Origin of the sequence: Paraburkholderia acidipaludis NBRC 101816, assembly GCF_000684975.1 — a bacterium.
GTDB classification, from domain to species: Bacteria; Pseudomonadota; Gammaproteobacteria; order Burkholderiales; family Burkholderiaceae; genus Paraburkholderia; species Paraburkholderia acidipaludis.
In genome coordinates this window covers 57,416-115,086 of record NZ_BAXZ01000016.1, presented here as the reverse complement: position 1 = coordinate 115,086, position 57,671 = coordinate 57,416, and the positions used below count along the sequence as shown (strand labels likewise).

The following is a 57,671-nucleotide window of genomic DNA, read 5'->3' as shown; positions in this document are numbered from 1 at the left end:
CTCGCCACCCCCTGGCCACCCGCCGTCGCGCTCATTCCACGGGCGTCTCGCCGTGGGCGGTGCCGCTGTCGTCGGCGGGTTGTACCGTCCGTGTCGGGTCGAAGTCCGACCATTGGCCATGCTGCCAGAGCCCGGACGCTTCTTCGATGTCCTGACCGTTGGCTTCGCGCAGGATGCTCACCACGCGCGGTTGCTCGGCGGGATTGACATGAACGGCAACCAGCACGCCGGACTCCCGCTCGTGCGGGCCTGCCGTGACGGCAGGCTCGTTTTCCTTGCCGCCGCCGCGCGTCATCAGCATGGCGCCCGCCAGCGAGCCGACATAAGCGCCCACGGCCGTCGCCACGATCAGGATCAGCAGCGAATGAAAGAACAGGAGCGTCAGGATTCCCGCCACGAGTATCCCCACCACGGCGCCGATAGCGCCGCCGCCCGTTGCCCCGATACCCGCGGGCCGCGCTTGCCTGTCGGCGTATTCGTCGCCGCCTATCGGAAAGCGCGCATGCTGGCCGCTGGGATTGACGTAGAACTCGGCGACGTCTTCATCGACGAAACCCTGGGTCAACAGCCGCCGCTTTGCCGAGTCGGCCGCGGCAAATGTCGTGAACCGTGCTGCGATGATCTGGGACATGGTTTCCTCCGGTGGGTTTTCTCCGTCCGCAATCGGCGATTGGGGACCGACGCCAACGCTGCGCCGTTCTGCCTGCCGTCGCGCAAGTGCCGTTCCGGCCGCTTCCCGGCGCCGATCATCGGCGAGGCAACCGCACCGTGGCTTCAGTCCGCCGCCAGCAGCATGCGCACCACGCCGCTGTGCAGGATGACGGGCTGCCCGCCGTTGCGTTCGAGCGCCTGCGCGCAGACCGCTTCGATGCGGCCGCGCGCTTGTGCGAAGGCTTCGAGCAGCGGGCCTTCGAGCGCGGACGATGCGCCGAAGTGGTCTTCCAGCGCCTCGGCCGTAATGGCGCACTCCACCTCGGCATGGTCGACCCACACAAGGAAACGAACCTCGTAGTCCTCACCGTCGTAGACGGGGTCGCGATCAGAAAACGCCACGTGCATGGTGAGTCCCGTTCGTGAGGCGCGCAATCAACGCGCGGTTGAATGCAGGAATGTCGTCCGGCTTGCGGCTCGTGATGAAGTTGCCGTCTTCCACCACCTGCTCGTCCACCCAGGTGCCGCCCGCGTTGCGAATGTCGTCCTGCAGGGTTGGCCAGCTCGTCATCGTATGGCCCGCCACGATGCCGGCCGAGATCGGCAGCCAGCCTCCGTGGCAAATGACGGCAACCGGCTTGCCTGCCTCGTCGATGGCGCGCACGAAATGCTGCGCCTCGGGAATCTGGCGGATCGCGTCGCTGTTCACCACGCCGCCCGGCAGCACCACGGCGTCATAGTCGTCTGGGGTCGCGTCGTCGAACGTCGTGTCCACATTGACCTTACTGCCCTTGTCGACGCGCTTGAACCCCTGGATCTTCCCGGGCTTCACCGAGATCACGTGCACCTCGGCACCGGCTTCCGCCAATGCCTGTTTCGGCTCGACCAGTTCGGCCTGCTCGAAACCGTCCATGGCCAAAACGGCCACCTTGCATCCTGCAAGTTCCTTGCTCATCTGTCTGACTCCATTGGCTCGTAAGGGAAGGGCGTCGCCCGCGCCGCGCGCTCGATATCTGCTGGATACCTGCTTGATACCTGCTCGATGCTCGCCGTGCGTCAACGGGCTTCGCGTCGTACTGGTGCGCGCAAGCGCGATGCCCGCATGCGAGTGGGCCTTCAGCTTGCCGGCGGGTCTTCCTCGACCGCGCTCAACGGTGCCGCCACATGCTCCAGCGACTTGCGCTCCGCATCCACGCCCCAGATCGCGGCGACCAGTCCCGCTCCCACCATGAGCGCCGATCCCACGAGGTAGCCTGAAAACACCGCCGAACGAAGATGGGTATCGATTAGTCGTCCGAATAAGTCAGGTCCGATAATCCCGCCCAGCGCCGTGCCGAACGCGTAGAAGACCGCGATGGCGAGCGCGCGGATCTCGAGTGGAAAGGACTCGCTCACGGTCAGATAGGCGGAACTGGCTGCGGCGGAAGCGAAGAAAAAGATGACCATCCACGCGATCGTCTGGGTCGTGACCGTAAGCCGGCCCTGCTCGAACAGATAGCCGCTGGCGCTCAGGAGCACGCCCGAGAGCACGTAGGTCGTGGCGATCATCCAGCGCCGGCCGACGACGTCGAACAGCCGGCCCAGCACGATCGGGCCGAGGAAGTTGCCGGCCGCGAACGGCAGCAGGTAAAGCCCCACCGTATCGCCAGGCACGCGATAGAACTCGGTGAGCACCAGGGCGTACGTGAAGAAGATCGCGTTGTAGAAGAAGGCCTGCGCCGTCATCAGCGCAAGGCCCACGAGCGCACGGCGCCGGTGCCGCACGGCGAGCGTGTGCAGCACGATGCGCAGCGCCGTGCGGCTCTGCGCGCGCAGGCGCAGCCGCTTCGCGACGGGATCGGCGAGCACGTGCCCGGCGTCGCGAAAGCGGGCCTCGATGCGTTCGACAATCGCGCGGGCTTCCTCGAAGCCGCCGTGCGTCAGCAGCCAGCGCGGGCTTTCCGGTATCCATGCGCGCATCGGCAGAATGAGCAGGGCCAGCGCGGCCCCGATGAAGAAACATGCGCGCCAGCCCCAGTCGGGCGGCAAGAGGCGCGGATCGAGCAGCACGAGCGAACCGGCGGCGCCAATGCCCGCGCCCACCCAGAACGTGCCGTTGATGCTGAGGTCGGTCCAGCCGCGCACGCGGGCCGGAGTGAACTCCTGGATGGTCGAATTGATCGCCGCGTACTCGCCGCCGATGCCGGCGCCGGTGAGGAAGCGAAACGCCAGAAAAGCCGCGAGATTCCACGAAAGCGCAGTGGCGGCCGTGGCAAGCAGGTAGACGGTGAGCGTCACGAAAAACAGCTTGCGGCGGCCCAGCCGGTCGGTCAGCCAGCCGAAGCCGAGCGCGCCGGGCACGGCGCCGGCAATATAGGCGCTGCCGGCGAGACCAATCTGCGCATTGCTGAAATGCAGCAGCGGACTCGCTCTCAATGCGCTCGCGACTGCGCCGGCCAGCGTGACTTCAAGGCCGTCGAGCAGCCAGGTCACGCCGAGCGCCGCCACGATCAGCACATGGAAGCGGCCCCAGGGCAGGCGATCCAGGCGGGCCGGCAGATCGGTTTCGACGACGGCTGGCGTTTCGGCGGTCCGCGTCGTGTCGCGCATGGTTTGCCTCGCTTCATGTCACTCGCGAGGCGCTCCGCAGGATGCGTGCCTGGGCCGCCAGGCCGTATCAGGCCGACGTGCGCCCGGTGTAGAACTGCCCGAAATGGCGCGCGGCGTAGAGGGAAATCAGCAGGCCGCCCAGGCCGGCGGTCGCCACATGCGAAGTGTCGTGAAGATCGAAAGCCCCGATCCGGCAGATCAGCACGTAGCCTGCGGCGAGATTGAAGGCCCCCCAGAGAACATTGACCGTCGGCGAGGAGAGCCCCTCACCCGGGGGATTGGCGAACGGACTCTGAAACGGCCGCCCCAACGTTCCGCTCACGAGATGAGGTATGGCATTGGCGAGAAAGACCCCGCCGAAAAAATACGAGATGTAGTGTGCCCATTCCATTACCAGGATTCCTTGTTGAGTGTTCCGGGTCATCGACCGCGGTTTTACGCCTTCGATGCGCGCAAAGGAAACTTGACAGTAACACTTGGAAGTTTATCTGGCAAGTTTGGCTGCTAATATGGGCGTCTATGGCGGGCACGCGAAAGCCGGCCGCACGCAAGCTGTCGCTTCGTGTAGCCGTCCGGGCGGGAGGGTGGTTTTTTGCGCTTTCCCGGCGGAAAGCCTTCAGACACGCGTGGGCGCGATGGCAGTGCGGGGCCGCAAGGCCGTCATGATCAGGTACGTGCCGCCGCCTATCGCGACGCCGAAGAACCACCCGTAGGTGTTCCACCAGACCGGCAGCAGGCTGGTCAGATTGGGCAGAAACGTCGAAAAGAGACTGCCGATCGCCACGGCGACGAGAGCATTGACGTTCCAGCCGCCTTCGTAGCGGTACTCGCCGTACTCTTCGTAGAGCGCCGCGACGTTGACGTTCCCCCGGGCCACCAGATAGTAGTCCGCAAGGATGATGCCGAGCAGCGGCCCCATCGTGGCGCCAATGGCGTTGACGAAGTGCGCGGCATTGCCTTCCCACGGAGCGAACGGGTAGAGCACGAGCGCGATGAGCGCTGCCACGTAGCCGCCTTTGCGGAAGCTGATCCGCTTCGGGAACGTATTGGAGATGTCGAACGCCGCCGAGACGAAATTGGCCACCACGTTGATGCCGAGCGTGGCGACGGCGAAGGTCAGCGCCGCGACGAGCGCCAGGACCCAGCTGTCGAATCTGGCGGAGATCTGTTCGGGGTGCAGCAGCACTTCGCCGTACACCCGGTAAGCGGCGATGGTGGTCACGCCGGCCACGAGCGAAAACGCAATCAGGTTGACCGGCAGGCCCCACAGATTGCCTTTCTTCACGGCGTCACGATTCTTTGCGTAGCGCGAGAAGTCGCAGAAGTTGAGGTACAGCGCCGCGAAATAGGTGATCCACGTCGCGCCTACCGCCATCAGCGCCCAGAACGAGCCCGGCTTGCCGTTCACGCCGACGTCCCGGGTCTTGTCGAGCAGCATGTCGGTTGGAATGCCGCTCGCGAACGAGAAGCCGCCTGCCTTCACGCACAGGCCGACCGCGAGGATCAGCATGGCGACCCACACGGCCGGGCCCGCCCAGTCCTGGAACCGGCGCACCGTCTCCATGCCTTTTTGTATGATGAACAGTTGCAGCACCCAGATCACCACGTAGCAGATCACCTCCAGCGCCGAGTGGCCGAGCAGCTGCGTGCCCTTGTGGAAGGCGAGGAGGCTGTCGTTACGGATCAGCAGCGCGACCACCGCGCCCGAAGCCGCCGCCGTCTGCGCACCGTACCAGAAGCAGGCCACCACGGCCCGCACCAGCGCGGCCAGGTTGGCGCCCCAGATCCCGAAGGAAGCCCGCGCCAGCACCGGATAAGGCACGCCGGTCTTTTCGCCGGCATAGCCGATCAGGTTCATCAGCGCGAAGATCACGAGCGAGCCAATGCCGATCGCGAGGATGAAGTTGACGAAGCTCCCACATAGCAGGAACAGGCTGGCGGCGAGGTAGTAGCCCCAGAGGCTGTGCACGTCCGAAGTCCAGACGTTGAAGATGCTGAAGGCTCCCCAGTTGCGCGTCTGCGCCGGCGCGAGGTCTTCGTTGTAGAGGCCGGGAAAGGGATCGCGGAGGTCCATCTGTTGCTCCTTTGCACGTGCGGGAAGGGAGGAACACGACCGGACATGCCCAGATGGAGAAGCTCCGCCACTGAGGCCTGCTGGTTTGCAGGCATTCTATGCTTTCAAAAACGCGTGCGCATGCCGATGGTGGCGGCCACCTGGGTCTGCGTGGACGACGGCCCGCCCGCACCGTCGATGAACGCGACATAGTGGTGCCCCGAAACTTTCTGGAACATGCTTTCGAAATAGACGTCCGTGTGCTTCGACAGGGTGTACACGGTCTGGAAGTCCGCGGATTGCCAGTGCGGATCGGTGCCGTAGGTCGTCGTATCGGAGACGCTGCCATCCGTATACGTGTAGGTCAGGCCAACGGAGACCCGCTGGGTCACGAAGAACAGGGCGTTCGCTTCGTAGTTGTTGAAACGCACCGTGCCGCCTGCGCTGCCGAACGAATCGCTGCCTTCGAACGCGCTTTGCGTGTAAGCGAGGCCCAAGCGGGCAGCGCCCAGGTCGTAGTTGGCGGCGCCGCCGAAAGTGCGCTGCGTCTGCGCACCCAGCTGGAAGCCGGCCTTGGCTTCGTACGACGACTCCGCGGTATCGACGGCACCCGCGGTGTTGGCGGAATTGGATCCGCTGATCTGCAGATACCCGGCGGCAACGGCCAGCGGACCGTTCACGTATCGCGCGCCCGCGCTGTAGGCCCGGTTCGCGGCGAACTCCGTCGTGTTCGAGAGCGCGTAGGCGCCGCCGAAGCTCAAGCCGGACAGATCCGGGCTGGCGTACTTGACGGCGTTGTTGAACGCGAACGAGTGGACGAGGTTGTCGTTGTCGAACGGATGAGCGAAGCCGGTACTGCCGAAGGTATCGGCCTGCGCGGTCAGCGGTCTCAGATAGTCGACGATGGAGTCGTACTGGCGGCCGAGCGAGATCGACCCCGTGCTGATATCGCCGATGCCGACGAAGGCCGAGCGCCCGAACAGCCGGTTGTCCTGCCCGAGCTTGCCGTTCGTGACGTTGAAGCCGTTCTCGAGATCGAAAAACGAATTGACGCCGCCGCCCAGGTCTTCCTGGCCGCGCACGCCGAAGCGCGAGCCGTTGATCTCGCCGCTCGTCGCTTGCCAGAGCGGCCCGTGGGCGCTTCCGCTCGCGACGTTGTTCGTGTACATGATCCCCGCGTCGATCAGCCCGTAGAGCGTGACGGAGCTTTGTGCGTGCGCGGCGCTGGCCCAGGCAAAAAGCAGGGAGGCGGGCACGGATAGTCGTTTTTTCATTGAGGTTCCCAAAATCTCGGCTGCAAGATGAGCAGGCAGCCGAGTGTAGGGAAACGCCCCAAATTGCCGAACGAAGCAGTTTGAAAAAGCATTTCTGCGCCAATGCAAAGCAGGCGGGGCGGGCCTGGCGGGGAAGGTGGCCTCGCTTCTGAAAGTCAAAATTTCAATTTTCGGAAGAATTCGCGGTGAGTGTTCAGGAGAACTGCGCAGGAGAACTGCGCAAGACGACTGTGCAGGGCGGCTACGGCGCCGCTGGTCGTCGGGCGCCCCGGTTCTGTCTCCAGCCCGTAAGATCATGCGAATCCGTGAGGTCGACTCTTTCGAGGGAGTTCGCTATGCCGTGCCCAAATTGCCGCCATCTGTTCGGATACACGCAGGGAGCACTTGGCGTTTGCGCAAACTGCGGGCTTTCCCACCCGTTGACCGGTTGGGGCGCGCCGCCTCGCCAGCGGGTGGTCGTACACCGGCCCGGAACACATGGGTTCAAGAAGCAGGAGCAGCGCGCGCTCGGCACCTCGGGCTCGACCCATGAATCCGAGCACACGATTGGCTATGAAGCCCTGGGGGGCGGGCTCAAGCGCGGCCGCTCGGAGTTGGCGCGTTACATCGAAAACCGCGCTCCCGCCTACCAGGAGTACAAACCCGACCATCGGGACCATATCGGCACGGGTACCCACGGCAACTATCACGGGACGGGCGAAGGTTCGGGAGGCTACCGCAAGATGCTGCGTACCGCCGTGGAAGAAGGCCGGCCCGGCAATGCCGTGCAGCTCAATCAGCTTTATTACGGGCACCAGGCGGGTTTTCGGGGCAGCGAGCCCGGCCGGCTGCAGGCGGATCGAAGCTTCCAGAGGATGGCCGACGAGTTGGACGAGTTTCTCTATTGGGACGACAATCAGGCGCGTGCAAAACGGGCTCGCTTCGATGAGGTGCAGCGGGCGGAAGTGAATCTGGCGCGACGGGGGGCACGCACGGGGCGCTACCCCACCCGGGCGGAGGAACTGGCGGAAATGCGGCGGCACGGCATGATTCCGGGCGTTGAAGATGCGCTGCCCGCGTCGAAGCCCGCTACGAGTTTTGCCAGCGATATTCATGGCATTCCGCAAGACGGAGACTGTCTGTTCCATGCGATTCGAAACCGTCTGCAGTTCCATTCGGCCGGCGCCATGCCCGATACGCCCGTGCACGAGCTCCGCGCGCAGGCGGTGGGCTTCCTGCGTTACGACGCGGATTTCCATGCGACCGGACTGGCCACCTACGCGTATCTCAGCGCGATGGCACGGCCCGGCACGTGGGGCGGCGGGCCGGAGATCATGGCGCTCGCGCAGCTTTACGGCGTATGCATCTGCGTTCTCGCGCCGGGGTACAGCGTTTCGTTCAACGAACGAGCCAGGGCGAGAACGATCACGATCTATTACGATGGCGTCGGCCATTACTCGGTTGGTCCTCTCTGATGAGCGGGGTCGTTCGTCTCAGGCCGCCGGCGCCTCGGCGGGCGCGCCCACACGGAACCGCGCGCCGGCATGGCGCTCGGGCAGCGTGTCTTGTGCGCCGAACAGCTTGTGCCGCAGCGTGCCGGGCGCATACGCCGTCTTGTAGAGCCCGCGATTTTGCAGCTCGGGCACGATCAGTTCGACGAAGTCTTCATAGCTTTCCGGCACCACCGTGCGGCTCAGATTGAATCCGTCGACGCCGGCCTCGTCGACCCAGGCCTGCAATTCGTCGGCGACTTCGCGTTCGAGCGTGCGCGCGAGATTCGTCCAGTAGGGCAGCAGCCGGTAGTCGGTCGAGCGGTCGCGCGGATGGGTCCAGAGGCCGTGATTGATGTGCCCCACGCAGTTCATGTTGAACGCGTTGAGGAGGATGGGCTTGCGCGGTTCCGCCATCAGATCGCTCCGTGCCGCGGCGGCAGAACATCGTTCAGGAAGTAGTTGCCGATGGCGTGATATTTCCAGCGCACGGGATCGGGAAGACGAGGCAAACGCGCCCCGTCGGAGGCAATGACGGAGATGGACATGGCTATCCGATTCGAAAAGGCCGTTGGACTCGGGCCAGCGCGCGTCGTCGTGCGCCTTGGCCGGCGGCCGACGCGTCGTGCGGGTCCGTCGCTCATTGGAACAGCGGGCGCCGCGATTTCCTACCACTAAATCGTCGATTGCATATGCGCTTTCTTGCTATGCCGCCGCCGCTATGCGGGTACGGACGCCTTGGCGTGGGTCGCTGCGCGCGCCGCGGCTTCTTCCCGCTTGATGCGCTCGATATCGCGAAAGCGCGCGGCCGGATGGCTCGCGGGCAGTCTCAACCTGGGCGTGGCTACCATCATCGTCAATCACGGCTTGCCGGAATCGCTGAAAGACGTCGTGCAGCAGGCGCTCGACAAAGGTATCAAGGTGGCGGCGTTCGACGTCGACCTAGCCAACCCGAAGGTGCCGCAAATCGAGCAGAGCGATGAGCGATGCGGCAACGGCGGCGTGGATCCGGACGGAACCGTAAGCACGCCCGTCGGCCAGGCCTTGCGCGGCATTTTTGCCGAGGCCGGCGCGATCGCGCTATACAAGAAGCTGGTTGCGACGGATCGGCAGACGGCCGCGATCATTGGCAATCCAACGGGGTTTCAGTGCCGCGCGGCTAATAGCTGGCTTAAGCGGCAAAGCCGCTCCTCAATATTGTTTAAGAACGATGGTTCTATTGCGCAATGCCAATTCGCCGACTTGTCTCCAACAAAATGAAAAAATATCCGGCATTGTTTTCTGAATCGCGCAATTCGACGATGTCGGCAAATGTCAGTAGGGCGAAAAGAACGCCATTGCAGGCATTGCCGATCCTTGCCCAAGGTAATATTTGACACTGCAGGGGGTTGATAATCCCGATGGTCGAGGTGTCCTAAATAGCAATTTGTAAGGTAATTGAAAAAGGCAATTCGTTTTAATTGACTCATTGATTAAGTTGGCTTAGGCTTCGTGCGTATCGTTCCTGGGGCAATCCCTTACGGCGGGTTCGCGAATGCACGTGTTTTCCGGTTTCTGCACCAGAAAGTCGTTTTCAGCCCACGCCCGCTTGCGGGCTCTGACGCAATACGGGTGCATGATCGGCGCGGCATGGCTTCTGGCGGCGTGCGCGGTCGGGCCTGACTACCAGAAGCCGGACGTGGTGATTCCCACCAGCTTCAAGGAAGGGGTGGACTGGCAGCGGGCGCAGGTCAATCCGCAGGCGTCGCTCTCGAGCACCTGGTGGCTCGACTACAACGACCCCAAGCTCACGGAGCTGATCGAACAATCGTTCAAGGCCAACCAGTCGATTGCCCAGGCGGAAGCGGCATACCGGCTCGCCCAGGCAACCGTGGAGGCCAGCAGGGCGAGCTTCTTCCCGACCATTGGCGCGGAAGCCGCGGGCACGCGCACCGGGCTGGGCTCGGGCGCGGCACAGGCCCAATACGGGACGCCTGCGTTCTCGGGCGTGTACAACTCGGTCAACGTCAATGCCACGGCGAGCTGGGAGCTCGACCTGTGGGGGCAGTTCCGGCGTGAGCTCGAATCGAGCAAGGCAAGCGCGCAGGCGAGCGATGCCCAGCTTGCCGGCGAGCGCCTCTCCATTGCCGCGAGCATTGCCACCGACTACTTCGCGCTGCGCCAGGCCGATATCGACGTCGACCTTCTCAAGCAGCAGGAGCAGATCGATAGCCGTATCCTCGACATGACGCGCGCGAGCTATACGCGCGGTATCTCGTCGGCCGATGACGTGCTGAACGCGCAGGACACGCTCGAACTCGTGGTCGCCCTGCTGCAGTCGACGCAGACCTCGCGCGAGCAGGACGAACATGCGATCGCGGTGCTGATTGGCGTGCCGCCCGGCAATTTCTCGATCGCACCCAACACGGATTATGCGTTCGCCACGCCGGCCGTTCCGCTTGCCTTGCCCTCGCAGCTGCTCGAACGGCGCTATGACGTGGTGAGCGCCGAACGCACGGCTGCCGCGGCCAACGCAAAGATCGGCGTAGCCGAAGCAGCGTTCTTCCCGACACTCACGCTCTCGGCCGAGGGCGGTTTCGAGCACAACATGCTCGCCAACCTGTTCATGGTGCCGAACCGCTTCTGGACACTCGGGCCGACGCTCGCGGGGACGATTTTCGACGGCGGCGCCCGCACGGCGGCCGTCCGCGAAGCGCGCGCGACCTACGACGAAGATGTCGCGGCGTACCGGCAAGCCGTGCTAGGCGCGTTCCAGAATGTCGAGGACAGCCTCTCGTCATGGAATCACCTGCAGCAGCAGCAAGACGCCTACGCGAAAATCTATCAGCGCAACCAGCAGCTCTTCAACAGCGAGCACGCGCAGTTCACCATCGGCACGGCCAGCGAGCAGGATCTGCTGAACCAGCAACTCACGTTGCTGACCGCCCGGGAGAACCTGGTGGATACGCAGGCGCTGCTGACCGAGGCGAGCGTCGTGCTGATCAAGAACCTCGGCGGCGGCTGGCAGTGGGATGATGCCAGCGGGCACGCGGCCAATGCGGTCGCGTCGGTTGGGCAGGCGCCGGTCGCGGCGTCCGGTTCGGCGATTGCGCCGCAGTGAGGCCGGTATTCAAGGGACTCTCCGCATGGCGCCCGGCTCGGGGCGATGCGTTGTTCCTGCGCGGCGAAACGCGCCGCGCGTCGTTCATCCCCAGCGGCAAGCGAGCCCCGGGTGGGCCTGGAAGGCCAGCCCGGAAAGCGGGCTTCACGGTTGCCGGCTGTCTTGTACTCATTCGCAGTCCTTTCTCTTTCAACGATCATGCAAGCGTGGTGTCCCATGACGTTACTGCCTGTGCGCGCGTCCCTGCTGTCCATTGGCCTACTCGCCCTCGCGGGCTGCGACAAAAGCAGCCCGCCGCCCCCGCCGCCGCCCCAGGTGAGCGTCCTCAAGGCCGAGCCCCAGAATGTTCCGCTCAGGCGTGACCTTGTCGGGCGGCTCTCGGCCTGGTACAGCGCCAACGTCACGGCCCGCGTTTCCGGCGTGCTGCTCAAGCGCGTCTATACGGAAGGCGCCACCGTGAAGGAAGGGCAGGTGCTGTTCGTGATCGATCCGGCCTACTACCAGTCGGTGCTCGACAACGATCTCGCGACGCTCGCCGAGGATCAGGCCACCTACGTCAACGACCACATCACCGCGGTGCGCTATCGCCAGTTGCTGCCGGTCGGTTCGGTCTCGCAGCAGACGGTGGACAACGCGGACGCCGCGGAGCGTAGCGCGGCGGCCAAGGTCAAGGCGGATCAGGCCGCCATCAACGGCGCGCGCCTGAATCTCGGCTATACGAAGGTGACGTCGCCGATCAGCGGCATCGCGGGCCAGCAGCAGGTCACGGAGGGCGCGGTGGTGGGCTCCAGCACGACCGATGCTGGTTCGGGCGGCACGTTGCTCACGACCGTGCAGCAGATCGATCCGCTCTATCTGAACTTCACCATCAGCGCCGCCGATCTGGTCACGCTGAGGCAGGCGCAAAGCCAGGGCAATGTGGCGCTGGCCGCGCAGAACGCCACGACGGTGAAGGTCATGCTGCCCAACGGCAGCCCCTACGACCAGACCGGCACGCTCGACTTCTCCGACGTCACCGTGAACTCCACCACGGGCGCGGTCAACCTGCGCGCGCGGATTCCCAATCCGCAGCATCAGCTGCTGCCCGGCATGTACGTGTCGCTCACGGTCGATCTCGGCCAGCACAACGGCGTGTACCTGATTCCGCAGCAGGCTGTCCAGCGCGATACCGTGGGCGCCTTTGCTTTGGTGGTCGACCCGAACGGCAAGGTTGCGCGCAAGGACGTCGAGACGCGGGACAGCGATGGCAACAACAACTGGATCATCACGAACGGCCTCGCCGCGGGCGACGAGGTGATCGTCACGGGGCTGCAGAGCGTGCACGAGGGCGTGACCGTCAAGGCAAGCGCATGGCAGCCGGGCTCGACGCAGGCGGGCGCCGCACCGGCATCGGGGGCTCAGCCCGCCGGCGCGAAGTCGTAAGGAGTCCGCCTCATGCCACGCTTTTTTATCGATCGCCCGGTCTTTGCCTGGGTGATCCCTATTTTGATCTGTCTGATCGGCGCCATTTCGCTTTCGCGCATGGGGATCGATTCGTATCCCGACATTGCGCCGCCGCAGGTGACGGTGACCGCGACCTATCCGGGCGCGAACGCCGCCACGATGGAATCGACGGTCACTCAGGTGATCGAGCAGCAGCTCACCGGCATCGACAACCTGCTGTATTTCAGCTCGACCTCGAATAGCAACGGCACGGCGACGATCACGCTGAGCTTCGCCACCGGCACCGATCCCGACATTGCCGAAGTGCAGGTGCAGAACAAGGTCGCGCTCGCGCAGCCGCTGCTGCCGGCGGAGGTGACGCAGCAGGGCGTCGTGGTGGCCAAGGCGAGCCCCGACATCCTGATGTTCATCAGCTTGCAGTCGAGCAACCCTGCTATCGACGCGGACCGTCTCTCCGACCTCGTCGCTTCGCAGATCCAGCCGGTGATCGCACGGATCAACGGCGTGGGCAATACCTTCATGCTCGGCTCGGAATACGCGATCCGTATCTGGCTCGATCCGGACAAGCTGCAGGGCTATGGCCTCTCGACCACCCAGGTGCTGAACGCGGTCACCGCCCAGAACGCGCAGTTCGCCACCGGCTCGCTGGGGGCGGACCCGGCGGTGAAGGGGCAGGTCTTCACGGCGACCGTTTCCGGCGACACGCTGTTCTCGTCGATCGAGCAGTTCAAGAACATCATTCTGGTGACCACCAACGACGGTACGGTGGTGCACCTGAGCGACGTCGCGCACATCACCTTCGGCGCGCAGTCGTATGGCTCTTCGGCGGCTTACAACGGCCGGGCCGCGGGCGGCATGGGCGTGTACCTGCTGCCCGGCGCCAACGCGCTGGCCGTGGCGAAAGCGGTCAAGGCCGAAATGGCGATTCTCGCCAAGGATCTGCCGGCGGGCGTGACGTGGGAGGTGCCTTACGACACCACGCCGTTCATCACGGCGTCGATTACCGACGTGGTGCGCACGCTGATCGAGGCGGTGATCCTCGTATTCTTCGTGATGCTGATCTTCCTGCAGAACATCCGGGCGACCATCATTCCCACGCTGGTGATTCCGGTGGCCCTGCTGGGCACTTTCATCGGTCTGAAGGCGCTGGGCTTCTCCCTGAACCAGCTCACGCTGTTCGGCATGGTGCTCGCGATCGGGATCGTGGTGGACGACGCGATCGTGGTGATCGAGAACGTCGAGCGCATCATGACCGAGGAGAAGCTCAGTCCGAAGAAGGCGACGCGCAAGGCGATGGGGCAGATCACCGGCGCCATCATCGCCATCACGGTGGTGCTGGCCGCGGTGTTCGTGCCTTCGGCCCTGCAGCCGGGCGCAACCGGCATCATCTATGCGCAGTTCGCCATGACCATCGCCATTTCGATGGGCTTTTCGGCGTTCCTCGCGATGTCGTTCACGCCGTCGCTGTGCGCGACGATCCTCCGGCCCGAGCACAACGCGGATTCGCACTTCGTCTTCCGGTGGTTCAACCGGGGCTTCAACCGGCTCAGCAACACCTATTTCGGCCAGGTGGGGCGCGCGGTGCGCCATGCGCCGCGCTGGATGATGCTGTTCGTGCTCGTGGCGGCGCTGGCCGGGTTCCTGTACGTGCGCATGCCGACCTCGTTCGTTCCCGACGAGGACCAGGGCTTCATGCTGGCAATCGTCAACCTGCCTTCCGGCTCGACACTGCAGCGCAACGACCAGGTCATGGCGGAGATCGGCGACAAACTGAAGCACAGTGACATGGCCCGTGACATTGCAGGTGTGTTCGACGTGAAGGGCTTCAGCTTCGTGGGGCAGAGCGAAAACGTCGGCATGGTCTTCATCAAGCTGACCGACTGGGGCAAGCGTTCGCGCTCCGCCATGCAGCTGATTCCGGAGGCCAACAAGGTTCTGCACAGCATCAACGATGCGCAGATTTTCGTGGTGAACCTGCCGACCATACGCGGGCTTAGCCAGTTCGGGGGCGTCGACATGTTCCTCCAGGCGCGAGCTGGTCAATCGCGCGACCAGCTCGGGAAAGCCGAGCAGAAACTGCTTGTCGAAGCGGGCAAGAGCGCCGAGCTTTATGGCATCCGCCCGAACTCGCTGCCCGAGGCGCCGCAATTGCAGGTGGCCGTGGACCGCGTGCAGGCCTCGGCCATGGGCCTTTCGCTGACCGACGTCTACAACGCGCTGCAGATGCAGCTGGCGCCGTTCTACATCGACCAGTTTACTTACGCGGGCCGCGTGAAGCGCGTCTATCTGCAGGCCGATGCGCCTTTCCGGATGAACCTCGACGCGCTGCAGCACATTTACACGCCAAGCGGCGTGACCAACGGCTCCTCCGGCAGCACCGGTTCGAGCGCCACGACCACGGCCGTCAACGCGAATGGTTACGTGACGCCGGCCAATCCGTCGGTCAGCAACAGCGCGATCAGCCCGTACAACATGGTGCCGCTCTCCAGTGTCGTGAAGGCGAACTGGGGGGTGGGGCCGCAGGCGCTGCCGCGCTATAACGGCTATTCGGCAATCGAGATCGTCGGCAACTCGGCGCCCGGTTACTCCACCGGCCAGGCCATGCAGGTGATCACGAACATCATCGACAAGTCGCTGCCGCCAGGCTTCGCCGCGGACTGGACCGGACAGTCGTATCAGGAAATCCTGGCGGGGAACGCGGCCACCTGGCTGATGATTCTTTCGGTGTTCGTCGTGTTCCTCTGTCTCGCGGCGCTCTACGAGAGCTGGTCCATCCCGGTTGCGGTGCTGCTGGTGGTGCCGCTGGGTCTGCTCGGCATGCTGACGTTCTGCGATCTGCGCGGCATTCCTAACGATATCTACTTCAAGATCGGCATGGTCACGGTGATCGGGCTGGCGGCGAAAAACGCAATCCTGATCGTGGAGTTCGCCGTGGACGGCCAGGCGCAGGGCATGACGCTGTTCGACGCCACGCTGAACGCCGCGAAGCTGCGGCTGCGGCCTATCCTGATGACCTCGATGGCGTTCATTCTCGGCGTGCTGCCGCTCGTCTTGTCGACCGGCGCGGGTGCTTCGTCGCGGCACGAGATCGGTACGGGCGTGATTGGCGGCATGATGTTCGCCACGTTCTTCGGCCTGCTGCTGATTCCGGTGTTCTACATCTCGGTGCGCCGTGCGCTGGGCGACAAGCTCGACGAGGTCTCGAAGAAGATTCACCACACCGATGACGACGATGACTGACGTATGAAGTGCAAATGCCCGGCTCCGGCCGGGCATTTGCACGTCATGCATTCTCGTATTGCAGGGTTATCGCTTCCTCCATTTCGATCCCGCCGCCGGCTGGCAGTCGCCGATCATTATTTCGGTGTCCAGACCACAGCGTGCCACGGGGAATAAGGCGTCGCGGAAAGACCCACGATCTGGCCGCGATTGTTGATCGTGCTGGCGCCGCTGGTGTTGCCGCCGGGGAGTTCGCCCAGATCGGTCATCACGCCGTTTTCATACAGAAAGGCGTGAAAATTCCCGGTTGCATTGGTCGACGAACCGACGATCTGGCCGCGCTCGTTGATCCCGGAAGCCGCGCTGATGCTGCCGCCGGGGAGTGTGCCCAGGTCGGTCATTACGCCGTGTTCGAACAGAAAGGCGTGCTCGTATCCGCTGGGTGTGGACGCCTGGCCCACCACCTGGCCGCGATTGTTGATCGCGAAAGCTGCGCTGCTGTTGCCACCGGGCAGCGTGCCCAGGTCGGTCATCACGCCGTTTTCATACAGGAAGGCGTGATCGTTGCCGCTGCTTGCGCTCGTGGACCAACCGACGATCTGGCCGCGCTCGTTGATTCCGTAGGCCGCGCTGAAGTAGCCGCCGGGGAGCGTGCCGAAATCTTTCACCACGCCTTTTTCAAACAGAACGGCCTGGGTATCCGTGAGTGAGTTGAGCGACCAGCCCACCGCCTGACCGCGATTGTTGATTGAGTTGGCGACACTGGTGTTGCCGTTGGGCAGGGTGCCCAAATCGGTCATCAAGCCGTGTTCGAACAAAAATGCATGCTCGTTCAACAGGGCGTGCTCGTTTCCGCCCAGGGACGACGAGCCGACTATCTGGCCGCGCTCGTTGATTCCGGAAGCGGCGGAGTTGGTGCCGCCGGGGAGCGTGCCCAGGTCGGTCACCTTGCCGTTTTCAAACAAGGTGGCGTGCTGGTCGCCGTTCGAGAGATTCGAGAATCCGACTGCCTGATCGCGCTCGTTGGCCCCGCTTGCCTGACTCGTGTTGCCAGGGAGCGTGCCGAGATCCTTGATCGCAAAACTTTGGGCTTCGGCGCGCTGGAATGCGGCAGGTGCAAGCAGCGTGGCAATAATCAGAATGCGCTGAATGGAGGGTGCATGGCGAATCAACCTGCGTGCGAATTGCATGGCAATCCCCTTTCCAGTCGTTGGAAATTCGATCAGCGGAGGCAGGCGGAGAGAAGTCATCGACCAGTCTAGTCTACGGAAAGCCTTTTTCAACTGATCTTTGCGCGCGTTGAAAGACACCGGCTATGGTGTCGATTGGGTCTGCGACGGCGAGGCGGCCCGCGAGGCCATGGCCGCGGCCTTGCCGCGTTGCGCCGCGTCGGCGTAAGGAAAACGTTTGCAAGAAGACCCAGGTAATGCCGCACCTCGAAGTTACCTGGTTTCCGGTATTTCCAATCTTCCCCGCGACGTGTATTTTCGCTTGCGATTGGAGAAAGACAACGCCCGGTGCATCAGCAAGCACTGCAAGAGAAATAAAATCAACGGGGCAGCGGGAATGAATCACGTCTACCGTGTTGTGTGGAATGCCAGCTTGGGCCTGCTTCAGGTGGTATCGGAGCGCGCGCGTGCAAGGGGAAAGCAGGGCGCGACGCGGCGCAGGCTGGTCCGCCATCCGGCGCGCCGCGCGCTGACGCTGGCTGTGACGACCGCTTTGGGCCTGATGGCGCAGGGGGCGGCGGCACAGGTGAGTTTCACGATCGGCGGTACGACCGCGATCGACAGCGCGACCAGCCAGAGCGGCACGGGGTGGTCGTGGGCAAGTCCGTCGCTCACCGTCACCGGATCGATCGCGGGCGCGGAATATGGCATTGTCAATAACGGCACGATTGGCGCGCTAACCGAAGATAGCAGCGGCACGATCCGCGGCGGTCGTACCGGCGTCTGGAGCGGCGGTGTCGTCGGTACGTTGACAAACAGCGGCCTGATGATAGGCGCGAGCTACGCGGGCATCACCAACACGGGTTCGATCACCACGCTGGATAACACCACGACGGGCACGATCGAGGGCGTTCAATCCGGCCTATACAGTTCCGGGACGATTGGCGCACTGGACAATGCCGGCTCGATTATCGAGGGGATCTACAACGCTACGAATGGCACGATCGAAACATTGAGCAATACCGGTTCGCTGCAGGGGGGGACCTGGCAGGGCGTCTACAACACCGGCACGATCATGACGCTGACGAACAGCAGCAGCGGCAAGATTAGCGGTGGCGTAGGGAGCGGCTACCAGACCGGTATCGACAACGTCGTCAGCATAGGCGTGCTGAGTAACAGCGGCACGATCACGGGAGCGCTCTACGGCGTCGATAATAGCGGTCCTGGCAGCGGCACTATTGCCACCATCGGGAAACTGAGCAACAGCGGATTGATCAGCTCGGTCAACAACGGGACGAACGGCCTGATCGGCGGGGCAACCGTCGCGGTCGGCTTTGCCAATAGCGGTTCAATCGGCGCGGTCTCGAACAGCGGCACGATCGCGGGCTCGATTGCCGGTTTCAGCAACACAGGCGGCAGCGGCAATATCGGCACGCTGAGCAACAGCGGCACGATCAGCGGCAACCACACCGGCATCGACAACGCAGACACGATCGGTACGCTGACCAACACCGGATCGATTGGCGGAGGCCTCGACTTCGGCATCGACAACAGCGGCAAGATCGACACGCTGAGCAACAGCGGCGGCACGATCAGCGGGGGCTCCGCCGTCATCGACAACACGGGTACGATCGGAAAGCTGAGCAACGGTGGCCTGATTCAAGCCGGCGGCAACAGCCTCGGCGTCTATAACGCCGGCACGATCGGCACGTTGAGCAATAGCGGTACGATCAACGTCACCGGCGCCGTCGACGCCGGCAAAGGCATCTATAACGCCGGCACGATCACCACGCTGAGCAACAGCGGATCGATCACGGCGGACGACTTCGGTATCGACAACGATACCTCCGGCGGCGTGCATGGCACGATCGGCACGCTGAGCAACAGCGGCACGATCATCGGCAACCGCACCGGCATCAACAACGGCGGTACGATCGGCACCCTGAGCAACACCGGATCGATTGCCGGAAGCGATCTACGCTACGGCATCTACAACGAAGACACCATCGGCATGCTGATCGACGCCGGCTCGATCGCGGGCGCAGGAGCGAATGTTTCGATTGCCGGCGGCAGCCTGGTCGCCAGCCCTTCTCTGACCGTCGATAACGCCGGTACGATCGGCACTGCGATCTCGGCCGGCCTCTACAATGCCGCGTCGAATGTCACGATCACCAATAGCGGCACGATCGAGGCAGGCAGCGGCCTCGGCATGACCGGCAATGCAGCCGGTACGTTGATCGTGACGGGTCTTTACAACGCCGGCACGATCAGCACGCTCAACAACAACGGATTGATCGGCGGCGCCAATTCCGGCATCGTCAACGCCGGCAAACTCGGCGCGCTGACCAACAGCGGGACGATCGCGGGCAGCATCGACGCACTCGATCTCGTCGGCGGCACGCTGGGTCCGGTAGCGAATAGCGGGGTGATCGCAGGCAACATCGTCAACGCGACCGCGCAAGATTTCACGATCAGCGGCGGCACGGGTACGACCATCGGTACGCTGACGGGTTACGACGACACGGTCGGCACGATCACGAACACGCTGTCGAACGTGGTGTTTTCTTCGGGCAACGAACTGCTGAACGACGACGTGGTGCTCGGGTCGAGCGGCCATCTCATCGAACAGGGCGGTACGTTGATACTGACGACCACTTTTTCGGGCACGCCGACGATTACCGGCGGGACGATGCAGGTCGGCAACGGGGGCACGGTGGGTTCGATTGCCGGCAACGTGTCGAACGGCGGCACGCTCGCGTTCGACCGTTCGGATAACGTAACATTCGGCGGCACCATTTCGGGCACGGGTGCGGTAGTCCAGCAGGGTACTGGCACGTTGACCCTGACGGCAGCGAATACCTACACGGGCGCCACGACGATTAACGCCGGCGCGACACTGGCGCTCGGCTCGGGCGGCAGCATCGCGGATTCGGGCGGCGTGACGGACAACGGCACGTTCGATATTTCCGGCACATCGGGCGGCACCTCGATCACGAGCCTGTCGGGCTCGGGCGACGTGACGCTGGGCAGCCAGACGCTGACGCTCACGGACGCGAGCGGCACGTTCGGCGGGACGATTGCGGGTGAGGGCGGCCTCACGCTGGCCGGCGGCACGGAAACGCTGACGGCGGTTAATACGTACACCGGAGCAACGACGATCGACAGCGGCACCACGCTCGTGCTTTCGAGTGCGAACGACATTTTGCTGAACCATGTCGTGGATAACGGCGCGTTGCTGTTCGAGGGCACGATTGCGGGCCTGTCGGGCGACGGCAGCGTGTCGGTTGGCAATGGCGGACTGGTGCTGTCGGGGGGCGGGTCGTTCGGCGGCACGCTGACCGGGGCCGGCGGCGTGACGGTGGCGAGCGGCACGCAAACACTGAGCAGTGCGAATACCTACACGGGCGCGACGTCGATCAGCAGCGGCGCGACGCTCGCACTCGGCGCGGGCGGCAGTATCGCGGATTCGAGCGGCGTGACGGACAACGGGGTATTCGATATCTCAGGCACGTCGGGTACGTCGATCACGAGCCTGGCCGGCTCGGGCAGCGTGACCCTGGGCAGCCAGACGCTGACGCTTACCGACGCCGGCGGTTCGTTTGGCGGCACGATGGCCGGCACCGGCGGCCTGACGCTGACGGGCGGCAGCGAGACCTTGACGGGCGCGAACATCTATACGGGTGCCACGACGATCGGCAGCGGTGCGACGCTGGCACTCGGCTCGGGCGGCGGCATCGCGGATTCCAGCGGCGTGACGGACAGCGGCACGTTCGATATCTCGGGTACGTCGGGGGCTTCGATCACGAACCTCTCGGGTTCGGGCAGCGTGACGCTGGGCAGCCAGATGCTGACGCTCACGAATGCCGGCGGCTCGTTTGGCGGCTCGATTGCGGGCAGCGGTGGGCTCACGGTCGACAGCGGCACGCTGACATTGACCGGCACGAATACGTACACGGGCGGCACGACGATCACGAGCGGCACGCTGCAGATCGGCAGCGGCGGCACGACCGGCTCGATCGCGGGTAACGTTTCGAACGGCGGCACGCTCGCGTTCGACCGTTCGGATAACATAACGTTTTCCGGAACCATTGCAGGCTCGGGGGTGCTGGTCCAGCGGGGGACCGGGACGCTGACGCTGACCGGCGCGAACACGTACACGGGCGCGACGACGATCGACAGCGGCACGACGCTGGCGCTGAGCGGATCGGGCAGCATCGCGCAGTCGAGCGGCGTGACGGACAACGGCACGTTCGACATCTCCGGCAGTTCGGGCGCGTCGGTCACGAACCTCGCCGGCACGGGCACGGTAAACCTCGGCAGCCGGACGCTCACGCTCGCGAACGCCAGCGGCACCTTTGGCGGCACGTTCGCCGGTTCCGGCACGCTGCTGTTCTCGGGCGGCACCGGTTCGCTGATTCTCGACGGCAATAGCTCGTCGTTCACCGGCACTACCGAGATTGCGTCGGGCCTGCTCGAAGTGGGCGACATCGACAACCCGCAGGCGGAGTTGGGCGGGAGCGTGACGGTCGACAGCGACGGCACGCTGCGCGGCCACGGCACGGTGGAGGGCAACGTGACGAACGACGGCACGGTGATGCCGGGCGGCTCGATCGGTATGCTGACGGTTGGCGGCAACTATACGCAGGCGAGCAACGCTACGCTGTCGATCGAGGTGAGCCCGACTGCCGCGTCGCAACTGAAGGTGGACGGCAGCGCGACGCTCGGCGGCACGCTGGCGATCACCTACGATCCGGGCACCTATACGGCGAAGAGCTACACGCTGATCTCGGCCAGCAGCGTGAGCGGCACGTTCGCCAGCACCACGAACACGGGCGCGTCTTACCTCGGCGCGCTGACACCTTCGGTCACTTATGGCGCGAACGATGTCGATCTCGTGCTGGCCGCGGCTGCAGGGACCACAACCACCGTGGTTGCGCCGACCGACACGAGCATCTACACGGCTCCTGGCACCACCGCGATACTCGGCGCGCAGGCGCAGGACGCGGCGCTGCTCGACCGCCTGGGGAAGGCGTTGCCCGCGACTGCCGGGCAGTCCAGCGGCTGGGTCACGGCAACGGGCAACCAGACGAAGGTGGACGGCACGAACGGCGAACCAGGCTTCCAGGCCGACCGCTACGGCTTCCTGGCCGGCCTCGATCAGCAACTGGGCGCATATACGGTAGGGGTGGCGGCGGGCTACGATCACGCGGACATCGACGAATCGGGCACGGGCGACTCGGGCACGACCGACACGTTACGGGTCGCGCTCTACGGTAGCCGTTTCGTGGGGCCGGTGAACCTCGCGGCAACCGTGGGGGTGGGCCTCGACTTCCTTTCGCAGAAGCGTCCGTTCGGCTCGGCCGGCACGGCTGAAGGCGACCACATGGGGCAGGAGGCGAACGTGGGCTCGCAGGCCAGCCTGCCGATGACGTTCGGCGACGTGACGGTCACGCCGAGAATCGGCCTGCGCTACGCGTATTTCCATGCGAACGGGTTCGACGAGAGCGGCGCCGGCGGCGAGGATCTGAGCGTGGGCACGGACAACGTGCACAGCCTGCAGCCGTATGCGGGCGTTACGCTGGACAAGGCGTTCGGCAGCGCGGCGAAGCCGGTAAACGTGCAGCTTCGTCTCGGCTACGCGTACGAACTGCTCGACGTGAACCGCACGATGACGGTGGCCGCCCAGGACGGCACGCTGTTCGCCGCGCCGGGCACGAACCTGCCGCGCGGCTACCTGACGACGGGCGCGAGCGTGACGCTGCATCCGCGCAAGAACCTGGACGTTTCGCTGAACTACGATACGGTGATCAATACGGGGCACGCGTCTGCGCAGCAGGGCAGTGTTTTCGTGGGCTACCGGTTCTGAAATTTTTAAAAAAGACTCGCCTGCCCCGAAGCGATCGTTTCAAAGTCGTCGCCCATAAAGAGCAGAATGGCGTCCGCAACCGGTTGCAGCTGACACGCCACACAGAACGCGTAATCGACGGGCGCCGCCAGCGTCTCCAGAGGCTGCGGCCCGGCCACGGTCATCACGTAGCTGATCCAGCCGCCGTTCTGATACTGCGATGCTCGATGCGGAATTCAAGATACCGCGCGAGCAGTTCGAGGAGATTCTCACGTCCAACGGGGTTTGCACTGTGCACGGTGAAGTGAAAATCGGTCGGGATATAGCTCCCGCCGGCATCCAGATCAAGATCGATAAGTCGCTTCACTACCGCTATGGCGGTGTCGTCGCCACCAAGGTCGTGGTCGAACGAAATCTCGACTGGGCAGCCTCGAGTCTCAAGCAGCTTGATTGCCGTTGCTGAATCACGTGCCACGACCCAATCGGGCGAAGTAGGGTCTCGGAGGTCGTCGATGAAGAGGCGGTAGTGCATAAAGGCACATGTGCTGCCGGAGTTCTGGATGTTTGACAGAATACCGCAGCAACTACACTTTCGTTACGCTTGATCGTCTTGGTGCGCTCGAATCGGAGTCGGCCGGCAACACTCTCGCGGTGGCTGGCGTCAGCGCTGGCGCCGGTCGGCCGGAAGTATCGTGATATTTAAAATTCGGTGCCGATACGAGGCTGCGCCCCCGCCGTCATTGGCGAGCACTATCCGCGAAGGCCCGTGCGCCCGAATGGCATTCACCTGACGCGCGCGCTGTCTAACTTCGCCGTGCAGGTGCATCGAGGTAGTCGCGATGGACACGTGGCGCAAGTTGTCGCGCACGGCCACGAGTTCGACCCTGGCGTCGAGCGGATGTGTGGCGTGCGTATGGCGCAGACAGTGGGGACTGGCGAGCCGCAACTTCGCGGCGAGCGCGGGCCGGCACGCCGCCACACACTCCGCCGCCTCCGTTAAATACTCCCCCGCGATCTGCCGCAGCCGCGCCGCACTGATGTCGGCCCCGGCCGGTGTGCGCGGCGCTTCCTGCGTGGGCGCTGGGGAATCGTCCCGGAGCGAATGGCAACTCTTAGCGCCGTCGAATAGGTCTTCACGGCCAAAACTGGACGTTCGACAGCCATCTGTGATTTGTCAACAATCGAGCACCTTATGGTGCGAGTATGCCTTCTCTTGGAACACACATAAAGATTTTGTGCGGCGTGCCGTAAGCAAGTGATTTGGGACAGTTATGTCGACGCCTAACGCAGTTGCCCCATCGTCATGGAAGTCGAAGGCAACTTTTCTGATCTCGATGGCTCTATCAGCCGTACTCGCTGCAATCGGGACATACTATTCGACTATGTACGCGAACCTAGCTTCATCTGCGAGCGACCAAGCGACGCGGTATGTTGACTTCCAGATAGCGAAAGAAAACAACGTGACTGCGTTCCTTCAGATTCCAGGCGTTACGCTGTCGTACAGAGATGAGAAGGGGAACTCTCTTAAGGCTTTGAGTCTTGTCAAAGTCGAGCTGCAGGATTTCAGCGCGCGTGATATCGCTGACGTGGATCTTCAGATTGATGCAACGGCGCGAGATGACTCTCCGCCGGTGCTACAGACCTTTCGTATCGGAAATGGTCCTGCGGAGGATTTTGATGCCGAGAAAAATGTCACTCAGACTGTAAAGCATGGAACGCTTTCCATCTCCATTCCTCTGAAGAGCATCAATCGCACCGAAGCGTTCGCGCCTGCGCGAACGCTCCTTCTCTATTTCAAAGGGGCGTCGGCGCCCGATGTGGTGGTCTCAACAAACGCTGCCGGTATCTCCGCTAGGCCATTCGCATATCAGCACTATCTGGATTCAGAAAACAGCCATGAGTCATTTAGCGAGCGTTATGGGGCGCAGATCGGCACGGCCGGCATCTTCGCACTATTTGTGCTGTGGTTTGGTTGCTCGATCTGGTTGATCGTCGCTGGTCGAAAGCGCGAAGTCTCAAATATGGTTCGTGCAGTAGCAGTGGTTGAGAACGTGATCCAAGCGCTCCCACCCCAGCCAATTTCGCCAGGGCAACAGCATGACGTCGCGAAAAATTTGGTTTTCGAGATCTGGTGCGCGGCATACCACCAGACATGGCACATCAGCAGACTTCTCTCGGTAGCACCTGATCGATCGAAGCTTTGAAACAGCATCGGTCGGCCACAAACAGCCGTTCGACACTGGTGCCGCGATCGTTGACAATCGTGGCCTTTCGCGAGCGCGATGCAGTAGCGATCACCTGTCTAGTCGGAGCGTTTGATGCCTTGGCTTCCCTTTTATGCGTGCTTTGAAGATATGTCACGCCTTGAGACCTTTCTGAATCAATCGAACGATGTCGCGATGATTCAATCGGTGACCGCGGGGAAATGGCGCGCATCCCGCCCAGTGCATTTGCAAGCCGGACGAAATTGTCTTTGGCACGTGCCAAGCGGACCGCTGCCGCTAATGCCTGCCACATACGGCGACTGTCTTGGCGTGATCGATGATCCTTGGGCGGGGTGGACAGAGCAGCGCCAAGGTGCTGATCCGAAGCAGCCGTTCTTCGGTGCGGGACATCCAGGGATACTCTGGCTAAATGTGCATGAACGCTCGCAAGCGCAGCCAGACGCCATCGCTATCTCCTCAATCGAATGGAGTGGAGCGCGGCACTCGAACGGCTCCGATGCAGAACCAACAAGACGGTTTTGGGCGTCTCTGCTGCGCTGGATGAGCCGGCATGCAACAAAGATTCCCCGAAGTGGACGGTTAGATGGGGGGACTGCGGAGATATACGCGTTCAGCGACGCGCTCGCTGAGATCCAAGCTGGGACGCCCCGATCGGCAAATCCGGCACCCTTTGAGCACGTCACATAGGGAACGATTTCGCCGTAGATCGACGCTGCCCGCGCCCGCCGATACCGATTCGATTGACCGCTTTTGAGAAGCTTGACGGGCTGTTCCGGGTCAGCTACGGAAGTTCGATGGCTAAGAGTGGCTAACACAACCTGGCCATCAAGCCGTATGCGCCATATCCATGGTGGCATGGCCAGACGAAAAATCAGTAACGAATTATGGGCTGCACTGGAACCGCTGATTCCGGCATTTACGCCGTCGACCAAAGATGGCCGACGCCGCACGGTTGATGACCGCGCAGCACTGCACGGCATCCTGTGTGTCTTGCAGACGGGCATCCTACGCTGCAGACGTATGGGGCCGGTTGCATCTGGCAATGCTGCGCCGACTGCGTGAGCACGACCAGGTTGATTGGGAGCGAGCAAGCCTTGATGTGGCCAGCGTTTCCAGCCCCCTGGGGCTGGAAACCGGCGCCAACCCGACAGACCGGGCAAGCTCGGGTCGAAGCGGCACATCGTCGTAGATGCGCGAGGTATTCCGCTTGCTGTCACGGTCACAGAGGCCAACCGGCACGACTCGATGGCGTTTGAGTGGACAGTCGATGCCATCCCGGCGATGTCTGGACTGAATGGCCAGCCCCCCAAATAATGGCTATGACTTTGCCCGCTGCCGGCGTTACCTGACGCGGCGCGGAATCGCGGCTCGTATCGCTCGCAAAGGGGTAGAGAGCAAGGAGCGGCAACGCTGGGTCGTCGAACGCGCGCATGCCTGGTTTGCCGGTTTCGGCAAGCTGCGCACTCGTTTCGAGCGTCGTCTCGACATTCATGTTGCGTTGCTCTCCCTCGTTGCCGCTGTCATCTGTTCACGCGTCGGGAGGGTAGCCGCGCTTCCTCCCGGAAACGCGGCCCCCGAAGAACCGTGCGTGCGAGTTTTCCCGCATACGGCTCGCGAGCGGCATTAAGCATCTCAGTCGGGATGGCGAAGCTGCCGCGCGCAGCTCAAGGTATGAGCATCGCCAGTACGGACGGAGCCCTTAAGGTTGCCATAAGTTCTGGCCGATATAGTTCAGGTTTACAAAACAACCCTCCGAACAACGCTTTGTTTCGGTCCTGAATGGGATCGGCCTATCCAGCGAATTTCCAGGCATTCTAGTGGACCTGCAATCGATGAACACCAAGCGAGAAGGTGTGCAATCCGACCTTTGGGCCAATTGGCTTCTGCGCGAGCGGTTTGCCGGTGATCCCGTCCACGAGCGGGCTTTCCGTGCCGATATCAGTCGATATGCCGATCGTGTCATCGACGGCGCCAGGCTTGAGGCAGGCATGACCCTTGTCGACGTTGGCACGGGCGATGGCCTTGTTGCGTTTCGCGCGATAGACCGCATCGGCCCCTCTCTGCAAACGATCCTGATTGATATTTCCTCTACGTTGCTTGAGCATGCCGAAGCAACCGCGATCCAATGCGGGGTTCGAGCACAGTGCACTTTTACCCAATGCTCAGCCGAGGCGCTTGAGGGCATTGGAAACGCCAGCGTCGATGCTGTTACGACCCGTGCGGTGCTGGCCTATCTACCCGACAAACTCGCCGTGCTGCGCGAGTTTTACCGTGTCGTGAAGCCTGGCGGGCGGATTTCCATCGCCGAGCCTATCTGCCGTGACGACGCGCTCGACGTAGTTGCCTTGAAGAAGACGGTCGACGCGCTTCCGGCCGGTACTGACGATCATATTTCCCGTCTGCTTTATCGCTGGAAAATCACGCACCTTCCCGGCACCGACGAAGGTATCGCAGCGAATCCGGTCACCAACTATAACGAACGAGACCTGGTGCGCTATGCCATGGATGCCGGGTTTACAGACATCCACATGGAATTTCATATCGACGTAGGTCCTTCGCCCACCACGTCGTGGGATGTTCTGCTGAAAAATCCGCCTTTCCCATGGGCCCCGCCTCTTGGAGAGTTGCTTTACAATACGTTCACCAGAGAAGAGGCCCAACGCATTGAGCAAGCATTACGTCCGCTTCTCACTTCAGGCCAGCAATCCTTCGCCATACGCACAGCATTCCTGAGCGCGACAAGGCCACTTGCGTCATAGCAGGTGTGCCGCCGCAGATTCCCGATGCGAAGATGGCCTCGGCTCGCCATTTGGCGGCGTGTCTGAGCGATGAGTGGTTCGGACGAAGCGAGCGGTTTGTGCTGAGAATGCTGAATAAAAAAATGGACGGTCCGCGGAAAGCGCCTGCGCGAACGCCAACATGAACAGATGGAACAGTAAGAAAACAATCACTCGATCGGAGGAGGCAGCTCAGCGTACCTTAAGCTTCCGGTGTTATTGTTGGACGGTATGCGTTGGGGAAAGATTTTTCTTCATACCAGTGCATATTTCGAACTGCGAATTGCAGCCGGGGTTTGAGCTGTGCCATCCGGTCGCCGAACAAGCATCAGGAAGAGTGTCCGTGCGCTATGACAAGAGTGCCAGGTTGATTCGTATTTTCCGCACCCACCTTTTCGTGGCTTCGCTTTCGGCAATTTGCATCCAGTTAATCCTCTTCGTCCCGGCAGCGATTTCAAATAAATCGACAGGACTTCAACTCCCCGAGTCGTTCAGGCTCTACGCTATTTCCCTGATCGTGGCCTCGGTGGTGTGGGTAAAGATCGTTGCTCGACGGGCTTTTGATCGTGCTTTGGCAAACCGGGACGCCGTTTTTTACGACGGTGCCTCACCCACTGTATCCGTTTCAAAGCACTGCATGCGGCGCAGACTTGTGCTGCTCCATGTCGGCCTTTCTGGTTGGTCAAGCGAACCGGTCGGCCGGCAGACGGGGGGCGGCCGGGACTAGGTGGTTTTCACGGCAGTGCGTTCGACGAGATTGCCCGGACCGTTGCGTCCGTTCAGTCGTACATGCACTCCGATAAATATTCGATTCGATTATGGCATGTCGGACTGGAACGAAAGCACGCGAATGAAACAGCGATAGACTGGAGGCTCGTCTGCGTCGTATATGATCTTGCGTTCGAGACTTTGCCATCAATAAGGGACGGGCTTTGAAACACTTCAATCGTGCGCTTATCGTGACATTGCTGCGCATACTCTCCGTACTTCCCTATGGGTTCGTAGCGCGGCTCGGGGTGGGTGTTGGTACTGCGTTGTATGCGCTGCCGAGCCGCCGCAAGCATATTGTCCATGTGAACCTGCATCTCTGCTTCCCGGAGAAGAGCGGATGTGAGCGGCGGAGACTCGCAAGAGCTCATTTTCGCCATGTTGTTCGCAGCTATCTTGAGAGAGGCATTCAGTGGTTTGGCAATGCCCAGTCGGTGCGGGACATCGTGCAAATCGAGAGCAGGATCGATCTCGATGACGAAGTTGCACCACCCACCATCTTCATGGGCTTTCATTTTGTAGGCATTGAGGTCGGCTGCATGCTCTACTCAACCCGCTACCCTGTGGCCTCACTGTACACACGTATGTCGAACACGGTCTTATGCGATCTGGCCAGGCGGCAACGTGGTCGGTTCGGCGCCGAAATGATTGAACGCGCGACCAGTGCACGAAAGATTGTTGGCTTGCTGCGTTCCGGTAAGCCCGTCATGCTTGCAGCGGACATGGACCACGGTGTCGACGGTTCGGTCTTTGTGCCCTTTTTCGATGTTCCCGCGTGCACACTCACGGCTGTTTCGCGGCTGGCGAGACTGGGCGGCGCGCGGGTTGTACCGTTCGTGACGGAGGTGCTTCCGAAGTATCAGGGGTACAAGCTGACAATTTTCGAAGCACTTGCAGATTTCCCGTCGGGGAATGACGAGGTCGACGCGCGACGCATGAATGCGTTTCTCGAGGAGCAGATCATTAGGTTTCCAGAGCAGTATTACTGGGTGCACCGACGTTTCAAGCACCGCCCGCCGGGAATGGATTCGGTATATTGAGAGTTGTACCGAAGGCGCCTCGCGTGGCACTGCTTGCAGGGGGCGCCCTACGTTGACCGTTTGCGGTGCCCGACTTCCGGCCACCCGATCAAGTACGCAGTTCACGACTCCTCCTTCCGGACACGGTTGCGCCCGAGGAGACCAATTGTCACAGGCATGGCGAGCAGTACAAGCGGCAACTGCACGAGCGCCCCCGAAATAATCGCGATAGCCAGCGGCTGCAGCATCTGATCACCCGATCCGCTGATTGAAGCACCTAACGGAACGAGCGCGAATATCATCGCGAGCGTGCTCATCAGGATCGGACGAAGCCGATTGAGCGCCGCCTCCTGTATTGCGACGCTCGCGCTCATCCCTCTGCGCAGCATCTGGTACTCCGAAACGAGAAAAATCGCCATCTCCGTCGCGATGCCGACGATCATCACCATGCCCATCATGGCCGTAATGTTCAGCTCGACGCCGGTCAGCCAGAGGCCGATGAACACGGCGCCGGTCGAAATAAGCGAGGTGGCCATGATGACCAGCGGAATGGCCAGTTCCCGGTACAGAAAGAGCAGGAGAACCAGTTCCGCGGCGACCGCCGCCGCGAACACCTTGATCATTCCCCGGGCCGCCATCTGCTGTTGCTGCCAGGCGCCACCGAACGTATAGGTCACGCCGGGCGGAACGATGCCGGGTTGGTCGAGCGCCTGCCCGACGGTGGCAATGGTTGAACCCAGGTCATGCGACCCGCCGATCTGCGCCGTGACGGCGACGATCTGGGCGAGATTGTCACGCGTCAGCTGCGGTTGTCCGGAAACGAACTGCACGGTTGCCACCGTGCCAAGCGGAAACAGCTGACCGTCCGGCGTAGTGATCGGGAGTTCGCCGAGCTGGTCCCTGTAGATCGGGTCATGCGGCGCGTCCAGCCAAAGCCTGACCCCGACATCCTGTGTTGTACCGAGGTAACGGGTGACCACCTTGCCGTTCAGATAATGGTAGACCTGTGCCTCGACATCGGCGGATGTCATTCCCTTGAGGGACGCTGCTGCTGGATCGACGTGAATCTCGAGCGCGTCGCCAGCGGGGATCACACCGTCATTCACTGATGCCGGCTCGATGCCCGGAACCTTGCGGATGGAGTCAGCCACCTTCTTCGCGACTTCATCGAGGACATCCGGATCCTTTGCGCTCAGTTGCACCACGACGGGTTGCCGACGGCCCACCATGTCGCCGATCATGTCGTCCATCAACTGGTGGGCGTCGAAATCGATTCCGGGCACGAGCTGGGCAATATCACCGGATATGCCGTCCATGACTTTCCAGATGTCGGGGCGTTTTGAGGGATCCACGAGATGAACAAAGAAGTCGCCCTGATAGGTTTCCGTGAGATCGCCCCCCAGTCCTCCTCCGGTGCGGCGCGAGTACGTATCCACGTAGGGGCTTTGTTTGAGCAGCGCCTCGACCTGCTGGAGTTCGCGGTTGGTTTCGCTCAGCGACGTGCCAGGTGCGGTGTTGTAGTCGAGCACGAAGCCGCCCTCGTCCATGCGGGGCAGAAAACCCGTGCCGACGTGATGGTAAGCCACATAACCGACACCAGCGAGAACGAGCAGGCCAGGAGCAATCAGCCAGGGACTGCGAAACAGCTGGTCGAGCAGCCGCGCATGAACTTGCCGCGCCCGCGTCTGTCTGCCGTGGCCCGGATCCGACCATTTACTGAAGTCGATCAGCATCCGCGCGAGCAGCGGCGAGGCGAATGCGGTGAGCATGAAGGAAATGATCAGCGACACCGCCATCGTCAACGACAGGAACTTGAAAAACGCACCGGTGACGCCGGAAAGGAAGGCGAGCGGAATGAAAATGATGGTGGTGGCGAGTGACGAGCCGAGCAGGGGAGAGAGAAATTCCCGTGCGGCCTTAAGCACGGTTGCATCGGGGTTTTGCTGATCCGGGGCGCCGGCGCGGCGGGCAATGTGCTCGATCATGACGATTACGTCGTCGATGAGCAGTCCGATGGCGGCAGCTATGCCGCCGAGCGTCATGATGTTCAAGGTCATCCCGAACATTGACAGGATCAGAATGCTGCACAGCACGGACATCGGTACGATGATCATGGCCACCGCGGTGACGCGCCAGTTTCTGAGGAAAGCGAAAAGCACGCCTGCAGCGAAGACGAGACCGATGGCGATGGCTTCCTCGAGAGCTGAAATCGACGAGCGGACAAGTTGGGTCTGGTCGTACCATTTGTAGAGGTGAATCTCTTTCGACTGCGTTTTCATAAACGCATCGAGGCGCTGCGTCACCTGCTTCGCGAGGCCCAGCGAATCCGAATGATCCTGCTGAAATATGTCGAACGTGACCGCGGGATGACCGTTATCGCTCACGAGCAGCCATTGAGGCTCCGATCCCATATTGATCCGCGCAATCTGCGCGAGGGGCACGACCCCCCCTTTACCCGTTTGGATCGTCACCTTGCGTACCGCGTCGAGCGAAGTGTACGCATTGTTGCCGACGGCAAGATAGAGCCGATCGTCATCCTCCAGCCGGCCAACCGCCGTGACGGTGTTGGTATCCGACAGGGCGCGGGTGACGTCGGCCAGCGTAAGACCATAGGCCTGGAGTGTTTGCGGCTCGACTGAGACCTGCACCTCGGGTGTCTTGCCGCCCAGCACGCCGATGCGTCGAATACCGGCTATGCCGGTCAACAGCGGTCTGATCTGGTAGTACGCGATCTGCCGCAGTTCAGAGGACGGAATACTTCCGGAAACCAGTGCGTACGATACAAACGGCATGATGATGTTCGGGCTCATCTGGATCGCGCTATAGGCTGTTCCCTGGGGAAGATCGGGCATGCGCTGCGCGAAGGCTGCGTCAACGCTCAGCAATGCCTGATTCATGTCGAATCCCCACGGGAAGTCGACGAAGATCTCAGCCGATCCTCGCGAGGTTGTCGACGAAACGTCCACGGCCCCGGGCACCGCACGTGCGGCCGTCTCCAGAGGTTCCGTCACGTCGACGAGCATCTGTCTGGCGGGCATGCTGCCCGCATCCACCTCGATGCGGATGCGGGGGAAACTGGTGACGGGAAACAGTCCTACCGGCAAATTCACGGTGGCATACACGCCGGCGAGCGCGAGCACGAAGGCCACACAGAGTACCGGAAGCCGATAGCGCTGAAGCCAGGTGGCAAAGCTCATTGGGCCCCCGCGTCGGACGGAGCGAGTCGAATCCGGTCGCCGTCGTCGAGCTGATAGTTGCCGGACAGCACGACAGGCTGTTCAGCGTTCAGCCCGTCGCCGGCGACGACATCTTCCTTGCCGTGAATGCCGACGATCGTCACGGCCACCTTCCGGGCGGTCATGCCATTGGCTTGCACAATATACGGATGCCCTTTGTCGTCGACCAGAATCGCCGCGTGTGGCACGACATACCCTTCCAGATTGCCGACTGTGATGGTGGCCCGTGCGGTTTCTCCCGAGAGGAGGCAATTCGCGCTTGCCGCGATCTCCACCGGGACGAGACCCGTTGCCGGATCGATCAGTGCGCCGCGCTGCCGGACGGTGCCGGAACACGTCCTCCCCGGGCCAGTGGCCGATATCTGTGCCGGATTCCCGGGGTTGACCTCGACCGCGGCGGGCGGCACGAGACCGACCTTCAGGACGAGGCCGTCGGGCCTGGCGAGCTCGACCAGAGACGTACCCGCCGACGCGAGCGCGCCAGCGGTCGCCGCAACGTGCACGACGATCGCCTTGTAAGGTGACCTTATGATCGTAATCGCACCGGCACTGTCGGCAGTGAGTGCAGCGAGGTTTGCGTGGGCGTCGCTTGCGGACTTCTGCGCGTCCGCGAGTTGCTGGGCTGTCGCCAGGTGTTGAGCGAACAGCTGGCGGGTACGCGACGCTAATTGCTCCGCGACGCGTGCCGCCGACTGAGCCTGCGTGTAGCCCGCTGTCGTCTGTGGGCTTGGCGCAAGCTGTACCAGTGGCGCGCCGGCGTCGACCTGCTCGGCCTCCCGGACGAAAATTATTTTCACGGCTTGCGATGTAGTGGCCGTTACACTATGGATTGCCTGCGCGGGGATCTGCGCAACGCCGTAGGCATCGATCGTGTGCGGCAAGCTCGCGTGGTGCAGTGTGGTGGTCGTGACAAGCACACTGGGCGCGGGACCTGGTGCATCTGCCAGACAACGCGCTGAAAACATGACTAATGTGAGGATGGCAAGGGGTTTGAGAGGCATCGTGATTACCTCGTTTGATCAAGCGGGGCAATGCGGGCCGAGGGTAGTCCGAGACCCAGTTCCAGTGCGAGCGCGACGCGCGCTTCGTCGAGTCCGCGTTCGAGGTCGAACACCTCGGTCGTTCTCTGCAGTGAGGTCGTTTCGTAGTCGGTAAGCGTACGCTGGTCGATATCTCTGCTTTCGTAGGCACTCCTTGCCGTATTGGCGTGAGATTGGGCGGACATTGCTGCCTGCGTGGCAGTCTCAAGAGTCGCGGCGATGCGCTGACTTTTCGCCTGGAGGCCGAGAATGCTGCTGACGGTATCGTCGAGTTGTTGCTGATACTGTTCATGCAGGAGCAGGCGGGTTGCCTGTGTCTGTGCGACCTGCCCCTGGTTGCGGTCGAAAATGGGCAGGTCGAAGGTTGCTACCGGGCCGGCTGATCTGATGTCCGACGTATCCGAGCCCCAGGTTCCTCCCAGCACCAGTGCGGGAAACTGTCCGAGGATGGCTGCTCGCACGCTTTCGTCGGCAGAGCGATAACCAAGCTGAAGTGCAACCAGATCTGGGCGTCGGCTTTGGACATTGGCTACCAGCGCGTCGGAATCGGCGGGAAGGGCGGGAAGGTTGGGTTTGGCAATGGCAAACCGGACCTCGGGCTTCATGCCGAGAAGCGCATCGAGGCTCTGCCAGTTGGCCGACTGTGATTCGCGCAGCGATGCGAGCGACCGCTCGGTCGTGGCCCTTGAATCCTGCACGGGGGCGAGATCGGCAAGGCCCATGTCGCCGGCGGCGACCGCGGTGCGCACGTCGGAAGTCGTTCGCGATACCAGGGCGAGTTCCTCTTCCATGGCGGAGATCGAACGGATTCCCCAGTACAGATCGACAGCGAGAAGTTGCGCCTTTTGCGCAACCTGCCATTCTTTCCAGAGCAGATTGGCATTGACCTGTTCCACGCCGGCGCGTGCGGCGGCAACGCGTCGGCGATAGGTTACGAGCGAGGCAATGTCCTGGGAAAGGGACGCCGTGTATGCGCCAGTGGTGCCGGGGCCACCGAGCAACGCAGCATATCCGAGGCCGACCGATGGGTTGGGAAGCATCGCGCTCTGGATCAGATGGGCCTCGGCAACCGCCTGTTCACCTCGCTCGGTCTGTAGTTCAGGGGCGTTGAGTATGGCGAGCAAGCCAATCTGCGCGACGGTCAGCGGTCTGGTGATGTCGATGTCGGTCGCACCAGCCTCGCCCGCAAGCGCGGGAAGGGTATGCCGGATGTTCTCGATATGCTCCGCAAGCCGGGCGTGTTGCGTTAGCGGCAACGGCTGGTATGACGTGCATCCGGAGATGACTAGTGCAATCGAAAATACAGCCGGATTGGAAAAGATCTTTCTCACGATGTTTCGTAGTGCTGTCGCACGAACAGTGTCGTGTGGGGAATCGCAAGGCGGCTAACAATGACTTCATCGCACGCCCGCTATCAATCGCCGGATAGTAACTGGCTTTCGGGCATGGCACGTACTGATTTTCAGTGGTTTTTCCCGTAATTTTTGAGTCTTGCAGCGCTTAAGGTTGAGATAAGGCTTGATCGTCTAGACTGTCGCGATTCTGCGATTTCGTCGGGGACTGCGGACTCAGTTCCTCCGGAATATCGCCCGGCTTCCGGTTGATCCGATATCTCGATTCGTTGCTTCCCGGTCTGTTGGCTTTTGACAACTGCGTGCACTGTTCAACCTATCCGTGCAAATATGCCATTCAACATCTCAACTATCGGCGCACTCATATTCTCTGCAACGTGTGTCGTTACCGCTCATGCGAATGGGCTGGAACATCTCGTCGGCCGAATCGATTTACCCGGCGTGCCACTGAAGAGCTTTGATATTGGCTTTGCAGCTGGTGGCCTATACGCATTGGCTGATCGGTCAAATGCCTCAGTCGACCTCGTCAACACACGAGATCGGAGGTTCGTGGCAAGACTTGGCGGATTTGAAGGAGCGCAAAGTGATGACCGTGGCGGCCCTAACGGTGTGCTCCTCATCGACGGCCATCAAGTCTGGGCGGGGGACGGAAACAGTAGTGCAAAGATTATTGACATCGCTGCGCACACTGTTACATCGGTTTCGACCGGGGGTGTCAAACGAGTGGATGAACTCGCGTACGATCCGCGAGATCATCTGGTGATTGCCGCTAACAACGCCGACGAACCGCCTTTCGTGACGCTGATTTCATCGCGGCCACCATACGCCGTCCGTTCGAAAATCACATTACCCATGGCAAGCGACGGGATCGAGCAGCCGGTCTGGGACGCGAGAAGCGGCATGGTTTATGTTGCGATTCCGAAGCTCGACAATAAGCCCGCCGATGGAGGAGTCGCAGTGCTGGATCCGAGGCAAGGGCGGCTTGTCAGAATGGATCATGTATCGAAGTGCATGCCGGCCGGACTCGCTGCGGGGCCGGGAAACCAATTGCTTGTCGGATGTAGTGATGATGCCGTGAGTGCGGGCTTTTCCGCACGAACGTTATTGCTCAATGTGGACACCGACGCAGTGAGCCGGACCTTTGGGCAAGTCGGTGGATCCGACGAGATCTGGTATGACCCGGCGTCGGGACATTATGTACTGGCTGCGGTAGGTAACCCCGGTGGACCCGTGGTCGGGATCATTGACGCGCGCCGAGTTCGATGGATAGGCAACGTTCCCACTGGAAAGGGCGCGCATTCGATTGCCGGTGAGAACGGGACCATTTTCGTACCGGTAGGTGCGGGCAGCGCTAACTGCCCGAGAGGATGTATCGAGGTTTTCGGGCGTTGAGGATCCGTTGGGCGAATGATCGATCACGCCGTTGCCGATACGCAGCGGGCACGCTCGTCGACTGGTGTGAGGCAGGGCTTGTCGGACAACCGTATGCGCCAGATTTTCCGCACGTGGCTTCTGCGTTTGAGAAGGTCCACAATGGCGTCCGTAAACCCAGGTGGGTCAGAATTAATGGTCTGCTGCAGGAATCCAGGACAGAAATGAGTGTTAGTGTTTCGGAACAATTTTCCCCATGAGGCGGGAGGTTGGCGATGAAACGCAAACAGTACTCGGTGGAGCAGATCGTGGCAGCGCTCAAGCAGGCCGAGCTGGGCATGCCGGTGGCGGACCTGATCCGGCAACTGGGAATCTCTGAGCAGACGTACTACCGCTGGAAGAAGCGGTATGCGGGCCTGGAGTCAAACCAGGTCCGTGAACTGAAGCAACGCCAGGACGAGAATGCGCGGCTCAGGAAGCTGGTTGCGGAACTCATATCGCCAACGCCCTGGCAGCACGCAGCACCTCTCCTATACCAAAGTCCTCGAAACCGATCGCTTCGCGAGCCCGCTCGCTGAGCACGACGCGGCTCAGTTCCATCGCGCGCCGCCGCTCGCGCAGCAGTGCGTCGAGTGCTTCCAGTAGGAGTACCCGATCCTGCTCGTCGAGCGTCGCTGCCCATCTGCCAAGGTCGGAGGTGCTGCGGCGCCGGTGTGCAGCCCGTTTGGATTCCATGCTATGGGGTGAGTGGTGAGATCGCTCAACAGCCCGCGACCGCCTTGATCTCGAGATAGTCGCCAAGGCCGAACTCGGCGTGCTCGCGACCGTTGCCCGACTGCTTGTAGCCGCCGAACGGCGCACCCGCGTCCCACGGGGCCTCGTTGATATAGACGTTGCCGACGCGCAGCTTCGCGGCTACCCGCCGCGCCTTGTCTTCATCGGAAGTCTGCACGTAGCCCGCGAGGCCATACGGGCTGTCGTTGGCGATGGCGATCGCGTCGGCCTCGTCCTCGAAGCCAATGATCGACAGTACCGGACCGAAGATTTCCTCGCGCGCGATCCGCATGTCTTTCGCGACATTCGCGAACACCGTGGGCCGCACGAAATAGCCCTTCGACAGATCTTCCGGCCGCCCGGCGCCGCCGGCGACGAGCTTCGCGCCTTCCGCGACGCCGCTTTCGATCAACTCCTGTATGTGCGCATACTGTCTGGCGTTGACGACCGGGCCCAGATCCGAGCTGTCGGACTCCGGCGCACCGACACGAATGCCATTGGCCGTATCGGCGGCGACCCGGGCGGCGCGCTCCATCATTGAATGCGGCACCAGCATGCGGGTTGGCGCGCTGCACGACTGGCCGCAGTTCAGGTAGCTGGCGCGCACGCCGAACGCCACCGCCCGATCGAAATCCGCATCGCCGAAAATGATGTTGGCCGATTTGCCGCCCAGTTCCTGATGCACACGCTTGACGGTGTCCGCGGCGGACTTCGCGACCGCGATCCCCGCGCGCGTCGAACCGGTGATCGACACCATGTCGACCTCGGGATGGCGCGACAGCGTTTCGCCCACCACCACGCCGTCACCGTTGACGAGGTTGAAGACGCCCGGCGGAAAACCCGCGTCATGGACCATCTGCGCGAACCGCAGCGCGCTGTACGGCGAGAATTCGCTCGGCTTGACCACCATCGTGCAACCGGCCGCGAGCGCGGGCGCGACTTTCACGACAAGCTGGTTCATCGGCCAGTTCCATGGCGTGATCAGCGCGCAGACGCCGATCGGTTCCCTCGTCAGCAGCGTGTTGCCGCGCTTCTCGCTGAACTCGAAATCGCCGAGCACGCGGATCGCGGTTTCCAGATGCGCGCGGCCGAGCGCGATCTGCGCGCTGCGCGAAAAGGCGCTCGCGACGCCCATTTCCTTCGTCATCAGTGCGGCTATCTCGTCCGCGCCGGCGTTGTAGCAATCGAGTAGCGCCTTCAGCAGACGCAGTCGTTCGTCGCGTGGCGTGGCCGACCAGCCGTCGAATGCGGCGCGCGCCGCAGCGACGGCGGCGTTCGCATCCTCGGCGTCGCCCATTGCGAGTTCGCCGGTCACGGCCTCGGTGGCCGGATTGACGATGGCAAAGCGCTCGCGGCCATGCGGCACGACCCACTCGCCGTTGATGTAGAAGCGGTTCGTTCTATCCATTGTAGTCTCCTCTGCGACGCCGTCGAGAGGCGTCGCGTATCGGTCAGTGAAAGTAGATGCCGCCGCAGACGTTGAGCGCCTGGCCGGTCACGAATGCCGACTGTTCCGAAGCGAAGAAGAGCGCCGGGCCGACGATGTCCTCGGGCGTGCCGAGACGCCTGAGCGCGGCCACGGTTTCCCAGTGGCGTACGGCTTCCTCGCTGCCGAGGTTGTTGCGGCCCATCTCGGTGAGGATGATGCCGGGGCAGATCGCATTGACCGTCACGCCGTCCATGCCGGCTTCCTGTGCGAGCACGCGCGTAAGCGTGATCACGGCGGACTTGGTGGCCGCGTAGTGCCCCTGTGTCGGCACCCCCTGGCGTCCGGCGATCGACGCAATGTTGATCACGCGTCCGGATTTGCGCGCACGCATGTGCGGCATGATGGCCTGGCACATCATCAGCACGCCCTTCACGTTCACGTCGAAATGCGCATCCCAAGTCTTCTCGTCGAGGTCCTGCAGCAGCGAGGGCTTCAGAATGCCGGCGTTGTTCACCAGCACGTCGATCCGGCCCGCGTCGGCCAGCGCGCGCTGCACGGTCGCGTCGATCTGCGCACGGTTGCTGACGTCGAGCGTGTAGAGCCAGGCCTTACGGTCGCGCAGGCCGATCATCTCGGCGGTCTTGCGCAGCGCCGCCTCCGTCTGTGGCAGGTCCGTCACGATGACGTCGTAGCCTGCGTCCGCGAAACCCAGTGCGAGCGCCTGGCCGATGCCGCGGCTCGCACCGGTGATGAGGGCAACCTGGCGCGCGGCGGCGTGGGTGGTGTCGTTGGTCATGTCAGTGTGTTTCCGATCAGAATTGAGGCGCCGTCGACAGCGTCTGCTGACGGACCGGCAGCGTTTTCATCGCGTGCAGCGTGTCGTCGAACGACTTGAGACGGCCTTGCGAGCCGAGCCCCATCGCCACCTTCGCCGCGACGGCGGAGGCGAACTGCGCCGCATCGTGCAGCGACCAGCCCTTCGTCAGCCCGACGATGATGCCGGCGGTGAAGCTGTCGCCGCATCCGGTGGTGTCCGACACCGGGATGTCGAACGCGGGCAGCGTGAACGGGCTGCCGGTTTCCGGCGCGACGTACACTCCGTGCGCGCCGAGCGTGAGGATGCAGTTCTTCACGCCGCGCGACTGGAAGAAGCGCGCCACTTCGGCAACGTCGCTGGTGCCGGCCATCTCCGAGGCTTCTTCGATACTCGGCACGAAGTAGTCGAGATACGGCAGACAGGGCTCCACGAATGCGATCGTTTCCGGCGTGGCCTGGATCAGGTCGAAGGTGGTGAGGCGGCCCAGTTCCTTCGCGCGGCGCAGGAGTGCCACCGTCGGCTCGCCGTCGAACGAGCGCAGGAGGCCCGTGCCGCCGACGTGGACGATGCGCGCGTCGAGCGCGGCTTCGAGATCGCTCGCGGCGACGTTGAATTCCTTCGCGCTGCCAGGCACGTGCAGCGCGGGGCGCTCGCCGTTCGGCCGCACCGGCAGGATCGTCGCGGAGGTCTGCACGTCGTGCGTGCGGCGCACGAGCTTGCAGTCCACGCCATAACTTTGCATCTTCGTGACGAGAAAATCCCCCATGTCGTCGGCGCCCACGGTCGTCACCGAACGCGTGTTGATGCCGAGCATCGCGCACGCCACCGAGGTCGCGCCCGCGGTGCCGGCCACCGTCATGCAGATTTCCTCGATGTACGCGGCGCGTCCGCCTTGCGGAATCGCGGTCACGGGGCGGCCGAGCACGTCGAGCACGTGAAAGCCGATGCAACTAACGTCGAAAGTAGTCACTTGATAGTCCTCGAATCAATGGGAGCGGCGACGCAGCGCGAAGCTGGCCGCCAGCACGACGAACACGAGCACGCCGATACCGACCTGCTGCCAGTAGAAATTCCAGCCCACGAGCAGCAGGCCGTTCTTCATCGCGGCCAGCATCAACACGCCGAGCAGCGTGCCGGGCACGCTCGGACGGCGCTCGGCGCTCAGCGTAGTGCCGATGAAGGTCGCGCCGATCGAATCGAGCAGGAACGCGTTGCCCGAGAGCGGCACGTACGACTTGACGGTGGCGGACAGCAGAATGCCCGCTATGCCCGACAGCAGCGCGCACGCCACGTACACCCACGACAGCTGCCGCGCGACCCGGATGCCCGAGTAGCGCGCGACGCCGGGCTGCACGCCGAGCGCGACGATCTGCCGGCCGAACACCGAGCGATGCAGCACGAGATACACGACCGCCGCGCAGGCGATCAGCACCAGCACGGGCGTCGGGATGTGCGCGAGCGCCGAACGGGCGATGGCGTCGAACTGCAGCGCGGGCGTGCCGGTGATCAGGTAGATCGGCTGGCCGCCGCCGGTGGCGAGCTGCTGCGTGCTCTGGCCGATGAACAGCACGCCGAGCGTGGCGAGAAATGGGCTGATCTTCAGGCGCGTGATGAGCACTGCGTTCAGCACGCCGACGAAGATCGCGGCGCCGAGACCGGCCGCGATGCCGACGACGTTGCCATAGCCCGCGCCGAGCAGCATCACGAACACCATGCTGGCGAGGTCGACCGCGACGCCCACCGACAGATCGATACCGCCCGACGACACCACGAGCGTCAACCCGAGCGCGACGATCGCGAGCAGCACGACGTTGTTGACAAGCACGTTGAAGAGATTCGCCGGGCTGAGGAAGGTCGGCGTGACGAGCGAGAACACCACGCAGATCGCGACGAACACCACGATCAGGCTGTAGCTCGCGGCAAGCCGGCCCACCTGCGCGACGTGGCGCGTGAGGCCCGGCTGGACAGGTGTGGTGCTCATTGCGCGCTCTCCGGTTTGCGGGCGAAGGACGTGGTCGCGACGACCAGCAGGATCAGCGCCCCCTGCACGCCGTTCACCCAGTAACTCGATACGTTCAGCAGCTGGAAGCCGTTCGCGAGGCAGCCGATGAACAGCACGCTCAGCAGCGTGCCGCCGATGGTCGGCACGAAGCGGCGCGAGAACACGGTGCCGAGCAGCGCAGCCGCGAGTACGGAGAGCAGCATGTCGCCCGAACCCGGCGTGCTCGAACTCAGGCGCGATACCGTCAGCACCGCGGAGATGGCTGCGCAGAAGCCGCTGAACATGTAAGTGAACATCAGGTAGCGCGCCACGCCGATGCCGGTGGAGCGCGCCGCTTCCGGATGGCCGCCCACGGCATAGAGCCGCAGGCCGAAGCCGGTGCAGTGCACGAGCAGGATCATCGCGAGCGAGACGAGGATCAGCGTCCACGCGAGCGCCGAGATGCCGAACAGCGACGACGAACTGATGAAGGTCATCACCGGCGAGCTCACGCTGATCACCGTGTTCTGCGTGACGGTGAGCTCGACGCCGGCCGCGATGTTCATCACCGCGAGCGTGGCGAGCAGCGGCAGGATGCCGAGCCAGACCACCGCGATCGCGTTCAGCGCGCCGATCGCGATGCCGGCCAGCGCCACGACGGGCAGCGCGGCGACGTCGCTGTAGCCGAGCGTGAGCATCTTCGCGTAGACCGCGGCGCACACTCCCATGTTGGCCGCGATGGACAGATCGATGCCGCCTTCGGTTACGTTCGAGCCGCCGCCGATGATCACCATCGACATGCCGAACGCCATCACGCCGAGAATCGCGGACTGCTCGACGATGTTGACGAGATTGCCCGGGAACATGAAGCCGGGTGCGGCGAAACCGAAGTACACGAGAATCGCGACGAAGGCGCCGAGCGCGCCGAGACGGATCGCGAGGCCGCCCAGCACCTTGCGGCGGCGTCGCGTGGGCGCGGCTGCGGTTCCATCGGGTGCGGCGGCGTGCAGGATGGCACGTTGTACGGCAGTCATACGAGGGCTCCTTCTGCGAGCTGGGCACCCGACGAGGCCGCGAGCAGCTGGTCGCTGTCCAGCTGCTCGCCGCTGTATTCGCCGACCAGTTCGCCGCGATACACGACGAGCACGCGGTCGCAGAACCCGGAGAGTTCCAGCAGGTCGGACGACAGCATCAGGATGGCCGCGCCTTCGCTCGCGAGGCGGTTGAGGAGGGTATAGATCTCGACTTTCGCGGCCACGTCGACCGCGACCGTCGGTTCGTCGAGCACATAGACTTTCGACTGGCAGCTTAGCCACTTCGCGATCGCGACCTTCTGCTGGTTGCCGCCGGAGAGGTTGCGCACGAGCGTGTCGCCGCCCGGCGTCTTGATTGACAGCTCGCGGATGAAATTGCCGATCGCCGAGCGTTCGCTGCTGTCGTGCATGAAGCCGATGCGGCTGTAACGGCCGAGGCTTGCGAGACTGACGTTCTCGCGCACCGACAGCCCAAGCGCGACGCCATGCGCGCGACGGTCTTCCGGCAGCATCGCGATGCCGCTCTTCACGGCCTGCATCGGCGAGCCGATCGAGACCTTGCGGCCGTCCACCGCGATCGTGCCGCTATCGGCCTGGCGCAGACCGAACAGACACTGCACGAGCTCCTTCGCGCCGGAGCCGAGCAGGCCGGTGAGCCCGACGATCTCGCCCGTGCGCACGGCGAGGCTGATGTCGGCGAAGCTGCCTTCGCGCGACAGGTTCGACACCTCGAGCATCGGCGCACCGATGGCCGCATCGCGTGCCGGGAACATGTCGCCCACGTCGCGCGCGATCATCATCGCGATGATGTCGTCCATCGGCGTCGCTTTCGGCGAGACCACGCCGACGTCCGTGCCGTTGCGCATTACCGTGACGGTGTCGCACAGCGATTCGATTTCCTGCATGTAGTGCGAGATGAAGATCACCGCGATACCTTCGTCGCGCAGCCGGCGCAGCACTGTGAAGAGACTGTCCACTTCCTTCTTCACGAGCGCGGCGGTGGGTTCGTCGAGCACCAGCACCTTTGCGCGCTGCGCGAGTGCGCGGGTGATCTGCACGATCTTCTGCTGCGCGGTGGTCAGATCCTGGATCAGGAGGCCATGCGGCAGCTCGAGATCGAAGTAGGTCTTCAGCAGCGCGGCGGCGGCGCGCTCCATCCGGCGTCGGCTCACGAACGGGCCGAAGCACAGCTCGTGGCGCAGAAACACCGCTTCGCCGACGGTGGCCGTCGGCACCAGCAGACGGTCCTGGTGGATGAAGTGCACGCCGAGCGCTTCCACACTCGCGGGTGTCAGCCGGTCGACGCGCTGACCCATGATGTCGATGGTGCCGCTGTCGGGGGTGTTGATGCCGGCAAGCACCTTGATGATGGTCGACTTGCCCGCGCCGTTCTGGCCGACGAGTCCGTGAATCGTGCCGCAAGCCACTTCGAGATTCGCATCGGCGAGCGCCTGCACGGCGCCGAAACGCTTACTGATGCCCTTCATCGAAACGGCGACGAGCGGTGCTTCGTTGCCCATGACTGACTCCATTGAATGCCCGGTGCCGCTTCGCCTTTTCGTGGCTTCCTGGCTTCGCGATCTCGCGGTTTTCTGCGAGCGGGCGAAGCGGCCGGGCGGCGGTGTGCTTTGCCGCCTGTCTTTGTGCCTGTACTTGTGCTTACTTGCCGCCGACCTTCGCGGCTTCGTCGAGAATCGGCTTCGAGGTTTCGGCGGCGTTCTTCTTCGTGACCAGCACGGAAGGCACGAAGGTGAACGGCGGCACCTGTTCGCCCGACAGATACGCGGCGACGTTGTCGGCCGAGGTCTTGCCGATTTCGTACGGGCGCTGCGCACCCACCGCGCCCGCCGGCGAATTCGGATCGGCGACCATCTTCACGACGTCGGGGCTGCCGTCGATCGCGTAGGTCTTGATCTCGTTGCGCCTGGCGGCCTGCACGGCCTGCGTCGCGCCGATCTGCGGCACGTCCCAGCACGACCAGATCGCGTTGATCGAGCCTTTCTGCGGGTACTTGGTCAGCATGTCGGAGACGTTCGAATAGGCACTTTGCACCGTGTTCGGAATTACGTCGCGTAGTTCGGGCTGGATGATCTTCACGTCGGGGAACGCGCTCAGCACGTACTTCATCTGGTCGTAGCGGATCTTGCATACCGGCACGCTATAGAAGCCGTTGAACACCAGCACGTTGCCCTTGCCGCCCATGTCCGACACCATCTGCAGCGCGATTTCGGCGCCCAGGTCGTAGTTGTTCGAGGTCGTCACGTTGAGCGAGTACGGCGTCGCCGTGTCAACCGTGAAGAGCGGGATTTTCGCCGCGCGGATCTTTTCGAGCCACGGGTTCAGCACGTTGACGTTGCCGAGAATTTCGATGATCGCATCGGGCTTCTGCGCGATCAGCGTCTGCAGTTGCGCGATCTGCGTCTGGTCCTTGCGGCCGGCATCGAGCGCGATCGGCACGCCGCCGAGGCGCTTGATCTCGTCCTGTGCGCCGCGGAACGCCATCAGGTCCCAGTAGTGATCGGTGCCGGTGATCGATACGCCGATGCGCTTGCCCTTGAGCGAGGGTTCGGCATGCGCCGCCTGCGCGACGATGCCGAGTCCCGCGAGGAGCGCGGCGGCCAGCGAAAGCGCGCGCAACGCGGAGGGAACGGCGCGGGGGGTGTGCGGGTTCTGGTTCATTTCTGTCTGTCTCCTGATTTATAGGGGATACGGCCAGCGGTTCTGGTGCGCTGCGGTTGCGGGCGGCGCGACGCTTCGCCTCGCGACTAGTCGCGGTGGCCGTAATTGCTCATGCGCGAAATCACGTTCTGGATTTCGCTGTCCGACAACAGCGGCGGCTCTTCTACCTGCAGGCACGTCAGATACTGGCGTGCCAGCGTTTCGACTTCGACGGTGAGCCACATCGCCTTGTCGAGCGTCGTGCCGGTCGCGATCATGCCGTGATGCGCGAGCAGACACGCCTTGCGTTCCTGCAATGCAGCGAGTGCATTTGCCGAGAGTTCGTCGGTGCCGAAGGTCGCGTAAGGCGCACAGCGGATGTCGCTGCCGCCCGCCACCGCCACCATGTAGTGGATAGGCGGAATCGGCCGTTCGAGGATGGACAGCGACGTGCAGTACGGCGGATGCGCATGCACGACCGCGTTCACGTCGGGCCGCGCGCACAGGATATCGAGGTGAAAGCGCCATTCGCTCGACGGCTGGCGGGCGCCCTCCCATTTGCCGTCGGCGTTCATGAAGACGATGTCTTCGGGCTGCATCGCGTCGTAGGGCATGCTGGTCGGCGTAACGAGCATGCCGTCTTCGTGACGCACGCTGATATTGCCGGAGGTGCCCTGGTTGACGCCGAGTGCGTTCATGCGGCGGCACGCATCGATGATCGCCTGGCGTTTCTGGATGTCTTGCTGGTTCATGTCGGGTCTCGTGTTGCAACGGTTTTGCTGCGGTTTTGTCTCGGCCCTGGCGGTTCCGCCGCGTAGGCCCTGCTACCAGGACGTGTAGCCGCCGTCGATCGATACGATCGAACCGGTCATGTACGACGAAGCGGGCGAGGCGAGAAACACCACCGCCGATGCGATTTCGGCGGGCTCGCCGCAGCGGCCCATCGGCGTCATGTCCATCCACACGTCGAAGAGTTCGGGACGCGCGCGCATCGCGAGCGTCATTTCGGTGCCGATATAGCCGGGTGCGAGCGCGTTGACGCGCACGTTGTCCTTTGCCCATTCGGTGGCGAGCGCCTTGGTGAGCATGTGCACCGCGCCCTTGCTCGTCATATAGGACGCGGCCGTCTGCGGGCGGTTGATGACGAGGCCCGACATCGACCCCAGATTGACGATGCTGCCCGAACGTTGCGCGACCATTTGCCGGCCGAAGGCGCGCGACACCCAGAACGTGCCGTTGACGTTGACGTCCATCACCTGGCGCCATTCGTCGTCGGGCGTGTCGAGCACGCGGTTCAGGCGGGCAATGCCGGCGCTGTTCACCAGCACGTCGATTGTCCGTTCTGCTGCGATCACCTCGTCGGCGACGCGCGTGACCGCGTCCGGGTCGGTCACGTCGACGACGTGACCGACCGCCTTGATGCCTTCGGTCCGCAGCGATGCGACCGCGCGATCGAGCGCTGCGCCATCGCGGTCGAGCAGGATGGGACGCGCGCCGCACTGAGCGAGCGCGCGCGCCGATTCGAAACCGATGCCGCACGCGCCGCCGGTCACGACGGCCTTGAGGCCGCTCAGGTCGAAGCGCTGCGGGTAGCGGGACGGATCCTGCAGGGTGTGCGTCATGCGATGCCTCTTGATCCGGTAGCCGCATCGGAATGCGGCGTAATGTTGTTTCGCATAGTACCGACTGATCGATACAGATTATGAGGTGCTTTTCCGTCGGAAAAGCGGCTCAGGTATTGACTGCGCGAACTCCAATCTTGCTGCGACCTACGGAACGGATATGGCGCGTGGCATGCGCCGTCAGCGCGCTAACGGGAAGTCGCGGATAGTACTCAAGTACGGTTTGATAGCCGGTTGATGCGTCGAGATGCACTGTACCAATCGGTCCAGTCTGTGGGCATAAGGCTTGTCTCCGGTGCGTCGTCCCATTTAAAGTGGGTTGACGTGGTAGTTACCAGTTGGTTATAACCAGATAATGATCAACGCGACAGAGGTTGTCAAGGCGAATTTCCGCGAAGCGTCGCGTGACGCGCAATGTATATCCAGCCGGAGATGTGAGCCGCCGCAACTTGCCCGATAATCCAGACCCATGCACGAATCCGACCGTATGACCGAGATAGCCGAATCCGCCGACCTTCACGACCTGCTTGGCGGACCCGAGCAGTTCGACCGCTCCAGTCCGCTGCCGCTGTGGGTGCAGGTCAAGAACGTTCTCGAAGCCGCGATCGCCAACCCGGGCGTGAGGCCGAACGCGCGCGTGCCGTCCGAGCAGAATCTGTGCGAGCTGCTCGGTGTGTCGCGCCCGATCGTGCGGCTCGCGCTCGATTCGCTCGTCAAGGCTGGCCTCATCACCAAGGTGCCGCGCCAGGGCATCTATGTCGCGCCACGCAAGACGGATGTCGAATTTGCTTCGATGAACGAGAGTCTGTTCGGAGAAATCAGCCGCGGGCACAAAGTCACGACGCGCGTGCTGTCGATGTCGCGCGAGCGGCCCACGCAGCGCGAGCGCGACATGCTCGCGCTGCCGCCCGGCGCAGACGTGCTGCGCCTGTATCGTCTTTATTCGGTCGACGACGTGCCGACGGCGTTGTCGTGGCTGATGCTCGCGGGCCATCGCGTGCCGGGCATCGAGGCGCTGATCGCCGACAACGTATCGGCGTATGGTGTGATGCGCGAGCGCTACGGCCTGCGTATCGAGTTCTCCGAGCGCTGGTTCGAAGCGGCCGTGCCCAACCCCGAAGAGGCGGAGTTGCTGCAACTGTCGAGTGGCCAGCCGGTGGTGTCGATCGAATCGGTCGGCCGCACCTCGGACCGGCTGCCGCTCGAATACTACCGGTGTCTTTACAGCACCGCGTTCAGCCGCATCCACGTGGTAGCGCATACGCGCGCGGACCTGCTGCATGGCGCGGACTGACTGCTGCCGGTTGTACTTTCGTGACCGGGGCAAGGCGAGGGCGGCGGTGACAGGCCGCCCCGTGTAAACCACGACCCGTGGCGAAAGCTTTTGACAGATGTCATCGATCTGGCGTACTGTACCGATCAGTCGGTACGAATGAGAGCCCGGCATACGGCCGGCCGCAACAACCCGATCCATGACGAAGACCTATGAGACGCGACGCCTTGCCGCTTTGGCAACCCGGTCCCGACGAACTTGCCGACTCGCATCTTGCGCGGTTCGCGCGGGCGAACGGTTTCGATCCCGGGGACTACGACACGCTGCACCGCTGGTCGATCAGCGATCTCGACGGCTTCTGGAATGCGCTGTGGGATTACGCGGGTGTGATCGGCGAGCGTGGCGCCGTCGCGCTGCAGCGCGACGGCGATAGCGAGATGTTCGGCGCGCGCTGGTATCCGCACGCATTGCTGAACTTCGCGGAGAATCTGCTCGTCGGCAGCGACGACCGTCCGGCGCTGATCGAAGCGAACGAATCCGGTATCACGCGGCGGGTCACGATGGGAGAACTGCGCTGCCTCGTTGCGCAGGCGCAGCATGGCTTGAGGCGCCTCGGCGTCACGCCCGGCGACTGCGTGGCGGGCATTTTGCCGAACAACGTCGATGCGCTCGTCGCGCTGCTCGCAACCGCCTCGCTCGGGGCGATCTGGGCGTCGTGCTCGCCCGACTTCGGCGCGCCGGGCATCATCGACCGCGTCGGACAGGTGCATCCGAAAGTGCTGGTGGCCGCGCGCTCGTACGTGTACAACGGCAAGCACTTTTCGATCGACGACAACCTGCGCGCCGTGCTGGCTGGCATGCCGGGCGTCGGGCATCTGGTGGTGACCGGAAACGACGCCGGTCCGGCCGGCGACGGCACTGTCCCGACGCTCACGTGGAACGAACTCTGCGCGGGGCAGCACGGACCGCTGACGTTCGAGCGCGTGCCGTTCTCTCATCCGCTCTACGTGATGTTCACGTCCGGCACCACCGGTCTGCCGAAAGGCATCGTGCATACGACGGGCGGCGTGCTGCTCCAGCATCGCAAGGAACATCTGTTGCACGCGGACGTGCGGCCTGGCGACGTGATGAGCTGGTACACCAACACCGCGTGGATGATGTACCACTGGTTGGTTTCCGGTCTCGCGAGTCACGCGGCGCTGGTGCTGTACGACGGTGCACCGGTCGTCAAAAGTGCGGATGGTGCGGCGGGTCTCGACTACGGCGTACTGTGGCGCGTTGCCGAAGCTGCCGGGACCACGCATTTCGGCACGAGTCCGCGCTACCTGGGCTCGCTCGCGGAAGGCGGCTACGAACCCGGGCGGCAGCACGATCTCGGCCGCCTGCGCAGCGTACTGTCCGCGGGCGCGCCGGTCGCGCCCGAGCAGTTCGACTGGCTCTATCGTGCGGTGAAGCACGACATGATGTTCGCGTCGATTTCCGGCGGCACCGAAATCATCGGCTGCTTCGTGCTGGGTTCGCCGCTGCATCCGGTGTATCGCGGCGAGATCGCGTGCAAGGGGCTCGGGCTCGCTGTCGACGTGCTCGACGATCGCGGCGCTTCCGTGATTGGCCGCAAGGGCGATCTCGTCTGCACGCAGCCGTTTCCCAGCGCGCCGCTCACGTTCTGGGGCGAGAACGGCGATGCGCGCTATCGCGCTGCGTATTTCGAAGCGCGTCCCGGCATCTGGACCCACGGCGATCTGGCCGAGCAGACGGTGCACGGCGCGGTCGTCATCTACGGCCGGACCGATACGACGTTGAAACCCGGTGGTGTGCGCATCGGCACTGCGGAGATTTATCGCGTGATCGACACGCAGCCGGAGATTCAGGATTGCCTGGTGTTCGGCCGTCCTGCGGGCGACGATGAGGAAATCGTGCTGTGCGTCGTGATGAAGGAGGGCCTGACGCTCGACGCCACGCTGGCCGATCGCCTGCGCGCGGAAGTGCGCCGCAAGGCTTCGCCGCGTCATGTGCCGCGCCATATCCATCAGGTGAAAGCCGTGCCGTATACGATCAACGGCAAGCGCGTAGAAGGCGCGGCGCGTTCGGTCGTGGCCGGCGTGCCGGTGAAGAACCTCGGCTCGCTCGCCAATCCGGAGTGCCTGGGCGAATACGCGGCGCTGTATGCGAAGGAGCCGGCATGAACCGACGCTCGATGGGCGCCATCGCCGGCATCGGCGAGCTGAAGCCGGTACGCCGTACCGAAGGCGCGACCACGCTGCAGTTCATCGCCGACGCGGTGCGCCTTGCCGTGGAAGATGCCGGTCTGGAGAAGGACGCGATCGATGGCCTGCTGGTCGGGCCGCAGGTGGGCGAGACGCCGCAGCACGTACCGGCAACGGTGGCCGAATACCTCGGCATCGAGCCGCGCATGTCGAACGTGGTCGATCTGGGCGGCGCGAGCGGCGCGGGCATGCTGTGGCGCGCGGCTGCCGCGATCGAGATGGGGATGTGCGAAGCGGTGGTGTGCGTGCTCGCGAACGTACGCGAAGCCACGCCGCCCCGTTCGCCGAATCGCAATCCGATCCGCGAGTTCGACGTGCCGTTCGGCGCGTCCGGCGCGAACATTTCCTACGCGCTGCCGATGCAGCGCCATATGTCCGAATACGGTTCGACGCCGCAGCAGTTCGCACGCATCGCGTCGATCGCGCGGCAGAACGCGCAGCTCAATCCCAACGCGATCTTCTACGGACAGCCCGCGACGGTCGACGAGGTGCTCGCGTCACCCCTCATCGCGAGCCCTCTGCATCTGTTCGAGATCGTGATGCCGGTGGCCGGCGGCGCGGCCGTGGTGGTGACGAGCGCCGAACGCGCGCGCTCGCTCCGGCACCCGCCGGTGCATCTGCTTGGCGCCGGCGAGAAGATCACGCATCGCGCGATCAGTCAGATGAAAGTGCTGACCACCGGGCCGCTGAAGCCTTCGATGGAGCAGGCGCTCGCCCGCGCCGGGCTGGCGGCGAACGACATGAGTCTGCTGTCGCTGTACGACTGCTACACGATCATGGTTGCGCTGACGCTCGAAGACGCGGGCCTGTGCGCGCCGGGTCAGTTCGGCCTGTGGATGGACGAACACCGCTTCGGACACGACGGCGACTTCCCGCTCAACACGCACGGCGGTCAGCTCGGCTGCGGTCAGCCCGACCTCGCGGGCGGGATGACGCACGTCGTCGAAGCGGTGCGGCAACTGCGCCATGAAGCCGGCGCGCGGCAGATCCGCAATGCGCAGACGGCGCTCGTCACCGGCAACGGCGCGACCGTCAGCGAAGCGACCGCACTCGTACTCGGAGCCGACTCATGATCGACGTATTCACTACGCTCAAGGTGCCGGGCCCGATTCCGACGGCGATCAGCGAGCCGTTCTGGGCCGCCGTGCGACGCGGCGAATTCGTGCTGCAGCGTTGCGAAGACTGCGGCCGCCGGGTGTTCTATCCGCGCGCGCACTGCCCGCATTGCTGGGGCTCGCGTCTCGTGTGGCATGCCGCGAGCGGCCGCGGTGCCGTAAAGAGTTTTTCGGCGATTCATCGGCCGGGCCATTTTGCGTGGGCGGAAGCCGCGCCTTATGTGGTGGCGCTGATCGAACTCGACGAGGGGCCGACGATGCTGTCGCAACTGCTGCTCGCGAATCCCGGGGACGCGGCAGTCGGCATGCGCGTGACGATGCGGCCGGTGGAGATCGGCGAGTTCGTGCTGCCGTTCTTCGCACCCGATGCGGTGAAAGCCCACGCCGACGAAACCTGACCTGAGGATGCCGACATGATTTCGAATGCCCTTCAGGACGCATGGCTGCTGGACGGCGTGCGGACGCCGTTCGGCAAATACCGTGGCGTGCTCGCGTCGCTCGATTCGCTGCAGCTGGGCGAGCGCGCGATTCGCGCACTGATCGCGCGCTATCCCGAGGCGAACACGCCGGATGCCGCGCTGTTCGGATGCGTCGTGCAGGCCGGGCTGGGCCAGAATCCCGCGCGCATTGCCGCCACGCGCGCTGGCGTCGACCCGGTAGCGCCCGCGCTCACGCTCAATGCCGTCTGTCTCGCGAGTCTCGAAGCGGTATGCGATGCAACGCGGCGGATCCGCGGCGGCGAAGGTCATCGCTACCTGGTCGGCGGCTTCGACTCCATGACGCGAGCGCCTTCGATCGTGCCGGGAGAATTGGGTCCGCCTCACGCGTCGCCGCGCAGTGCGCTCGAGAGTGACGGCTTGCGCTGCGCGCTGTCGGGCGAATCGATGGGCGTGCTGTCGGAAGCCTGCAACCGCGAACTCGGCATCGGCCGCGAGGAGCAGGACGAATGGGCGGTGATGTCGCAGCAGCGCGCGGCGCGCAGCGCGGCATTTCGTGAGGAGCACGAAATCGCGCCCATCGAAACGCCGGAGGGCGTGGTGACGTCGGACCAGGGCATTCGTACCGATACGACGCTCGCGAAAGTGTCGGCGCTCAAGGCGGCATTCGGCGACGACGGCACGATTACCGCGGCCAACGCATCGCAGATGTCGGATGGCGGCAGCGCGGGTCTGGTTGTCAGCACAGCGGAACTTGAGCGCGCGGGGCGCATGCCGCTCGCACGTATCGTCGACTGGGGCTGGGTTGCCGGCCCGGACGCGACGCTGCATCTGAAACCCGCGAACGCGATTCGCCTGCTGTTGCGCAGGCAGAACCTGCGCACGAGCGATATCGACCTCTACGAAATCAACGAAGCATTCGCGGGTGTCGCGATTGCGTCGGCCCGTGAGCTGGGTTTATCCGCGGACGCGGTCAACGTGAATGGCGGTGCAATCGCGATCGGACATCCGCTTGGCGCGTCGGGCTTTCGTTTGCTGCTCACGCTCGCTCTCGAAATGAAACGCAGGAACGTGCGGCGCGGCATTGCCTCGCTCTGCGGCGGAGGCGGGCAGGGCATGGCTGTGCTGATCGAGAACGCTGCATTCAAACCATCGCGTGCATGACAGGCACGCAACAGGAGGAAATATGAGCGACATCAATGGCTGGACCCAAACCCTGAGCGGTATGCCTGCCGTCGGCGCGAGCGCAGAACGGAAGAAAACGATGTCGATGCGCGACATCGAGCTTTTCACCGAAATCACCGGTGACCGCAATCCGCTGCACTACGACGAGGCGCTCGCGCGCGAGTCGATGTTCGGCGGGCTGATCGTGCAGGGCGGTGTGACGTCCGGCATGCTTAATGCGATCGTCGCAGAAGACCTGCCGGGTCCGGGCTCGGTGTTTCTCGGCATGGAGCTGAAATTCTCGAAAGCGGTGTTCGTCGGCGATACGGTCACGGGCCGCGTCGAAGTGAAGACGGTTCGCGAGGACAAGCCGATCTGCACGATCGCCGTCAGCGTGACGAACCAGAAGGGCGACGTTTGCCTGAGCGGCACCGCGACCACCTACACGACACCACTCAAGCGCGACTGAGCGTGCTTCGCCTGAACACGCACGGGCCGCAAACGAAGGATTCGGGGACAAGCATGACCTGACGCAGCACACGCCTGCTCAATATTCAAGGAGACGACGATGACGGCACGCGCCGCGGATGGACACGCGCTGAGCGCGCAGGCAGTGAAGGTGGAGCACCGCAAGGTGGCGTTTGCGAGCCTGATCGGCACGGCGATCGAGTGGTACGACTACTACCTGTACGGAACCTGCGCGGCGTTGATCTTTCCGCGCCTGTTCTTTCCGTCGATGGATGCGTGGGTCGGCACGATTGCCGCATTCGCGACCTATGCGGTGGGCTTTGCCGCGCGGCCGGTCGGCGCGGCGGTATTCGGCCACTTCGGCGATCGAATCGGGCGCAAGGCGATTCTCGTGCTGTCGTTATGGATGATGGGCGGCAGTACGATCGCAATCGGCTTTCTGCCGACCTACGCGAGCGTCGGCGCGTGGTCCGCGGTGCTGCTGAGCGTGCTGCGGCTGATTCAGGGCTTTGCAGTGGGCGGCGAATGGGGTTCGGCGGTGGTGATGGCCGTCGAGCATGCGCCGGCGAACCGGCGCGGACTGTTCGGCAGCTTTCCGCAGATCGGCGTGCCAGCGGGACTGCTGATGTCGACCGCCGTGTTCTTCGTCACGTCGACGAGCATGAGCAACGACGACCTGATGGCGTGGGGTTGGCGCATTCCGTTTATTGCGAGCATCGTCATGGTGCTGGTGGGCATGTTTATCCGGCTGCGCCTGCATGAGTCGCCGATGTTCGAGCAGATGAAGCGCCGCCGGGAAGACGTCAAGGCGCCCGCGCTGGAGGTGATGAAGACCCATCGTCGCGCGCTGTACCTGACGATCGGCATGAAGCTGCTGCAGAACGCGGTGTTCTATCTGTACAGCGTGTTCATGCTGAGCTATCTGACCGGCACGCTGAAGATGGACCGCTCGGTTGGGCTGGGCGCGATCCTGCTGTCGAGCGTGATCGGGTTCGTCACGCTGCCCGGCTGGTCGTATCTGTCTGACCTGATCGGCCGCAAGAAGGTGTACCTGTTCGGCACGATCGCATCGACGGCGTTCGTTGCGCCCTTCTTCTGGATGGCGCAGACGGGGTCGGTCGCGCTCGTTGTGACCGGCATGGTGATCGGCCTCAACGTGCTGCACGATGCGATGTACGGGCCGCAGGCGGTGTATTTCTCCGAGCTGTTCGGCACCAATGTGAGGTTGACCGGTGCGAACGTCGGCTATGCGATAGGTTCCGTGCTGTCCGGCGGCTTCGCGCCGATGATCGCGACCGCGCTGCTGAAGTACCAGAACGGCGGCACCTGGGGCATCACCGTGTATATCGTCACGCTCGGCGTCATCAGTATCGTGTGTACGCTGCTCGCGCGGGATACCTGGAAGGATCGGCTCGAACCCGGCACGCAGCACTGAGTGCAGCGTGCGATGCAGTGAAATACCGATAACGGAGCGACATGAGTGTGACCAGAACCGCAACTGAGAACGGCCCGCGCGGGCTGCTCGTCAACCGGCTCGGACCGGTGGCGACGATCTCGCTCGCACAGCTGTTCGGTACTTCGCTGTGGTTCAGCGCGAACAGCGCGGCGGGCGACCTGATGCACGCGTGGCACGCCAGTGCCGCCGACATTGGCTGGCTGACCAGCGCGGTGCAGGCGGGCTTTATCCTCGGCACGCTTGCGATGTCGTTGGGAGGCGGCGCCGACCGCTTTCGGGCAAGCTCGATCTTCGTGTGCTGCGCGTTGCTGGGAGCGCTATTCAACGCGTGTTTTGCATGGTTTGCGAGCGGCGTGGCGAGTGGGGCAGTGTTTCGCTTCTGTGTCGGCGTGTGCCTCGCGGGCATCTACCCGATGGGAATGAAACTGATCGTCGGCTGGGCGCCGGACCGCACCGGCCCGGCGCTCGCGCAGCTCGTCGCCATGCTGACGCTCGGCACGGGCCTGCCGCACGCGTTGCGCGTAGCTGGTGCGAGCCTGCCGTGGCAGCAGGTGATCGTTGCGTCGTCGGTGCTTGCGTTGATTGGTGCGTGGATGATTTACGTGCTGGGCGACGGGCAGCATCCGCGCACCGCGCCGCGCGCGAAAACCGCGACTCGCGCCAACGATGCGTCGGCCGGACCGGATGCAGTCGAAGGCGAGCCGGCGGCGAAACCTGCCGGCGTGCTCGACGTATTCCGGCTGCGTGCTTTCCGGTCGGCCGCGCTGGGCTACTTCGGCCATATGTGGGAGCTCTACGCGTTCTGGACCGTCGTGCCGCTCTTCGTCGCGCGCGCTTCGCTCGCCGCCGAGGTGCATGCGGGTGGGGTGCCGGGGCTTTCGTTCTGCATCATCGGCGTGGGTGCGCTCGGCTGCGTGGCCGGCGGTGCGTTGTCGCGGCGCATTGGCAGCGCAAAGGTCGCGGCGTTCGCGCTCGCGTTGTCGGGCGCGTGCAGCGTGGTGTTCGCGCTCGGCTGGCGTGAGCTGCCGGCAGTGGCGCTGTTTGCGCTGCTGCTCGTATGGGGCGCCGCGGTGATCGCGGATTCGCCGCAGTTCTCCGCGCTCTCGGCGCAGGCGTGTCCGCGCGAACTCGTCGGCAGCGCGCTGGCGATCCAGAATTCGATCGGCTTCGCGATCACGGTCGTCTCGATTGCGGCGACGACCGCGCTGTTCGAGCGTGTCGGACTCGACGCCGCCTGGTTGCTGCTGCCCGGTCCCGTTATCGGCCTGATTGGCTTTGCGCCTGCATTGCAGCGCGATTCCCGACCATAGGCAAGGCACTGGACTGACCGGTACAATGTGCGCAACGGCGCGCCGTACCGCTTGGTGCTGCCTTGTGCCGGACTCCGGCGGCACCGCATCGAATCCAAAGGGAATGAGAACCATGAGTACCGTCGAAAGTAGCGGCGAAACGAACCAGCGCGAGCGGATCCTGAAGGTCGCCGCGCAGCTGTTTGCCGAGCGCGGCTATCACGCGATCGGCATGACCGAACTCGGCGACGCGGTGCAACTGGGGCGCGGTGCGCTCTATCACCACATCAAGAGCAAGGAAGACCTGCTCTACGACATTTCGCGCGAATACATCTCCGACCTCGCCGACTTCGCGGAGCGGGTGGCGCGGCCGGAAAGCGATCCACGCAAGCGCATCACGATGCTCGGCAGACAACTCGTACTGAAGATCGCGTCGCATCAGGCGGAGCTGACGGTCTGTTTCCGCGAGATTCAGTCGCTGACCGAACCCCGTCATTCCGAAGTGCTCGCGCTACACGGTAAATACGAAAAGGTATGGCGTGATGCAATGATCGACGGCGCGGAACTGGGGCTGTTCCGGCCATACGATCCGATCGTGCTGAAGGGGGTGCTCGGTATGTACTTCTACAGCTATCTCTGGATGCGCACCGATGGTCGTCTGACGCCCGCGCATATCGGCGAGCGGCTCAACGAGCTCGCGCTTCGGATGCTCGACATCCGCTCGCCGGAAGACATCGCACCGTAAGGCATGGCGTCTACGCTGACGTCATGGTTTCCCCCGTGTCCGGCAAATCCGCACACGCGATGGCTGCATTTGGCTGGCTGTGCAATGTGCCGATTCGGTTCTATGTGCACGAATGGGGCGTCGATTGGTCAGCGGGGTACGTGCGCCAGGTGTTGAGTCCCGATGCCGTGTCGTCTCATTTGGGTTAATATTTAGCATCAAATGGATCTGGAGAGAATCATGGCGCAACCTGAAACCAGGGCAGCATCAACGGGTCGGTCGAAGGGGGGGCGTATTCCAGCGGCAAAGAAGGCGGCATCCGCCAAGAGGGCTGGGCCGGCGAAGAAACCCGTCGTGGCGGCAAAGCATGCCGTGCACGAACACGTGCCTGCGTCCGGTCCGAAAACGAAAAGGGTGCTCACACCGTTCGACGTGCTGGATTTCCGAAAGGCGTATGACGCATCGAGCGGCGATCGGCTCGTGGTCATCAAGCATGGGGTGCCGGCGGTAAAGGTGTACGACCTTGCATCGAAACTGAATGTTAGCCAGGACGAGATGGTGAA

The 57,671-nt window shown here is 63.3% G+C and carries 41 protein-coding genes and 6 pseudogenes (1 of these 47 cut by a window edge); 23 read left to right on the top strand and 24 right to left on the bottom strand.

What is annotated here, in order from left to right; all coding sequences use genetic code 11:
• Positions 1-31: 31 nt before the first annotated feature.
• The 7 genes from BAC01S_RS18390 to BAC01S_RS18360 all read right to left on the bottom strand — a co-directional run bounded on the left by BAC01S_RS18390 (position 32) and on the right by BAC01S_RS18360 (position 6,567).
• On the bottom strand, positions 32-631 hold the full coding sequence (locus BAC01S_RS18390) for a hypothetical protein (protein WP_027796094.1): 600 nt from the start codon (positions 629-631) through the stop codon (positions 32-34).
• Between the two features lie 143 nt (positions 632-774).
• On the bottom strand, positions 775-1,059 hold the full coding sequence (locus tag BAC01S_RS18385; RefSeq protein ID WP_043202695.1) for a DUF1488 family protein: 285 nt from the start codon (positions 1,057-1,059) through the stop codon (positions 775-777).
• Entirely contained in the window at positions 1,040-1,606 is a 567-nt protein-coding gene (locus tag BAC01S_RS18380) for a type 1 glutamine amidotransferase domain-containing protein (RefSeq protein WP_027796092.1), read from the bottom strand. Before BAC01S_RS18380 ends, BAC01S_RS18385 begins: the two co-directional genes overlap by 20 nt.
• 161 nt (positions 1,607-1,767) lie before the next feature.
• Positions 1,768-3,240: an MFS transporter gene (locus BAC01S_RS18375; protein ID WP_027796091.1), complete on the bottom strand. Its 1,473-nt coding sequence runs from the start codon at positions 3,238-3,240 to the stop codon at positions 1,768-1,770.
• A 67-nt stretch (positions 3,241-3,307) separates the two neighbouring features.
• The gene (locus BAC01S_RS18370) at positions 3,308-3,631 is read right to left on the bottom strand and encodes a hypothetical protein (protein ID WP_027796090.1); all 324 of its coding nucleotides are present in this window, start codon (positions 3,629-3,631) and stop codon (positions 3,308-3,310) included.
• Positions 3,632-3,856: 225 nt separating this feature from the next.
• Entirely contained in the window at positions 3,857-5,314 is a 1,458-nt protein-coding gene (locus tag BAC01S_RS18365; RefSeq protein WP_027796089.1) for an NCS1 family nucleobase:cation symporter-1, read from the bottom strand.
• A 104-nt stretch (positions 5,315-5,418) separates the two neighbouring features.
• Entirely contained in the window at positions 5,419-6,567 is a 1,149-nt protein-coding gene (locus tag BAC01S_RS18360; RefSeq protein ID WP_043202692.1) for a porin, read from the bottom strand.
• A gap of 335 nt (positions 6,568-6,902) precedes the next feature.
• On the opposite strand from BAC01S_RS18360, the gene BAC01S_RS18355 reads away from it, so the two are divergent.
• The gene (locus BAC01S_RS18355) at positions 6,903-8,021 is read left to right on the top strand and encodes a hypothetical protein (protein ID WP_084168646.1); all 1,119 of its coding nucleotides are present in this window, start codon (positions 6,903-6,905) and stop codon (positions 8,019-8,021) included.
• An 18-nt stretch (positions 8,022-8,039) separates the two neighbouring features.
• On the opposite strand, the pseudogene BAC01S_RS33970 reads toward BAC01S_RS18355, so the two are convergent.
• Positions 8,040-8,300, bottom strand: a pseudogene (locus BAC01S_RS33970) (N5,N10-methylene tetrahydromethanopterin reductase); the annotation flags it as partial.
• Between the two features lie 152 nt (positions 8,301-8,452).
• A pseudogene (locus tag BAC01S_RS34720) lies at positions 8,453-8,554 on the bottom strand (acyl-CoA dehydrogenase); the annotation flags it as partial.
• A gap of 319 nt (positions 8,555-8,873) precedes the next feature.
• Between BAC01S_RS34720 and BAC01S_RS34715 the strand changes: the two are divergent.
• The 4 genes and pseudogenes from BAC01S_RS34715 to BAC01S_RS18325 form a co-directional block, all read left to right on the top strand.
• Positions 8,874-9,032 (top strand): annotated as a pseudogene (locus BAC01S_RS34715) (sugar ABC transporter substrate-binding protein); the annotation flags it as partial.
• A gap of 619 nt (positions 9,033-9,651) precedes the next feature.
• Complete coding sequence (locus BAC01S_RS31740) at positions 9,652-11,136, top strand: efflux transporter outer membrane subunit (RefSeq protein ID WP_174442450.1); 1,485 nt, start codon at positions 9,652-9,654, stop codon at positions 11,134-11,136.
• 216 nt (positions 11,137-11,352) lie between these two features.
• The gene (locus tag BAC01S_RS18330) at positions 11,353-12,558 is read left to right on the top strand and encodes an efflux RND transporter periplasmic adaptor subunit (protein ID WP_027796084.1); all 1,206 of its coding nucleotides are present in this window, start codon (positions 11,353-11,355) and stop codon (positions 12,556-12,558) included.
• Between the two features lie 12 nt (positions 12,559-12,570).
• On the top strand, positions 12,571-15,819 hold the full coding sequence (locus tag BAC01S_RS18325; RefSeq protein WP_027796083.1) for an efflux RND transporter permease subunit: 3,249 nt from the start codon (positions 12,571-12,573) through the stop codon (positions 15,817-15,819).
• 116 nt (positions 15,820-15,935) lie between these two features.
• Here the strand turns inward: BAC01S_RS18325 and BAC01S_RS18320 are convergent, their stop codons facing one another.
• Complete coding sequence (locus BAC01S_RS18320) at positions 15,936-16,988, bottom strand: hypothetical protein (RefSeq protein ID WP_027796082.1); 1,053 nt, start codon at positions 16,986-16,988, stop codon at positions 15,936-15,938.
• Positions 16,989-17,364: 376 nt separating this feature from the next.
• Here BAC01S_RS18320 and BAC01S_RS31735 point away from each other — a divergent pair, with 376 nt between their 5' ends.
• Entirely contained in the window at positions 17,365-22,833 is a 5,469-nt protein-coding gene (locus BAC01S_RS31735) for an autotransporter-associated beta strand repeat-containing protein (RefSeq protein WP_084168644.1), read from the top strand.
• Between the two features lie 5 nt (positions 22,834-22,838).
• On the opposite strand, the pseudogene BAC01S_RS33965 reads toward BAC01S_RS31735, so the two are convergent.
• Positions 22,839-23,039 (bottom strand): annotated as a pseudogene (locus tag BAC01S_RS33965) (hypothetical protein); the annotation flags it as partial.
• The gene (locus BAC01S_RS35880; RefSeq protein ID WP_043202689.1) at positions 22,997-23,344 is read right to left on the bottom strand and encodes a cyclic-phosphate processing receiver domain-containing protein; all 348 of its coding nucleotides are present in this window, start codon (positions 23,342-23,344) and stop codon (positions 22,997-22,999) included. The pseudogene BAC01S_RS33965 and the gene BAC01S_RS35880, both read right to left, overlap by 43 nt.
• A gap of 928 nt (positions 23,345-24,272) precedes the next feature.
• Between BAC01S_RS35880 and BAC01S_RS18300 the strand changes: the two genes are divergently transcribed.
• The 5 genes and pseudogenes from BAC01S_RS18300 (at position 24,273) to BAC01S_RS18290 (ending at position 29,622) form a co-directional block, all read left to right on the top strand.
• Positions 24,273-25,016, top strand: a complete 744-nt coding sequence (locus BAC01S_RS18300) for a hypothetical protein (protein ID WP_156954452.1) — start codon at positions 24,273-24,275, stop codon at positions 25,014-25,016.
• 876 nt (positions 25,017-25,892) lie between these two features.
• Positions 25,893-26,571: pseudogene (locus BAC01S_RS34705) on the top strand (transposase); the annotation flags it as partial.
• 298 nt (positions 26,572-26,869) lie between these two features.
• The gene (locus tag BAC01S_RS31725) at positions 26,870-27,796 is read left to right on the top strand and encodes a class I SAM-dependent methyltransferase (protein ID WP_156954451.1); all 927 of its coding nucleotides are present in this window, start codon (positions 26,870-26,872) and stop codon (positions 27,794-27,796) included.
• Between the two features lie 361 nt (positions 27,797-28,157).
• On the top strand, positions 28,158-28,541 hold the full coding sequence (locus tag BAC01S_RS34700) for a hypothetical protein (protein ID WP_156954450.1): 384 nt from the start codon (positions 28,158-28,160) through the stop codon (positions 28,539-28,541).
• 205 nt (positions 28,542-28,746) lie between these two features.
• A complete protein-coding gene (locus tag BAC01S_RS18290; protein WP_027796080.1) occupies positions 28,747-29,622 on the top strand; it encodes a lipid A biosynthesis lauroyl acyltransferase in 876 nt (291 codons plus the stop codon).
• 101 nt (positions 29,623-29,723) lie between these two features.
• Here the strand turns inward: BAC01S_RS18290 and BAC01S_RS18285 are convergent, their stop codons facing one another.
• From BAC01S_RS18285 to BAC01S_RS18275, 3 genes are all read right to left on the bottom strand, one after another.
• Positions 29,724-32,798, bottom strand: coding sequence for an efflux RND transporter permease subunit (locus BAC01S_RS18285; protein ID WP_027796079.1), 3,075 nt, complete (start codon positions 32,796-32,798; stop codon positions 29,724-29,726).
• Positions 32,795-33,754 carry an efflux RND transporter periplasmic adaptor subunit gene (locus tag BAC01S_RS18280; RefSeq protein ID WP_169740132.1) on the bottom strand — a complete coding sequence of 320 codons (960 nt, stop codon included), beginning with the start codon at positions 33,752-33,754 and terminating at the stop codon, positions 32,795-32,797. The genes BAC01S_RS18285 and BAC01S_RS18280 overlap by 4 nt, the downstream gene beginning before the upstream one ends.
• 89 nt (positions 33,755-33,843) lie before the next feature.
• Positions 33,844-35,208 (bottom strand): TolC family protein, encoded by a 1,365-nt coding sequence (locus BAC01S_RS18275; protein WP_156954449.1) that lies wholly within the window; start codon positions 35,206-35,208, stop codon positions 33,844-33,846.
• A 351-nt stretch (positions 35,209-35,559) separates the two neighbouring features.
• Between BAC01S_RS18275 and BAC01S_RS33940 the strand changes: the two genes are divergently transcribed.
• Entirely contained in the window at positions 35,560-36,621 is a 1,062-nt protein-coding gene (locus BAC01S_RS33940) for a YncE family protein (RefSeq protein WP_245616614.1), read from the top strand.
• A gap of 254 nt (positions 36,622-36,875) precedes the next feature.
• Positions 36,876-37,094, top strand: a pseudogene (locus BAC01S_RS31720) (transposase); the annotation flags it as partial.
• Between the two features lie 266 nt (positions 37,095-37,360).
• Here BAC01S_RS31720 and BAC01S_RS18260 read toward each other — a convergent pair.
• From BAC01S_RS18260 to BAC01S_RS18220, 9 genes are all read right to left on the bottom strand, one after another.
• Positions 37,361-38,782 carry an aldehyde dehydrogenase family protein gene (locus tag BAC01S_RS18260; RefSeq protein WP_027796075.1) on the bottom strand — a complete coding sequence of 474 codons (1,422 nt, stop codon included), beginning with the start codon at positions 38,780-38,782 and terminating at the stop codon, positions 37,361-37,363.
• A 43-nt stretch (positions 38,783-38,825) separates the two neighbouring features.
• A complete protein-coding gene (locus tag BAC01S_RS18255) occupies positions 38,826-39,599 on the bottom strand; it encodes an SDR family NAD(P)-dependent oxidoreductase (RefSeq protein WP_027796074.1) in 774 nt (257 codons plus the stop codon).
• A gap of 16 nt (positions 39,600-39,615) precedes the next feature.
• Positions 39,616-40,590 (bottom strand): carbohydrate kinase family protein, encoded by a 975-nt coding sequence (locus BAC01S_RS18250; protein ID WP_027796073.1) that lies wholly within the window; start codon positions 40,588-40,590, stop codon positions 39,616-39,618.
• 15 nt (positions 40,591-40,605) lie between these two features.
• Positions 40,606-41,601 (bottom strand): ABC transporter permease, encoded by a 996-nt coding sequence (locus BAC01S_RS18245; protein ID WP_084168642.1) that lies wholly within the window; start codon positions 41,599-41,601, stop codon positions 40,606-40,608.
• The gene (locus tag BAC01S_RS18240; RefSeq protein WP_043202685.1) at positions 41,598-42,635 is read right to left on the bottom strand and encodes an ABC transporter permease; all 1,038 of its coding nucleotides are present in this window, start codon (positions 42,633-42,635) and stop codon (positions 41,598-41,600) included. Before BAC01S_RS18240 ends, BAC01S_RS18245 begins: the two co-directional genes overlap by 4 nt.
• Entirely contained in the window at positions 42,632-44,155 is a 1,524-nt protein-coding gene (locus tag BAC01S_RS18235) for a sugar ABC transporter ATP-binding protein (protein WP_043202683.1), read from the bottom strand. The genes BAC01S_RS18240 and BAC01S_RS18235 overlap by 4 nt, the downstream gene beginning before the upstream one ends.
• Positions 44,156-44,294: 139 nt before the next feature.
• On the bottom strand, positions 44,295-45,314 hold the full coding sequence (locus BAC01S_RS18230) for a sugar ABC transporter substrate-binding protein (protein ID WP_027796069.1): 1,020 nt from the start codon (positions 45,312-45,314) through the stop codon (positions 44,295-44,297).
• 86 nt (positions 45,315-45,400) lie between these two features.
• Complete coding sequence (locus BAC01S_RS18225) at positions 45,401-46,045, bottom strand: L-fuculose-phosphate aldolase (RefSeq protein WP_027796068.1); 645 nt, start codon at positions 46,043-46,045, stop codon at positions 45,401-45,403.
• Between the two features lie 72 nt (positions 46,046-46,117).
• The gene (locus tag BAC01S_RS18220) at positions 46,118-46,915 is read right to left on the bottom strand and encodes an SDR family NAD(P)-dependent oxidoreductase (RefSeq protein WP_043202681.1); all 798 of its coding nucleotides are present in this window, start codon (positions 46,913-46,915) and stop codon (positions 46,118-46,120) included.
• A 487-nt stretch (positions 46,916-47,402) separates the two neighbouring features.
• Between BAC01S_RS18220 and BAC01S_RS31715 the strand changes: the two genes are divergently transcribed.
• From BAC01S_RS31715 to BAC01S_RS31710, 10 genes are all read left to right on the top strand, one after another.
• Positions 47,403-48,209: a GntR family transcriptional regulator gene (locus BAC01S_RS31715; protein ID WP_043202678.1), complete on the top strand. Its 807-nt coding sequence runs from the start codon at positions 47,403-47,405 to the stop codon at positions 48,207-48,209.
• 191 nt (positions 48,210-48,400) lie between these two features.
• Entirely contained in the window at positions 48,401-50,374 is a 1,974-nt protein-coding gene (locus BAC01S_RS18210; protein WP_027796066.1) for an acetoacetate--CoA ligase, read from the top strand.
• Positions 50,371-51,528, top strand: coding sequence for a thiolase family protein (locus tag BAC01S_RS18205; RefSeq protein ID WP_027796065.1), 1,158 nt, complete (start codon positions 50,371-50,373; stop codon positions 51,526-51,528). The genes BAC01S_RS18210 and BAC01S_RS18205 overlap by 4 nt, the downstream gene beginning before the upstream one ends.
• On the top strand, positions 51,525-51,968 hold the full coding sequence (locus BAC01S_RS18200; protein ID WP_027796064.1) for a Zn-ribbon domain-containing OB-fold protein: 444 nt from the start codon (positions 51,525-51,527) through the stop codon (positions 51,966-51,968). Before BAC01S_RS18205 ends, BAC01S_RS18200 begins: the two co-directional genes overlap by 4 nt.
• A gap of 15 nt (positions 51,969-51,983) precedes the next feature.
• Positions 51,984-53,171 (top strand): thiolase family protein, encoded by a 1,188-nt coding sequence (locus tag BAC01S_RS18195; RefSeq protein ID WP_043202675.1) that lies wholly within the window; start codon positions 51,984-51,986, stop codon positions 53,169-53,171.
• 22 nt (positions 53,172-53,193) lie between these two features.
• On the top strand, positions 53,194-53,640 hold the full coding sequence (locus BAC01S_RS18190; RefSeq protein ID WP_027796062.1) for a MaoC family dehydratase: 447 nt from the start codon (positions 53,194-53,196) through the stop codon (positions 53,638-53,640).
• Between the two features lie 99 nt (positions 53,641-53,739).
• Positions 53,740-55,074: an MFS transporter gene (locus tag BAC01S_RS18185; RefSeq protein WP_043202673.1), complete on the top strand. Its 1,335-nt coding sequence runs from the start codon at positions 53,740-53,742 to the stop codon at positions 55,072-55,074.
• A gap of 41 nt (positions 55,075-55,115) precedes the next feature.
• Entirely contained in the window at positions 55,116-56,405 is a 1,290-nt protein-coding gene (locus tag BAC01S_RS18180; protein WP_043202670.1) for an MFS transporter, read from the top strand.
• A gap of 112 nt (positions 56,406-56,517) precedes the next feature.
• Positions 56,518-57,129, top strand: coding sequence for a TetR/AcrR family transcriptional regulator (locus BAC01S_RS18175; RefSeq protein ID WP_027796059.1), 612 nt, complete (start codon positions 56,518-56,520; stop codon positions 57,127-57,129).
• 219 nt (positions 57,130-57,348) lie between these two features.
• Positions 57,349-57,671, top strand: partial view of an antitoxin Xre-like helix-turn-helix domain-containing protein gene (locus BAC01S_RS31710; RefSeq protein ID WP_169740131.1) — the 5' portion only. It continues 307 nt past the right edge of the window; only the first 323 of its 630 coding nucleotides appear in the window; the start codon lies at positions 57,349-57,351; the stop codon falls past the right edge of the window.

Bases quoted from the DNA above. Each gene is read 5' to 3' on its own strand.
- BAC01S_RS18320 (WP_027796082.1), bottom strand. From the start codon at position 16,988: ATGCAATTCGCACGCAGGTTGATTCGCCATGCACCCTCCATTCAGCGC.
- BAC01S_RS18365 (WP_027796089.1), bottom strand. From the start codon at position 5,314: ATGGACCTCCGCGATCCCTTTCCCGGCCTCTACAACGAAGACCTCGCG.
- BAC01S_RS18360 (WP_043202692.1), bottom strand. From the start codon at position 6,567: ATGAAAAAACGACTATCCGTGCCCGCCTCCCTGCTTTTTGCCTGGGCC.
- BAC01S_RS31735 (WP_084168644.1), top strand. From the start codon at position 17,365: ATGAATCACGTCTACCGTGTTGTGTGGAATGCCAGCTTGGGCCTGCTT.
- BAC01S_RS18230 (WP_027796069.1), bottom strand. From the start codon at position 45,314: ATGAACCAGAACCCGCACACCCCCCGCGCCGTTCCCTCCGCGTTGCGC.
- BAC01S_RS18180 (WP_043202670.1), top strand. From the start codon at position 55,116: ATGAGTGTGACCAGAACCGCAACTGAGAACGGCCCGCGCGGGCTGCTC.
- BAC01S_RS35880 (WP_043202689.1), bottom strand. From the start codon at position 23,344: ATGCACTACCGCCTCTTCATCGACGACCTCCGAGACCCTACTTCGCCC.
- BAC01S_RS18175 (WP_027796059.1), top strand. From the start codon at position 56,518: ATGAGTACCGTCGAAAGTAGCGGCGAAACGAACCAGCGCGAGCGGATC.
- BAC01S_RS18195 (WP_043202675.1), top strand. From the start codon at position 51,984: ATGATTTCGAATGCCCTTCAGGACGCATGGCTGCTGGACGGCGTGCGG.
- BAC01S_RS18185 (WP_043202673.1), top strand. From the start codon at position 53,740: ATGACGGCACGCGCCGCGGATGGACACGCGCTGAGCGCGCAGGCAGTG.
- BAC01S_RS18370 (WP_027796090.1), bottom strand. From the start codon at position 3,631: ATGGAATGGGCACACTACATCTCGTATTTTTTCGGCGGGGTCTTTCTC.
- BAC01S_RS18205 (WP_027796065.1), top strand. From the start codon at position 50,371: ATGAACCGACGCTCGATGGGCGCCATCGCCGGCATCGGCGAGCTGAAG.
- BAC01S_RS18210 (WP_027796066.1), top strand. From the start codon at position 48,401: ATGAGACGCGACGCCTTGCCGCTTTGGCAACCCGGTCCCGACGAACTT.
- BAC01S_RS18260 (WP_027796075.1), bottom strand. From the start codon at position 38,782: ATGGATAGAACGAACCGCTTCTACATCAACGGCGAGTGGGTCGTGCCG.
- BAC01S_RS18225 (WP_027796068.1), bottom strand. From the start codon at position 46,045: ATGAACCAGCAAGACATCCAGAAACGCCAGGCGATCATCGATGCGTGC.
- BAC01S_RS18240 (WP_043202685.1), bottom strand. From the start codon at position 42,635: ATGACTGCCGTACAACGTGCCATCCTGCACGCCGCCGCACCCGATGGA.
- BAC01S_RS18390 (WP_027796094.1), bottom strand. From the start codon at position 631: ATGTCCCAGATCATCGCAGCACGGTTCACGACATTTGCCGCGGCCGAC.
- BAC01S_RS18235 (WP_043202683.1), bottom strand. From the start codon at position 44,155: ATGGGCAACGAAGCACCGCTCGTCGCCGTTTCGATGAAGGGCATCAGT.
- BAC01S_RS18220 (WP_043202681.1), bottom strand. From the start codon at position 46,915: ATGACGCACACCCTGCAGGATCCGTCCCGCTACCCGCAGCGCTTCGAC.
- BAC01S_RS18325 (WP_027796083.1), top strand. From the start codon at position 12,571: ATGCCACGCTTTTTTATCGATCGCCCGGTCTTTGCCTGGGTGATCCCT.
- BAC01S_RS18285 (WP_027796079.1), bottom strand. From the start codon at position 32,798: ATGAGCTTTGCCACCTGGCTTCAGCGCTATCGGCTTCCGGTACTCTGT.
- BAC01S_RS18355 (WP_084168646.1), top strand. From the start codon at position 6,903: ATGCCGTGCCCAAATTGCCGCCATCTGTTCGGATACACGCAGGGAGCA.
- BAC01S_RS31725 (WP_156954451.1), top strand. From the start codon at position 26,870: ATGAACACCAAGCGAGAAGGTGTGCAATCCGACCTTTGGGCCAATTGG.
- BAC01S_RS18380 (WP_027796092.1), bottom strand. From the start codon at position 1,606: ATGAGCAAGGAACTTGCAGGATGCAAGGTGGCCGTTTTGGCCATGGAC.
- BAC01S_RS18200 (WP_027796064.1), top strand. From the start codon at position 51,525: ATGATCGACGTATTCACTACGCTCAAGGTGCCGGGCCCGATTCCGACG.
- BAC01S_RS18190 (WP_027796062.1), top strand. From the start codon at position 53,194: ATGAGCGACATCAATGGCTGGACCCAAACCCTGAGCGGTATGCCTGCC.
- BAC01S_RS33940 (WP_245616614.1), top strand. From the start codon at position 35,560: ATGCCATTCAACATCTCAACTATCGGCGCACTCATATTCTCTGCAACG.
- BAC01S_RS18330 (WP_027796084.1), top strand. From the start codon at position 11,353: ATGACGTTACTGCCTGTGCGCGCGTCCCTGCTGTCCATTGGCCTACTC.
- BAC01S_RS18255 (WP_027796074.1), bottom strand. From the start codon at position 39,599: ATGACCAACGACACCACCCACGCCGCCGCGCGCCAGGTTGCCCTCATC.
- BAC01S_RS31715 (WP_043202678.1), top strand. From the start codon at position 47,403: ATGACCGAGATAGCCGAATCCGCCGACCTTCACGACCTGCTTGGCGGA.
- BAC01S_RS31740 (WP_174442450.1), top strand. From the start codon at position 9,652: ATGATCGGCGCGGCATGGCTTCTGGCGGCGTGCGCGGTCGGGCCTGAC.
- BAC01S_RS18375 (WP_027796091.1), bottom strand. From the start codon at position 3,240: ATGCGCGACACGACGCGGACCGCCGAAACGCCAGCCGTCGTCGAAACC.
- BAC01S_RS18245 (WP_084168642.1), bottom strand. From the start codon at position 41,601: ATGAGCACCACACCTGTCCAGCCGGGCCTCACGCGCCACGTCGCGCAG.
- BAC01S_RS18385 (WP_043202695.1), bottom strand. From the start codon at position 1,059: ATGCACGTGGCGTTTTCTGATCGCGACCCCGTCTACGACGGTGAGGAC.